Origin of the sequence: Acinetobacter sp. YH12097 (assembly GCF_013419225.1) — a bacterium.
GTDB classification, from domain to species: domain Bacteria; phylum Pseudomonadota; class Gammaproteobacteria; order Pseudomonadales; family Moraxellaceae; genus Acinetobacter; species Acinetobacter amyesii.
In genome coordinates this window covers 57672-115342 of the sequence record NZ_VPAN01000006.1, presented here as the reverse complement: position 1 = coordinate 115342, position 57671 = coordinate 57672, and the positions used below count along the sequence as shown (strand labels likewise).

Below are 57671 nucleotides of genomic sequence, written 5' to 3'. Positions count from 1 at the left end.
GCAAGAAGATTATCTTGACATCAAGCAAACATTCGCAGTGCAAGATAAATCGGATGAACTCACTAGCTTTTCTGGTTGGGCTAGTATTTTGCTTACTAGCGTAGCAGTGATAGTGACTGTCTTGGGTGTGATTATTGCTATTATCAGCTTCTTTGGATTTAAGAGTATTGGTAAGCAAGCTGAAAAAGCAGCTGAAAGAGCAATTCAAGAAAAACTAGATAGTATAGCCATAGCAGAGTTTGAAAAACTCGTAAATGAAGGTCGTTTAACAGCACCAATTCATAGTGCTGTAGCAGCTTTTTTGCGAAATGATAGACAAAATCAGGATGTAACAGTATACCCGGAATTAGAAGGTGATCTACAAGATGAAGATTAATGTTACAGTTTCAAACGAGTGGAATTCTCTTTGTTCTGAATATCAACAATTACTAGAAACGCATCAAACAACTTATCCTGTTCAATTGGGGGCTATTGCTAAAGCACTGGGTATAAAAATTTTAAGCTCTACATTACGCAGTGATATCTCTGGAGAAATTCGTGAAACAAATGGTGAAGTAACAATAAAAGTAAACAGACATGATGCTAAGACTAGACAGCGTTTTACTGTTGCTCATGAGTTAGCACATTACTTTTTACATAGAGACTTATTGAAGGATGGTATCGTTGATGATGTCTTATATCGTTCTTCTCATTCTACTTATATAGAACAGGAAGCCAACAGATTAGCAGCAGATATCTTAATGCCTATACATTTACTAAATGCACTAGTTTTACAATGTAATCATGAAAAAGAAACTTCTAGAAAAATTGAATATTTAGCACAAGAATTGAATGTTTCTATCACAGCGCTAAAGATTAGGCTAGGGTAGATTAGGTAAATCATGAATAATTTTGAAAGTATTAGATATATCCCGATCTTACATCTTAAACCTGCTGAGATGGCTGGTATCCAAGAGTTGCCGAATATAGATAAGGATCTGATTTCCCCTTTATTTGTACTTAAAAGATGGGTAGGGTCTCGATCGTTCGATAATACGATCGAAAGAGTCCGATTAGCTTTTCCGAATCGTCCTTGTTTTGTAGATCTAGATTATGAAAATCTACAAAGTCTTGAAAGTAAAGGTGAGGAAGGCAACCATATAGAATGTTTAGCCAAGATGCGTACATTATTTGATTCTTCGAATGGATACGAAAACTGGTGCTCATTCATTTGTGAGCATGAGAACTTTATCCCTACTATTTTATTACAGGATTTAGATGCTCTTGAAAGTCAACTTGATAAATTTATTAGTATAAAACGGAATTTTTTAATCAGACTTAAAATGTATCAGCTGAATAATAATGAATTTAACACAATTATTAAAACATTAGTAAATCCCAAGTACGTCGATGAAGAATATATACTTATGTTGGATTACGGCGATGTAAATAGACTTAACTATATTGATGCTGATAGATATATAGCTCTTTTAAAGCAATTAAAAAAATTACTATCAAAAGTGTATCTTTCATTTTCTGGAACCTCATTCCCATATGATTTTGCTGGCTCAGCCAAAGGTGAAATTCCGATCTATGAGCGTCTTATTTACAATATGATCCAGAAAGAAATGAAGGATACAGCGATTATCTATTCTGATAGGGGGAGCACGCGTACGTTTACACAAATGGCATCTGGTACACCTCCACCACGTATAGATTATGCTTTGAAAAATGATTGGCGTTTTATCAGAAAAGAATCTAGAAGTGGTGACAAAAAGGATTTATATGCTGAAGCTGCTATTGAAATGATGGCTAGTGAGTATTGGGACGCTAATCTCAGATTGTGGGCTGTACAGATGATTGAAAAGACCGCAACTTATGATGATTATGGGATTGGAAATCCAAATAAAGCGACTGCTGTTAGAGTTAATTTACATTTATATCAGCAATTGCATTATTTGGAGGATGTATCGGATTTAAGTACTGATGAAGAATGGATCGATTGATGATTTAACTCATTCTCAAGCTTATGAAGGTTGGCGATTAGCACATCCAATTGAGATGCGATATTGGTTTCATTTCGAGTGTTTGTAGGTATCTGCTTTTTAAATAGATTCGATGTAATCGCCTCCTCATTTAGAATATTTACTTTTTCGAATCTTTTCTTTAAAGATAGAATGGTGTACTGACGAAGCTTGTTTTTTGGCAGCAATAAAATTTTTTTTTCTAGATCGGTTCTTTTGTTGCTAATTATTATCTTATTTTCTTTTGCAATGCGTATTAAGTCTTTCATTGTCATGAGCTGAATCATGCTAAGCTTATCAGCAGCCTTGATAAATTTACCTTTTTTTATGACTTTAACATCATTAGTCTTATCGTCTAACTCCAATAATGCAACATTGTTCGGTATTAACAATAGTGCTTTTTGTGTATGTCTAGGAGTAGTGATGACTGTCACTTTGTCAAAGTATTCTAAATATTTATCAACTTGATCTTTCAATCTCAGTAATGTGTCGCCATCACTCTTTATTTCATATGCAAAAATCCCATTTTCTTTTATGAGTGCAAGATCGACTCTCCGAGAGAAATCTCCAATATTAAACTCATTTATTAGAGTATCATTTTTATCAATCAAGCCTTTGGCTATTAGGTGATTAATTATCAGAACTTTCAGTTGGGGTTCAAGATTTCTAGTCATATACAAAAAGCTAAATTAATCGTCAAAGAACAAGTATAATGGAAAAAAGATTATGAAAAGAATAAAAAATTACTCCAAATCTACGCCATTTAATTTAAATTAATTTTTAAGTTATTGATATATATGTGTTATAAATTTTATGTCGTCCAATCCATCATTGGCGCAACACTAATTCGTGGTTGAAGTTTATTTTCAATGGGTTGGAGATCAGTCATTAAAAAAACACGCCTTAAAAGAACAAGATGGAAGAACGAAATGGAAAATGGTGAAGAAATACCAAAAGCTGTCTGAAATACGATGAAAAAAACCGCATTTCAAGACGCGCGCAATATTAGCATAAATTGTGGTTTGGGGCATGGTCTTGCTAGCGTGACATATTCAAGGTCAGGCTAGAAAAAGTCGGAAGTGTGGCTTAAGTAATTTAAATTTTTATGTGATTAATCTATAATTTTATAAACCTTATTGTATGGTTTCTCAGCAGATTTAACTGCCTGCCTTTATGTCTTTATTTTCCCAATATCTATTGCAACGCCAGTTTTGTATCTCGTTTGAATATCTAACGACGCAAAAAACGCATCTGGTCCCAACGACATTTGCAGGCTTTCCTGTGTGCATGACATTGGCTGACCGAGTACAAAGTGACACGGATATTGCTCCTTTAGAAGCAATGCAAGACTACCCTCAAAGCATTGAAAAAATTCTGCATTATTCGGGGAAAGGTCGAGATATCTCAGATTTTCAAACTTTTCTGAAAGATGCTCAGCAGCACGGGGTAGAGAATTTACTTTTGCTCAGTGGTGATAAACTCAAGCAGCATCAGGATGGGGCAAATGATCCGACTCTACGGAGCCGTTATTTAGAGTCGGTCAATCAAGTCATGGCAGCCAAAGACTATGGCGGGTTTTATTTAGGGGTAGCATTTAATCCTTTTAAATATGCAGAAGCAGAAAAGGATGCGCAGTATTTTAAACTGAATAAAAAAATTCAAGCTGGCGCTGACTATGTGATTACACAGTTGGGCTTTGACATGGATGTGTTGAGCAGTTACCAACGCTATATGCAGCAATATTATCCACGTATACCTGTATTGGCTTGTGTCATGCCGCTGACATTTGCCCGTGCCCGTTTTATGGCCAAGCAAAAAGTCGCAGGCATCGTGCTTTCAGCAGATGTATTAAATTTTTTGCAACAAGAACAGCAAACTGATGTCATACAAGCTGAACAAAATGTCTATGCTCGCTGTGCCTTACAAATTTTAATGTGTCAGCAATTGGGCTATGCAGGGGTTCATTTATCGGCTTGCCATAAAGCAGAAGAACAAGAGAAGTTGCAAAAAGCAATTCTGCAATTTGCCACATTAACGTTTGAACAATGTTTAGCAAAATGGAAGATGCTTTGGCGCTCTAGTGTCGATGTGAACTTCCACCCGACGGGCGCAAATAACCATAAGGCTCCAGTTGAACAGGTTTTGAAATATAAAAGTATGCATGTCATGCATGAGTTATTTTTTAGTTCAAAACTGGCCAAAGGGGCGGGATCTTATATTTTTTCGGCCAAATTATGGCAAAAACCGAAAGCTGATGCGGCCTTGCTGAAAACAGAATTTATCAGTAAACATGGCATCGTGGGTTGTGAAAGTTGCGGACAATGTCGTTTAGGTGAAACCTTATATATTTGTCCTGAAACCTGTCCCAAAGGATTAGCCAATGGACCCTGTGGTGGCTCCAACCTTGACCGCTGTGAGTTTGAAGACCGTGAGTGTATACACTCGGTCAAAGCGCGGTTGGCGAAAGCCGTCGGTCAAGAAAAAATGCTGAAGCAAGAGCTCATCCCTACCGTTGCAATTGAAACTCGCCACAGTAGCTCTTGGAAAAACTGGTTTGTTCCACCGAATTCGTCACCAACAGAACAATAATTCACTTAAAGCATTATTCAGTCTAAAACCTTCATAAAGGTGATTCTTTCAAGCGCTAATCATTCTAAAAATCAGACGAATAGTCGTATAAAAAAATGAAAAAGATGAAATAAACAATTAAGATCAACAGCAGATGAAAATCAAAAATTAAAAATAGAAATGTGAAGAATTTGGGGAATACCACATGATGAAAAAGACCTGCTTAGGAATAGCTTTAGTTTTCACATTGTCAGGCACAACAGGCTGTTCAGTTGTCATGGCAAGCAAGCAGCCGAGCAAGAAAAATACTGAAATGATTCAACAAGGGCTGTCTCGTAACGTGGTGATTGCTGAATTTGGCGCACCGATCACCTCTGAATATAAAAATGGCAAACGCCATGAAATTTATACCTTTACCCAAGGTTATTCGACTGCCAGTAAAGTCGGACGTGCATTTTGGCATGGTGCGGCAGATGTGGCGACTGTGGGTTTATGGGAGCTTTTCGGAACACCTGCCGAATCCGTTTTTAATGGAAAGAAAATGTCTTATGAATTGATTTTTGATGAAAATGATCTGTTAGAACGTTATACCTATCTCACACAAGATGAGACCAAATAGTTGAATACAGAGATATTTTGATTGCATGCCGGTAAACAATTGCGCTAAGTTCAAATGGTAGAAAAATAAACGAATTATCCATTGGAATTTAGCAGGCATGATGCTACTTGAAGAAATATTTAAAAGTAAAAAGTCGGAACATACCGACCAATTTAATTTACGCATTCATCGAGGTTTAAGTTGGCTGAAAAAGTCAATTGATCTTCAAGATGATCTCGATTTGCAATTTATAAGTTTGTGGGTGTCCTTCAACGCAATATATGCGCAAGACTTACAGATTGCGCAGGACAAGCAAAGCTTAAGGCAGTTTTTATATGTGATCTGCCAAAAGGATGCAGAGCATAAAATCTACAATATTTTATGGGAACGTTTTAGTCAGCCGATACGGTTGTTTTTGGATAATCCCTATGTTTATCAGGGATTTTGGGATTATCAAAATCAAAAAATTAGCCATGATGCATGCAAAGAGGGCTTGGCGCATGAAAAACAAAAAGTACTGCACGCGCTTAAAGAAAAAGATTCCGTTGATATTTTAATGGTGCTGTTCAATCGCATGTATACGCTACGCAATCAAATGGTTCATGGCGGCGCGACCTATAAAAGTTCGGTCAATCGGAAACAGCTTCAAGATGGCTGCACAATACTGTCGGCACTCTTACCGGTGTTTATGGTGATTCTTTTGGAAAATGCAGAAACCTTGGATTTAGGCAAACCCTTTTATCCCGTGGTGCAGGTCAGTTAATTTGCAAAAATAAAGCCACTTATTGTGGCTTTAGAGCAATGATCCATACATTTCATTGTGGATATTTCAGTTGCCGTGCAGTATAGAGTTGATCGATTAATACGAAAAATCCAGCAGCAATTACTAAAGCAATCCCTGTCATGCAGGTGGTGGTCCAGCCACCATGATGCCATGCAAACACGCCCAAAGCTGAACCACATGCACCACCGACAAAATAAAACGTCATGTAAATTGAATTGATTCGAGAGCGTGCAATCGGGTTGAGTTGGAAGATAATATTTTGATTACAGCTATGTACCATAGCCAAACCGAGGTTGATTAAACCATAGCCCAAAATATAAAAGGCGAGGGAGCTTCCACCCAAATATAGCAGTCCCCAACTGAGGGCTAAGATACTGCAACCGAGCCAAGTTAATTTTCTGTTGAAACCCAAATCCGCCCAACGCCCGATCCACTGTGTCGATAGGGCACCAAACACACCAACTAAAGTTACAACACCGACCCAAACATCGGCCAACTGAAAAGGTGGCTCAGTCAGTAACATGGCAATGGTGGAAAACAGCATACTCATCGCAGCAAAGACACAGCCCCCAATCAGAGATCGGAAAATTAACCGTGGCTCATGTTTGAGTAATGCGCCCATTGACTGGAAAACTTGGCTGTAGGGCATCCGTGTGATGCTGACCACGGGCAGACGTTTTTTGAGTAAGAGTGCTAATACCAACATCAAGAGCGCACTGAGGATGTAAATCGATTTCCAATGAAACAGATAGGACAATAAGCCAGAGAGACTGGTCGATAACAGAATGCCGACCAATAACCCACTCATTAAAAAGCCAACAACTGCCCCAATTTTTTCAGGTCGTATCGCAACAGTGACCAAAGGGATAAGAACCTGAGCAGCCACTGAAAATAGCCCCGTGATAATGGTTCCTGCCCAAAGCATGTATAGATTGGTCGAAAAAGCACAGAGGGCTAAACCGACAGTCGCACCAAGCATGAGTAATGGAATAAATTTGGCTTTATTCACAATATCGCCAATCGGCACAATAAACAGTAGACCCAAAGCATAAGAAATTTGCGCAAAGGTGACGGTTAGCGCAACTTCAGATTGTGGAATTTGAAAGCTCTGTTGGATAGAAGCCACTAAAGGTTGGCAATAATAATTGGCACCCGCACATAAACCACATGCAGCAGCCATAAGCCACAACAGGGTTTTATCATGGCTAATGTCGATCGAGGCTTTCATAAATTGTCCAGATATTGGGCGGAAGCGTATGCAAAGAATTTGCTGCCACGCTGTTGTGGTCACTATAAGGAAAATCAAACAGGTCTTAAAGTGTTTCTCTGTGAATTGTATCCACGCACGCGTTTAGGATTTCTTACTGAGACTGATCATCAAGACACCCAGCATATTCAGACCGCAACCGACCCATTGCCATAGGTTTAAGTGTTCATTCAATAAAGCGACGGCCAGTAAAATCGTTAAAATGGGCCCGATAGATGCAATCATGGCCGATTGTGCAGCCCCAAGTCGGACGATACTTTGCATCATCAAAATGGTTGGAAGCACGGTTACCAATAGTCCTAGCGCTAAACCATACAGCCAGACTTGACTCGGGAGTTGTTGGAGCAAGGCGATAGGCTGTGGTGTTGCAAATAGAAAATGAATAATCGTCCCAACGCAGGCTATGCTCAGGGCTAGACCAGTAAAGTGTAAAGAACCAAACTTTTGCATGAGGCCTGGCGTGAGTAATAAGTAAATTGCAAATAACACGGCACTGGCAAAAACCAAACTACATCCGAGCCAAAAATACTGATCATGTGGTGTGGTACTTTGTTCTTGTAGCATCACTAACACTGTCCCGCCATAACTTAAAATCAGGGCAAGGATGGTTTTAAAACTCAGTGGCTTTTTGAATAAAACAGCGGAAGCCAGTACAGTTAATGTGGGATATAGAAAAAGAATAATCCGTTCAAGCGAAGCACTGATATACATCAAGCCACGGAAGTCGAGCCAGCTTGAAAAGTAATAGCCGATTAAACCGGAAATGAGCAAAAGTACCCAATCTTTTCGTTGAATCGTTTGATAGGAACGTCGACTTAGCCATGCAATGACCAAGAAAAACGGCAATGCACTCATCATGCGTAAAGCCATGAGGACAGTGGCATCGACAAGAGGAGAAAGTGCATAGGCTTGCTTAATAAAAATCGCTTTGGTACTAAACAAGAAGGCAGCAATCAGCGCAAAAATTGCACCGATGAAGTGCGGACTAAGGTTTCTTGACATAAGTTAAGGTGTGCCTCATGACGACTGAACGAATTCGACAGCATTGTTCCGATAAATTTGAACTGTCATTTTGATTATAAAAAATGCATCGTGTGAGTAAAAATGCAAAAAAAGAATAGTACTTATTCCTTTATGCATAAGGGATTGCTAGATCAAACATGAAAAAAAGCTGAAGAAATGACCAATTTGGTTTTGAATTTTTTAATCTCAACATGACTCGGCAGGTCAAATATATCAGGCTGAAACATTTAAGGTGAAAATTGCACACAAATGGTGCAATAGTGTTTTTTAGGGATAGAAACTCAGTAGCGATATCATGATGCTAAATATTCAAAAAATTATTTTTTTAACTAAAAAAGTCAATTCTAAGACTTAAGGCGAAGCATCAGGTGGGGAGGACAAGATCTCAATAAACCCGAAACGTGCGCAAAAATCCATCGGATATTCAAGCTGACCGATTTGACGAGACTGTGGCAGAAAAAAGTCAGTTTTCAACACAGGTCAGCACGTCAAAACTGTCAAATGAGTCAACGAACTGATGCAGTTTGGATGAAAGAGTGGCTTTACCTGACTTAAGTCGATTTTTCACGACACGTTCAGGTCATTCTGTGTTGAATGAAAATGTCACAATGATCAATACAGTGAAACAATCTGCACTAAAACCAGCGAAATTATTTATGTTTTTGGTCTTAAGTAATATTAAAAAGTTATAAATAGGATAAAAATGAGTAATAAATCGACAAATAAAACTGAATAAATGAAATATCGCACTATTCTTTTCATGAATCATGAGTTCAAAATATGGGTATTTATTAAATAAATATTGGGTAGTATTTTAAAAAAGTTCAATTAGAATCCAAAAATTGTACAAAAACACATCCTGAGGGGAGACATCGCGGATTGCGATGTTTACTTAAGAAAAATTAGCTTGAGGAACGCTCATGCAGATCGGAATTCCAGCCGAAACTGTTGTCGGTGAAAATCGCGTCGCTGCGACGCCTGAAACAGTAAAGAAGTTGATCAGCGCTGGTCATAGCGTCGTTATTGAACGTGGAGCAGGGGTAAACGCTGCTTACATCGATAGTGCCTATGAACAAGTTGGTGCCAAAATTACGGATGATGCCTATACCGGTAGTCAAATGATTTTGAAAGTTCGTGCGCCTAAAGGTGACGAAATTCAAAAACTCACAGCGGGTACCACCGTTGTGGGGATGTTTGACCCTTACCGCAACACCGAACTTGACCAATTTGCGTCACAAAACGTGTCTGCATTTGCATTGGAACTTTTGCCACGGACCTTATCTCGTGCGCAAAACATGGACGTACTTTCATCTCAAGCCAACCTTTCAGGTTATAAATCTGTGCTTTTGGCTGCGGCAGAATATCAACGTATGTTCCCAATGCTGATGACAGCAGCAGGTACAGTAAAACCTGCACGTGTGGTGATCATGGGCGTAGGTGTCGCAGGCTTACAAGCCATTGCAACAGCGAAACGTTTAGGTGCCGTAGTTGAAGCAACTGACTTACGTCCTACAGCACGTGACCAAGTTGAATCTTTGGGTGGTAAATGGTTAGACGTACCAATGTCACCAGAAGAGCAACAAAAAGCAGCTGATGCTGCGAAAAATGGTTATGGCTGGATGCCGGGTGAAGACTACATTCGCGACCAAGCGATTATTGTTGATAAAGCCGTATCGAATGCTGACATCGTGATTACGACTGCATTATTACCGGGTCGTGACGCACCACGTTTAATCAAAGCAGAAACCGTTGCCAAAATGAAACCGGGCTCAATCATTTTAGATATGGCGGTTGAAACTGGCGGTAACGTTGAAGGTTCTGTTTGCGGCGAAAATGTCGTGACTGCAAATGGTGTGAAAATTCTCGGTATTCCAAATATTCCTTCAACAGTTTCGACTGAAGCGTCGGCACTGTACGCACGTAACGTTTTGAATTTCATAGAAACCATGTTTGATAGCGAAAAGAACTTCGCGATTAACCCTGAAGAAGAAATTCAAAAAGCACTACTTGTCACTCATGGCGGCCAAGTGCTGCTGAAACGTGGTTAAGGAGAATCATCATGGTTGAAACGATTACTATTTTTGTCTTGGCAATCTTTGTTGGTTACTACGTGGTTTGGGGGGTAACACCTGCGCTACATACACCATTAATGGCTGTAACCAATGCTTTGTCATCGATCATTATCGTTGGTGCGATGATTCAAACCGTTGGCATCCCAGGCATTGTGGATGCAAGCGTACAGTTCCAAAGCATTAACGTGGTAAGTATTTTAGGTGCGGTTGCCGTTTTCCTTGCAAGTATCAACATTTTTGGTGGCTTTGCGGTGACTGCACGTATGCTTGAAATGTTTAAACCTAAGCAAAAGAAAAAAGAGGGTTAATCCATGGAATTCATTAAAGAATATGCGGATTGGTTCTACCTGATTGGTGCCGTTCTTTTTATCTTAACGTTGCGTGGTTTGTCTGGTCCGAAAACTGCGATTCAAGGTAACCGTTACGGCATGATCGCAATGGCGATTGCTGTAATTACTACATTCTTTGTCGCAGATCATCCAGTGATTTGGATGATTGTGGGTGCAATGGTGTTGGGTGCAGTCGTAGGTATTGCACGTGCAAAAACAGTTCCGATGACTCAAATGCCTGAAACTGTGGCACTGATGCACTCATTAGTCGGTTTGGCTGCGGTACTGATTGCGATCGCTGCAATTCTACATAACAACCAATTGACTGCGGCATTCGCGGAAAATGAAGCAGTATTAACAGCTGCGGGTGTAGAACATGCTCATATGAGCAAAGTTCATTTATTTGAATTGTTTGTAGGCTGTTTCGTTGGTGCGATTACCTTCACAGCATCGGTATTTGCTTACGGTAAATTGGCTGCGAAGAAATGGGCAAAAACCATTTCAGGTGGATGGGTAAAACCTGTTCAAGCCTTAATTTTCCTTGCGATGTTGGCGTGTGGTATCTACTTCTTCACTACAGGCAACATGAATGCTTTCTGGGCAATGACTGTTCTTGCACTTGCATTTGGTTGGGTATGGATTGCGCCAGTAGGCGGTGGTGATATGCCAGTGGTGGTATCGCTACTGAACTCGTTCTCAGGTTGGGCAGCAGCAGGGATTGGTTTCACGCTTGAAAACAACATGCTGATTGTTGCAGGTTCACTGGTTGGTTCATCGGGTGCGATTCTGTCTTACATCATGTGTAAAGCCATGAACCGTTCAATCATCAACGTTTTGTTTGGTGGTGCAATGGGTGGTACCGCAGTAGCTGCAGCGGATAATGGTGAAAAAGCACAGCGTAATCACCGTTCAGGCTCTGCAGACGATGCTGGCTTCTTGATGTCAAATGCGGATAGCGTGGTGATCGTACCGGGTTATGGTATGGCGCAAGGTCGTGCACAAAATGCCGTGAAAGAATTGTGTGAAATCTTAAAAGAACAAGGTGTAAAAGTTCGTTTTGCGATTCACCCAGTGGCAGGTCGTATGCCGGGCCACATGAACGTACTTTTAGCTGAAGCTGACGTTGCATATGAAGACATTCTTGAAATGGACGAGATCAACTCTGACTTCCCTGCAACAGATGTAGTACTCGTGATTGGTGCGAATGACGTTGTGAACCCAGCGGCAAAAGACGATCCAAGTTCTCCAATTTACGGTATGCCAATCCTTGAAGCGCATAAAGCACGTACCATTATGGTGATCAAACGCTCTATGGCTACAGGCTACGCAGGTCTAGATAATGACTTGTTCTATAACGATAAAACGATGATGATCTTCGGTGATGCGAAGAAAGTTGTGGAAGATATGACAAAAGCCATTAATGGCGGTGGTCATTAATCCATATTGCCAAAGTCCCGCTGTGATAAAGCGGGATTGAGGAAGATTTAAACCACCTTCGGGTGGTTTTTTGTTTTCTTCGCTTTTATTTTCTTGGCTTTTGATTAATGAATGCTTCACACTAAAAGTGCACAAATATTTAGCGCATCAGGTGCTTGAATCAAATTGATGCGTGTTTTGAAACCAAGGTACAGATCGATGAGCTGTTTTGTTCCATTAAATTCGATCTCAGTGATTCAAAATATTGTCGCGAACTGGTTTTGTGACGCAATGCATTGAAAAATAATTAATTGTCTGAAATTTGGTATTCTTTTTGCACAGCATGGTTATTCTTGGGGGAATAATCATGAAAAAAACATACTTGATGGCACTGTTTCTGAGTGTCCTGACATCGACTGCATGGGCAGTTGACCCGCAAATCGCCAGTAATATTCAAGACATTCGTATTTCGCTCGACAGTATTTGGGTGGTACTGGGCGGTATCTTGGTGTTCTTTATGCAAGCCGGATTTGCCATGATCGAAAGTGGTTCAGTTCGCAGTAAAAATACCGTGAATGTACTCATGAAAAACTACATGGATGCCTGCTTGGGTGGTCTGGTGTTTTGGTTGGTGGGTTTTGGTCTGATGTTTGGGGTCAATACCACGGGCTGGTTTGGCTTCAGTCATTTTGCACCCGATCAACTGGATGATTGGCACTGGAACCTTCTATTTTTCCAAATGATGTTTGCTGCAACGGCAACCACCATTGCCAGTGGTGCAATGGCAGAGCGGATTCATTTTGTCGCTTATGTGGTGAGTGCGGCCGTTGTCTCAGGTCTGATTTATCCTGTCTTTGGTAGTTGGGCATGGGGCAGTTTATTTGGCGGAGACGGTTGGTTAAAAGCACTCGGATTTATCGACTTTGCAGGTTCGACCGTGGTGCATTCAATGGGCGGCTGGGTTGCCTTGGCTGGCATCATTGTATTGGGACCACGTTTGGGTCGATTTGGACGCAATGGGCAAAGCCATTATTTACCAGGGCATAACTTACCTTTGGTAGCATTAGGCGGTTTTATTTTATGGTTAGCATGGTTTGGTTTTAATGCAGGCTCGACCATTAATGCCAATGTCAGCGTAGGACGTATTGCTTTAAATACGCATCTTGCGGCGTGTGCTGCCGTGGTTGCATATATGTTGCTCTGTCTCATCCGATCTAAAGCCATTTTGATCCGCAGTACGATCAATGCCTCACTGGGTGGCTTGGTTGCCATTACGGCAGGCTGTGCAACGATGTCTCCACTGTATGCGGTCATCACCGGTTTATGTGCAGGTGTGATGGTGACCTTCCTACCAATGCTCATGGAAAAAATGAAACTGGATGATGTGGTTGATGCGGTGACCGTGCATGGATTCTGTGGCGCATGGGGAACATTGGCTGCAGGGATCTTCCTTGAAAATAATATGTTTAATGGCGATGTCATCGCGATACAAGGGCTTGGAGTGATTGCAGCCTTTTTATGGGGCTTTGGCGTTGCGTTCATTGTATTTAAGGTCTTGGACAAATTGTTGGGCGGCTTACGGGTGAGTAAGCAACATGAACAACGGGGTTTGGACTATACCGAACATGCTGAATTGTCTTATCCCGAGTTTCAAAAAGATGTGACTTTTGAAACGGATGATATGACCAAACGTCATTAATAGGAGTAAAGCAATGAGCACCGAACTGTTGAATTTAGCACAACGCCGCGAAGCTTTAGAAAAAGGCTTACAACAATTTATTCATGGGACTTTACTCGACAGTGCGCTACGGCACTGGGAACAGCAGTACAGCATGAAACCGTCATTTGTCTTGAATCGCTTCTTAAATGATATCTGTACCACAGAGGAGCTTCGCTTTTATCGTAAAGATATGCTGAAGCAAGTTTTGTATGAGTTATCTACCTTAGAAAAGCAGGAACTGTTACGTGCTGAAAAACCACAGGAGCAGGTGCAAGAAGACGAGCTCATTGCAGAGACCATTAGCGAAGCTTTTTTAGGCTTTATCGAGTCAGTCATGCTGACGGTGAAATCTACAGATCAGGCTGATTTCACCCAAGATGTGATTGAGCAATTAGAAGAAATCGGGCTGGCAATTGCGGCAAATGCACAAATAAATACGGCGAGTTTTGTCGAGTTTTTGCCCTTGACCAGTTATGCCAAAGTTTTAACGAGCATTTATGAAGTGTATTGTGACTTTTATGGCCCGATGCGTGCAGACCAAGTTTATGCACAAACAAAGCTGAAAATTAAAGCCAATTATCCTGAGGTGGATTTACATCAACTGCTTTAGTGCAGTGGTAAAACACCATGAAGCTGATTGTCCGTGTATAAAGTGAAGGGATAAAAAAAGCGACCTAATTAGGTCGCTTTTTTCTGGAAGCTTAAGCTACAGTTTCTGGAGCTGTACGCCATAAGCTTTCTAAATCATAGAATTTACGTGCTGTAGGTAACATCACATGTACCACTACAAAACCGAGATCAATCAGGATCCATTCTGCATCACGTTCGCCTTCAACACCGATAGGGCGGAATCCAGCTTTACGTGCTTCTTCTGCCACGTTGTCTGCAAGAGACTTAATGTGACGAGTTGAAGTACCGCTCGCAATAACAATCGCATCTGCTACGTTGCTGATAGTGCTGATATCAAGTTCAATAATATCTTTGGCTTTTACATCTTCAAGTGCTTCACGTACAACAGCTAAGCAAGCTTGTACGTCTTTGATTTGCGTTGATTTTGCGAGATCGAGAGAATTAGAAGCGCTGGGCGATGGTTCTAAATTCATAGAGGGTATGATTTCCTGACAATTTTACATGATCTAATATAGCGGTTTTGTTGCTGAATTTCAAATCAACACGTCATTGACCATTGGCTAAATGAGGGAAGTATTTGTCTTTCCACGCAAAAGAATGTGATGAGTTGCTTCGTGGTCGGTATTCAGCCGCGATGTAACCTGTATATTGGCTTTGATCTAACCATTTAAAAATCTCTGCAAATGGAATCTGCGCTGAGTCAGGTTCATGTCGCCCCGGACAGTCAGCAAACTGTATGTGACCGATATCCTGAATATTTTCTGCCAAAGTACTGAGAATATCTTCACCCATCATCGCCATGTGGTAGCAGTCATATTGCATCTTCAAAGTAGAGTGTTGTACAGCTTCAAGCATTTCCTGAGCTTGGGCAATATTTTGCACCAAAAAGCGCGGCATATCAGTGCCATTAATCATTTCAAATACCGGTTGAATATGATGTTCGGACAACATGTGGCATGCCAGTTTAAGGTTGCTCGACAAGGTATTTAAACATGGGAGTAAGTCTGCATCTTGGGGCTGTTTGCCGGCTAAAATATTGACACTCGGTACATTTAACGCAGTGGCATAGCGAATACATTGCTCTAAGGCCTGATGAAATTGATTTTCACGCCCCGGAACTCCCGCAAGACCATCGCCGCCTTGCATCAAATCACCCGCAGGGACATTAATTAAACACAGGCTTAAATCATTGATAGTGAGCTGGGTTTGGATTTGCTCAATACTCAGCTCATACGGAAACTGAATTTCTACATGCTTAAAACCGTGTTCACGAGCCAAAGCAAAACGCTCTAACAACGGCACTTCGGTAAAAATCATGGATAAATTAACCGCGAGCTGAGTCATGTATATCGTCCTTGAAGCAATTTACTTCTAAAGTGAAAGTCGTTAGTTTTGTTCGACATGTTGAATGATGGTGGCTAAATCTTTTTCTGCAAAACCATTGTCCTGATGGGCTTTGAGTTGCGATAAAGCAAGGCTGGCAACAGGGATGCTTAATTCAAACTGGGCAGCCAGTTGGACTGCATTATTCAGGTCTTTAGATAAAGTTTGAACTTTCCATTGCACGGGTTCGAACTGATGCGTTGCCATACGTGGGGTTAAAATCTGAAAAGGTTTTGAGTCTGCAAATCCACCGGCAAGCGCTGGCGCTAATAACGTGGTGTCTACACCTGATTTCTCGGCTAATGCGACGGCTTCAGCGATTAACGTGCTATTGGCAGCGACGATCAGCTGATTACAAATTTTGGTGGCTTGGCCTGTACCTGAGTCGCCCATGCGGGTAACGCGTTGAGATAAAACATTGTAGATCAGACTCAAATCTTGAATCGTTTGAGCATCACCACCGGCAAAGATGACCAAGGTGCCTTGCTCAGCGCCTGCTGTGCCCCCAGAAACAGGAGAGTCAATCCAAGTGACTTGTTTTAACTTTGCAGCATGAGCCAATTGATGGGTTTGATTTACAGAAAGACTCGAAAAATCGACAATAATTTGTCCTGCCGCTAAATGATTTTCGATGCTTGCATACACCGCGGCAACAGCAGCATCGTCTGCGAGACAAGATAAAACCACAGGATAATGGGCAATCTTCTCCAATTGAAGCGCTGTCGCGCCAATCGCAATCAACTCATCACACGCAGCAGCAGTTCTGTTCCATACCGCAACTTCAAATCCTGCCTGAATGAGACGCGTGGCCATACGGCTACCCATCAGCCCCATACCTAGAAATGCAATTTTTGTATTACGATCAAACGCCATGTGCTGTACTCAATCTATCCTGTGTGACTATTTTACTTATATTGGCGTGGTAAAAACTGAACCTCTGGGTTCTTGTCTTTTTTACGTGCCAATTGGCTGTTTTTGCCGAGCAGTAATTTTAATTGCCAGATTTTTTCTAAGCGTAAAGATCGTTTTGGACTATGTTCCATGGCATCTAAGACTTGTTTTGCTGCTGCCAAAGCATCTGGTGAACGTTGCGATAATTCTTCGGCTAACTGCTGCGCTTGAAGCAAAGGCTGTTCATTTAAATGCGTCACTAAGCCAATATCCTTGGCATATTCTGCGTCAAAAATACGTGCTGTTAAGGTTAATTCTTTGGCTAAATCCAGTCCAATCACACCTTTGAGCGAGCGAGTTAAGCCCATATCAGGGACTAAACCCCAACGACTTTCCATAATCGACATTTGCGTTTTCGGGTGGGCAATACGGATATCGGCAGCCAAGGCAAGTTGCATGCCTGCACCAAAACAAAAGCCTTCAAGTGCGGCAATCACCGGCACAGGAAGTTGTTGCCAAATCAGAAAGGCTTTTTGAAATAAACTTTGACCGGGCTTTAACAGTTCCCACGCGGCATAGGCACGATTTTTCGGATCATTGAGGTCAGCCAAATCAATGCCAGCACTAAATACATTGGCTTCACCCGTTAAAATGACACAGCGTAAGCTACGATCTTTTTTTAATTTTTCAGCGGTGCTGACCAATTCTTTGAGCAATGCAAAGCTCATTGCATTACGTTTTTCTGGACGGTTTAAGTAAACCGTTGCAATGCCATTATTTTTTTCTACACGTAATAAAGCCATGGTAATTACTCTTGTTGTTTCTGCGCCCGAGCATAGCATGCACCCTGACAGGATACATGACAGTGCAGTCACAACAGAAGCTGGACGGCACTGACTTTAGTCGGACTGTGCTTAATTATTTTGTTTGGCTAAGATTTGTTGAGCCGCGTGTTCAACTTGAGCCATGACATTTTTTAACTCATCAAAACGGTTCAGGGTTTCTTGGACAAAAGCGTCATCTGCTTTACGGCGTTCCTTACGTAAGGTCGATACAAACTGCTCAAAATGACCTGAAACCTCTTGGAGGGTCGGAGCGCCCACATAGCGGGTTGCGCCATAAAGCCGATGTAGCACATGCTCTAATTGTGGAAAATCTTCATCTTCGATGAGTTGAGCCATTTCATGGATTTCTTGCTCAAAGCTATCGACGAGCATTTTCAGTAAATCGACCGCAAGGTCTTCTTTATTCGCGGCCAACTGCAAGCTTTGTTGCCAATCTAAAATACTCGGCTCTAGGGCTTCAATCACTGAACTGCGCTCTAAAACCGGTACTTTCTTAAAGTTATCGGTAGTCCATTGGGTCAAGATTTGAATAATTTGATCCATTTGAATGGGCTTGGTGACATAGTCATCCATACCGCTTTGTAGGAGTTTTTGTTTTTCATCAGAGAGCGCATGTGCCGTCAAAGCGATAATTGGAAGGCGCTTATGATTTTCGAAGGTTGACTCAAGTGAACGAATAGCGCGCGTGGTATCGACACCTGACATCACAGGCATTTGAATATCCATAAAGATGAGGTCAAAAGCTGCCAAACCTTGCTCTTGGCGAGCCTGAATGATTTCGATGGCTTCTTGTCCACTCAAAGCCTTAGTGGTTTTAACATTTAACTCAGAGAGCAGGGCTTCAAGCACAATCAGGTTTGGTAAATGGTCGTCGACAGCTAAAATGTGCAGACCTTGACCATTAAATTCTTCATGTTGCTCCTGATCAAACCAAGGCTCATTACTCAATAAATGAACCAATGCTGTACGGCTGAGGGGTTGATGCAATGGGCGAGCACGGTACTCGTTCAACATGCTTGGATCGAGCATCATTTGGTAGCCATAAACTGCTAAGTTACCGCTATAACGATGACGAATTTCTTTCAGTAAGGCTTCGGAGTCACCACTATGGTCAACAATTAACCAAGTATTTTCATTGGTTTTTAGCTGATTGAGACGGCTAAATAAATCTAGGATTGACTGCGTTTCAATATGTTCAACATCATAATTTTCTAAATAATGACGTAGGACATTGGCAGTTGCTGGATGTGCCAAGTAGGAAACGACTTGTAGATTGCTAAATTGTGGATGCACAATTTCAATTTCTTCATCGACCACAAAGCGCGCAGTAAACCAGAAGGTTGAGCCTTTTTCTGTTGGGGCACGTTCTTGGTTATCTTCAAAGCCAATTTGTCCATGCATCAGGCTGACCAATTGTTTGGAGATGGCAAGACCTAAACCTGTACCGCCAAATTGACGGGTCACAGATGCATCACCTTGCGAGAAGGATTCAAACAGTTTCTTACGGTCGGTACCGCTTAGGCCGATACCACTGTCTTGTACACTAAAGTGCAGCAGACATTGACCGATGTCATCATGCTCCATACGGACACGGACAATAATTTCACCATCTGGAGTGAATTTAATTGCATTTGAAATTAAGTTGGTCAAAATTTGCTTGAAGCGTAGGACATCACCAACCACAAATTTCGGCACATTGTCCGCATAGTAGAAGGTCATATCGATGTGTTTTTGTGCTGCCAATGGCGACAACATATCCATCACATCAAAGACGGCTTCTTCTAAGTCGAATTGCGCAGTTTCGAGTTCTAGTTTGCCTGCATCGATTTTCGAGAAATCAAGCACGTCATTAATTAAAGCCAATAAATGCGCAGAAGATTTACGAATCGTTTGTAGATATAAATTTTGCTCATTACTGAGGTTGCCTTGGCGCAGTAAAAGATGAATAAAACCATCAATACTGTTCAGCGGTGTGCGCAGTTCATGGGAAATATTGGCCAAAAACACCGATTTTGATTGGTTTGCTTGAATTGCTTGGTCACGTGCTTGACGATAGGTAATATTTTGCACTTCTAAAGTATCAAGCGTGCGCCTTAAGTCATCTTCTGTTTGTTCGGTATGTTCACGCAGCTCTAAGAAACTGAAATGTAAGCGTTTAACCACATTGGCAATATCACGCTGTAATAAACGGAGCTCGCCAGTACTGTTAATGATCATGTGCTGATCTAGAGTATCGGCATTTAAACGTTGTAACTGCATGCGAATTTCGTACATTGGTGCGATCCAACGACGTGAATAAAAATTCAAACACAGCAAAAGTAATAGGAGCGTCAATAAGCCTGTTGCAATCAACACGATTAACACGCGATAGCGGGCAATTTGCAGCGGTTGATTGTCCAGTTCAATGCTTAACCATGCCGGCGTCTGGGTTGAATCTGAAATTTTCAGGGCATAAATATGGTTGCCCTGATGTGCAATCGGTCCAATAAAAGATGCTTTACTGTCAAAAGCAGGCCAAATAGCTTGATCTTGAAAGCCGATGCTCAGGCGGTTGTTGCCTTTAAGATCTAAAATTGCAGCACGAATCAAATGTTTTTCATTCAACATGCTTTGCATGGCATTACGAGCTTGATCAAACTGCCACGGATAAAGGTTGAGTAACTCTATGGCAGATTCTGACGTGGGTTGATAGCGCGTCAGGATCGCGACAGCCATTTGTTTTTGTTGTGCTTTGGCTGCATTGGAGGTTTCTGTTATTACCAACATTGCACCGACACAGGCCAAAATGGTGATCGGCACAAAAATAAGTGCAATCAACTGACCATAGGCATGATTTAAGTGTAGGCGTTTAAAAAGCTTTTTGTTGATATTTGACATGGTTTAAGCAGTTTATTCCTTATGCCCCGAATATTAGCATGGATTATTTAAAACTGATTGTGCTTTAATCACTTTCGCGAAAAAGCGAGGCAAATGGGTGCAGGCAAAGGCATTTTTTCATACAATAGGCGCACCTCGATATAGGTGTGAATAATGAGTAATACAACCCCTGATTTTCAAGCAGACGATTTTTTATTAGACCATTACGTCGGCAACACGCCGTTAGTGCGTTTACAACGTCTGGCAAGTCATACTCAAGCAACAGTATTAGCCAAGTTAGAAGGTAATAACCCAGCGGGTTCGGTCAAAGATCGCCCTGCATATAACATGATTATGCAAGCGGAAAAGCGTGGTCAGATTAAACCGGGTGATACGTTGATTGAAGCGACGAGCGGAAATACAGGGATTGCTTTAGCCATGGTTGCTGCAATGCGTGGCTATAAAATGACTTTGATCATGCCTGCAAGTTCTAGCCAAGAGCGTAAAGATGCCATGCGTGCCTACGGTGCTGAACTGATCGAATCTGAAAACATGGAAGAAGCACGTGATCTTGCCCTTCAAATGGAAAAAGACGGCAAAGGTTTAGTCCTAAACCAGTTTGGTAACCCGGACAATGTGGAAGCACATTACCTCACTACGGGGCCTGAGATTTGGAAACAAACAGGCGGTAAAATTACACATTTCGTCAGCTCAATGGGAACCACTGGGACCATTATGGGGATTTCGAAATATTTAAAAGAACAAAATCCGGATATTCAAATTGTTGGTTTACAACCGTCTGAAGGTTCAAACATTGCCGGTATTCGCCGTTGGCCACAAGAATATCTTCCTACGATTTTTGACCCTTCACGTGTTGATCGCATTATGGATATTCCGCAAATTGAAGCGGAAAAAACAGCTCGTCGTTTAGCACGTACAGAAGGTATCAGTGCAGGTACCTCATCGGGTGGTGCGGTATGGGCTTCAGTTAAATTGGCTGAAGAAAATCCGGATGCCGTGATTGTTTGCATCGTATGTGACCGTGGTGACCGATACTTGTCTACTGGTCTATTCTCTGTTGTTGATCCTGAATAATTACAGTGGCCGATTGGCACTGGTGAGTACTTATGCGTTTACCTGTTTTAATTTTTGATATCGAAACACTGACAGATTTGAAGTCAGGTGCGCATTTGTATGGACTGGATCTGCCTGAGGTGGATCTAGATGCTGCGCTGACTAAACTGCGTCGCCAAGAGGCGGGCACGGATTTTCAGCGTTTGGCCTTGCATGAAATTGTCTGTATCTCTGGACTATGGATTGATGAAAAGGGCATGAAGTTGTTTTCATTTAGCCGTGAAGACAATAGCGAAGCTGAAATTTTAAAAAAATTCGTTTCTATTTTTGAAAAGCGTCATCCGACCTTGGTCAGTTGGAACGGTTCACAGTTTGATTTGCCTGTGATTTTGTTCCGTGCCATGTATCACGGACTATCTGCACCAAGTTTGTTCGATCAGGGCGAGATTGATACGCAAAAGCGCTATAATAACTACCAGAATCGTTATCATCATCGTCATGTAGATTTGATGGATGTCATGGCCATGTTCCATGGTCGTCATTTTCAAAAGCTCGACGATGCAGCACATTTACTTGGTTTCCCCGGTAAACGTGGTGATGGTGGCTACCATGTGCCTGAATATGTACGTGAACAACAGTGGATGGAACTGACCAGCTACTGTGAAGGTGATGTGCTCAATACATGGTTGATTTATTTACGCTGGCTGTTGCTGAAAGGACAGTTATTGTTGAATGATCATCAGCACTTGATTCAAAGTACGATTCAATATTTACAAACTCAGCCGCAACACGCTGACTTTTTATCGGTATGGCAGCAAACCTCGCAACGTACCGAATTCACTCAATCTGATTTCCCATCTTCCACACATTAGGTACGCATGAAACACAAAGCCAAACCCCAAAAAGCCCAACAACCCATTTATACATTTCAGGTTGAATCGCTTTCACATGAGGGGCGAGGCATAGCGCACTTTGGGACGCATCCAGATCATCCTACAGAAAAACACGGTAAGAAAGTATTTATTCGTTATGCCTTGCCGGGTGAAACCGTGCGTGCGCGTATTACCAATGTCGTTAAGCGTCTCGAAGAAGCAGACAGTCTAGAATTGCTGAGTGAAGAGTCTGCTCTACGGGTAAAACCTACCTGTTTACATTATGGGGTCTGTGGTGGTTGTAGCATGCAGCATATCCATCCCGACGAGCAAATTCGTTTAAAACAAGATGTTTTACAATCACATTTGCAACATTTTGCCGGCATTCAGCCTGATCAATGGTTAGCTCCTTTACGTTCATTGCGTGAAGACTACCGTCGTAAAGCACGTATTGGTGTGCGTTACCTACCTGCAAAAGATAAGCTCGTGGTCGGCTTTCGTGAGAGCCAGTCAAATAAACTGACTTCGATTGACCGTTGTATGGTGTTGGATCGTGAGTTTGGCTCAATCACCACACTCAAACAATTGTTACAAAGTTTGCAAGGTAAAGCAGATATTGGGCATATGGAACTGGCCATGGGAGATCAAGAAATTGCCCTCCTAATTCGTCATACGGCGGAACTTTGCGCGGAAGATGTCAACCAATTAGTAAAATTTGCGTTACATAAAGAGTGGCAACTGTACTTACAACCTGAGGGGCCAGACAGCTTACATCGCGTGGATCATCCCGATGCACCGATGCGTCTGCACTATGGTCTAAGTGACTTTGCTGTGAAATTTGGCTTTAATCCTCAAGACTTCACGCAAGTGAATTCCACGATTAATCCGCAAATGGTGAAACTGGCATGTGAATTGCTTCAGTTACAACAAGGTGAGCGAGTTCTAGATCTGTTTTGTGGCTTAGGAAACTTTTCTTTACCACTTGCTCAATGTGTGGGTTCAACGGGTCAAGTCATTGCAGTTGAAGGGAGTGAAGAAATGGTTCAGCGTGGTGCAGAAAATGCACAAAACAATGGCCTTTCGCAACTGAAATTTTATTCACAAGATTTAACAAAAGATTTTTCGCATCATTCTTGGGCAAAACAAGGATTTGATGCATTATTGATAGACCCACCACGTTCTGGTGCAGAAGAAATAATGCGTTATGTGCCCAAATTTGGTGCAAAAAGAATCGTTTATGTGTCATGTAATCCTGCAACACTAGCACGCGATGCTGGAATGCTGGTACAACAAGGCTACCGCTTGAAAAAAGCGGGTGTCATGGACATGTTTACCCATACAGGGCATGTCGAATCGATTGCTTTGTTCGAAAAAGAAAATCAGATAAACGATTAAAAGTTATGAAGCGTAGAAAACTAGGAGTAGGGTATGGTCACAGTACGTGAACAATTACCTGGACGTCTCAATGAGCTGTCTCAGGAAACGACTGTAGAACATGCCGAGCAAGCACAGCATGATTTGGCTGAATGGCTAGAGCGTGTGAGTGGCATGTTTGACGGGGCTCCTCTAAAGCAACTCGAAGAAGTTGCACATCTGACCTTACAGAATGAACTTGAAACAACGGTCAACCATCGCTCGAATACCTTCTATACGGGTATTGAAATGGCGGATATTCTTGCTCATCTGTATGCGGATGAAGATACGTTATCAGCAGCCATGCTGTATCGAAGTGTTCGTGAAGGCGTAACCAGTTTAGAAGAAGTCCAAAGCAAATTTGGCGATCAAGTGCATGCTTTGGTGAAAGGCACGCTTGCCATGGGTAAGTTGTCTGACCTGATTGAGCAAAATAAACGTTTAGAAGATCATTTTAATAATAACCAGCGTGAACATTTGACCGGCATTTATAAAATGCTGATTTCGGTGACCGAAGATGTTCGCGTTGTATTAATCAAACTTTCTGAACGTACCTATGCATTACGTGAGTTAGCGCATTCAACCAAAGAGCGTCAAGAGCGTGTCGCACGAGAAATTTTAACCATTTACTCGCCGCTCGCGCACCGTTTAGGGATTGCACAGCTCAAGTGGGAGCTAGAAGATCTTGCTTTCCGTTATCTTGCACCTGAACGCTATAAAGAAATTGCCTCTTTACTGAATGAAAAACGTTTAGAGCGTGAACAATATATTCAGTTCGTGACAGAAAAGTTGCGTAAAGAACTGTTAGATCATGGCATTGAGGCCGAGATTAATGGTCGGGTTAAACACATTTATTCGATTTATCGAAAAATGAAGAGTAAGAACCTGAGCTTTGATCAGCTTTATGACATTCGAGCGGTTCGCGTTTTGGTGGATAATGTACCTGAGTGTTATCACACACTGGGGATTGTTCATCAGATTTGGCGTCATATTCCGCATCAGTTTGATGATTATATTACCAACCCGAAAGCCAATGGTTATCGCTCACTGCACACGGCCGTGATTGCAGAGAACAAATCTTTAGAAGTGCAAATTCGTACGCATAATATGCACGAAGAAGCTGAGCTCGGGGTGTGTTCGCACTTTAACTATAAAGAAGGTTCTAAAACCACAGATTATTCATTTAATCATCGCTTACATTCTTTACGTGCAGTGCTTGAACATTATCAAGAACGAAATGATGCTAGCGCCCATAAAGAAGATGAGGCTTCTGAAAACTTCGAACAAATCCAAGAGTTTGAAGATTTTGAGAAAATCTATGTGTTCAGTCGTGACGGTGATATCAAAGAATTACCACGCGGTTCGACTGTGCTCGACTTTGCCTATCATGTGCATACTGAAGTGGGTAACAAGTGCTATGCAGCACGGGTGAACCAACGTTATGTGCCTCTAACCTATACCCTAAAAACTGGGGAGCAGGTCGAGATTTTAACCAAGAAAGATCGTGAACCGAACCGAGATTGGTTGGTGAACTCGCTGGGTTATATCAAGACGGCTCGTGCACGTGACAAGTTGCGTCATTGGTTCCGTCAGCAAGACCGTAGTAAAAACTTGGAAGTGGGACGTGAGATTCTGAATAAAGAATTGTCACGTTTGGCGATTCACCCGAAAAGTATCGATTTGAATGATTACTGCAATCATTTTAATGTGAAATTGGGTGAAGATATCTTGATTGGCTTGGTGAGTGGTGACATTAGCCTGCATGCCTTAATCAATCAGGTTAACCGTCATATGCACCTCGATCAGGATGAGCCTGAACTGGTGTTAAAACCGACATTGAACCCACGTGCAAGTCATACGCTTTCGGCGCATGGTATTTTGATTGATGGTTTGGACAATGTAGAACTACACATTGCTCAGTGTTGTCAGCCTGTGCATGGTGAATCGATTGCTGGTTATATCACCCTGAATCGTGGCGTAAGTATCCATAAGGTCGCATGTCCGGATTATATCCGTATGATTGGGCAAGAGCCTGAACGTGCGGTTGAAGCGGATTGGGAAATGCAGCCAACTCGTGGTCAAAGTGTGCAAATCGTGGTGGAAGCTTATGACCGTCGTGGTTTGCTTAAAGATCTGACTCAAGTGATTTTCTCAGACCAAATCAATATTCGTCAGGTGAATACCATTTCCGAGAGTGATGGTATTGCCAATATGAAGCTGTTGATTGAAGTGAAAGGCTTGGCGCAGTTGTCGAAACTGTTGGCACGTTTAGAGCAACAACCAGGCATTATTAGCGCACGTCGATTGGTACAAGGTAGCTAAAAATAAAGCTGTATAAAAAACCTGCTGTGTGCGGGTTTTTTATTATATTGAGGGAGAGAAATTATAAAATTGAGTGCTTATGCTGCCTTCAGAGCTTTTTGAAAAGCGTCGACAGAATCTAACACAAGCCATTGACCATTGGGTTGCAACAGGCCCCTTTAAAAATGGTAAAGCTGTGTGTGAACATTTTGGCTTAGCGGTTCCTTTAATTTCCCAATTATTAAATAGTCATCGGCAGATTGGAGAGAAATTTGCACGTGAATTAGAGTCACAATTGGGACTCATTAAGGGAAGTTTAGATAATGAGGTTCAGTTTATAGAACAAGACAAGTGCACTGAGGAGCAAGCAAGCTTGGTCCTTTTTGAAATGCAGGTGGTTGAGACACAGGCATTTTCTTTAAAACCGATTTCAAATGATTCATCTCAATATTCAGCATTATTTAAAAACACTCAAGACCTGTATTTGATTCGCATCACAGCATCGTATTATGCCCCTGTATTACAAGAGGGTTGGCTTGTGGTCTGTGATGAACGGCGAGGGGTAGAGAGATCGGATCTAGCCTGTGTATATTTGCGAAATGGCTTAAATTTAATTTTAAACGTGATACAGCAAACAGATGATACGTGGCAATTTGCAAGTCTAGATCAAAAACGACAGGTGGAATTCCTGCAATCCGATATTGAAAAATTACATCCTATTATTGCGATCTTACCTAGCTCATTTATTTAACGTAGTCGCATAAAAAACCCATCCGAAGATGGGTTTTGATCTGAACTATAAGTTGAAAAGCTTAAGGAATCTCTTCTTCTTCAAATTCAGGCTTCACTTGTACAATGAAGTCTTGACGGTTCAGGCCACGCCATAACGCGAAGGCTGTACCAATGTAGATTGATGAATATGTACCCACAAATACACCAACAAACATTGCAACAGAGAACCATTTCAGACCATCACCGCCCAGTACCATCATCGCCACAACAACCAGTAATAGTGTCATTGAGGTATGAATGGTACGGCGAAGTGTTTCAGTCAAAGCACTGTTCACAACTTCAAGAGGTTCAGCACCGCGAATCTTACGGAAGTTTTCACGAATACGGTCAGATACAACGATGTTATCGTTGAGCGAGAAACCAATAATCGCGAGTAGCGCAGCCAAAACTGTTAAGTCAAACGGCCACTGCATCATGGCAAAGATACCAATGGTCACCACGATATCGTGGAATAAAGACAGTACAGCACCCATCGCAAGTTTGAACTCAAAGCGAATAGTGACATAAACCAGCATGAGCAGTAGGGCAAGACCTACAGCACCCGCAGAACGCACGTAGAGTTCATTACCGACTTGACCACCGACCACATCGACTTTATGCACTTCTGCTTTATTGCCTGGCAATTGAGCAGCAGTCGTAATGGCTTTGGTTAAGTCTTCAGCTTCAATGTCTTTTTGAACTGGCATACGAACCATCAGGTCGCGGTCAGATCCTAAGGTTTGTACTACAGGATCTTTAAAACCAGCTTTTGTCAGCGCTGAGCTCACATCGGTAGATTTTACTGGTTGACTATAGTTCAACTCTGCTGCTACACCACCAGTAAAGTCCAAACCGAGGTTTAGACCTTTGGTGCAAATAAAAAAGATACTTGCGAGCGTTAAGACAATCGATATCAAGGCTGCCGGTTTGGCAATCTTCATAAACGGAATAATGCGCTCGTTGTCCGGACGGCCGTATTGTTTCGGTTGAGTATTTTCAGTCATCTTCGATCTCCTAAATGCTCAACTTCTTCAGGTTACGTTTTTTACCATAAATGATTTGTACGATTGCACGTGTCACGGTAATCGCTGTGAACATCGAGCACACAATACCAATCATTAGGGTAACCGCGAAGCCTTTAATCGGGCCTGTACCAATTGCAAACAGAATGAAAGCAACCAAGAATGTGGTTAAGTTGGAGTCAAAGATGGTGTTATACGCACGATCATAACCCGCAACAATCGCCTGTTTCGGCGAGGCACCCCATTTAATTTCCTCTCGTATCCGCTCACAGATCAGTACGTTGGCATCGACCGCCATACCAATGGTAATTACGATACCTGCAATACCCGGAAGGGTGAGGGACGCGCCAATCCAAGACATAATGGTTAAAATCATGGCAAGGTTAACCACGAGTGCAAAGTTGGCAATCAAGCCGAACACACGGAAGAAGACCACCATCCAAATCGCAACCAATAAGAAACCGATTTGAGTTGATAACACGCCTTTGTCGATGTTTTCTTGACCGAGACTCGGACCAATCACACGTTCTTCCACGAAGTACATTGGCGCTGCCAATGCACCTGCACGTAACATCAATGCAAGTTCAGATGCTTCTTGAGGTGAATCCAGACCAGTAATACGGAACTGAGAACCCAATACGGCTTGAATCGTTGCAGCATTGATGACCACAGATTCGGTATAAGGTGTACGAACTTCAGTTTGTGTGCCTGTTGTAGGATCTGCAACATAACTAATTTTTTGTTTGTTCTCGATGAACAGAACAGCCATTCGCTTGCCTACAGCATTACGAGTGGCTTCAGACATCAACTTACCGCCCGCAGTATCCAAAGTAATATTTACTTCAGCACCACCTGTATCTTGGCTAAAGCCTGATGACGCATTTTGTACACGTTCACCTGTTAAGATACGGTTACGGTTAAGCAATAATTGACGACCGCTGTCCAAAGATTCATAAGCAAATGCTTCTGTACCTGGCGGTAATGAGCCTTTTGCTTGACCTGTGTAAGGATCGATATATTGATCATTTAAGTCAGAAACTAAGCGGAACTCAAGGTTTGCAGTACGACCAAGTACACGTTTTGCTTCAGCAGTATCTTGTACACCCGGTAATTCAACCACAATACGGTTGCTACCTTGAGTTTGTACTAATGCTTCCGCTACACCTAACTCGTTAATACGGTTACGTAAAGTTGTTAAGTTTTGGTTGACAGCATAAGACTGAATTTCTTGTTTACGTGTATCTGTGTAGCTTAGACGAAGAGTCGAACCTTCAGTTGTTGCAACCGCTTGTTGAGTATATTCATTGCCGTTACGACGAAGGAAATCCATAGCTGCAGAACGGTCATCATTATTTGCAAATTGCATCGTAATGGTGTTGTTGTTCAAAGATAAGCTATTGAATTTTAATTTATTGTCACGAAGTTGGCGACGTAAGTCAGCCGCAGACGTTTCCATACGTTGTGAAATGGCTTTATCCATATCCACTTCGAGTAGGAAATGTACACCACCACGTAAATCCAGACCCAGCTTCATTGGTTTAGCACCAATTTTTTGTAGCCATTCTGGGGTAGTAGGCGCAAGGTTCAGTGCGACGACATAATTTTCACCGAGCCCACGACGTAGTGCTTCTTTCGCTTTTAATTGTTGTTCGCTCGAATCAACACGTAATAAAGCGGCATTATTGGTGAAGCTATTGTCATGGCTGGCAATATTTTCAGATTTTAAAATCTGCTCTGCTTTTTGTACGATGCTTTGGTCAATCTGGGTACCGGCTTTGGCACCTGAAATTTGAACAGCAGGTTCATCAGGATACAAACTTGGCAGGGCATATAATGTACTGATGACTAGTACCACTAGAATCAGTAGATATTTCCATGCTGGGTAACGCATTCGTTTTCTTCTTAAAATGAAAAAAGCCGTGCGGGTGCACGACTTATTTTTTGATTAAAGGTTATTTAGAGTGCCTTCAGGCAGAACTGAAATCACACTTGCGCGTTGTACTTTTACTTCTACGCCACGGTTCAGTTCAACAACTGCAAAATCACCTTCGATTTTTGTGATTTTACCCATTAAACCGCCCGCAAAAACAACTTCACTACCAACACCTAGGCTTTCAATTAGTGCACGATGTTCTTTTGCACGTTTTGATTGAGGGCGCCAGATCAAGAAGTAGAAGATTGCGACAAATACCGCAATCATCAACAGGTTTGCCATCATGCTTGGTTGCTGTGCAGCTTCACCTGCCGCGTGAGCAGTAGAAATAAAAAGGCTCATTTCATTTTCCTAAACTAAAAAAACTGGTTATCAATACTTTGATAAATAAATTGGACTTGTTCAGCAATTTACCTTGTCTTTTTCTTCAGCGCAAATGCTGAAAGAATTAATCTTGAGGACAAGGTGGCACTTCCATGCCGCGACGACGATAAAAGTCTTCAACAAACTCATCAAAAGTGCCATGATCGAGAGCATCACGCATCGCTTCAGTCAGACGTAGGTAATAACGTAAGTTATGAATAGTACCGAGCATCGAACCGAGCATTTCGCCGCATTTCTCAAGATGGAAGAGATAAGATTTGGTGAAGTTTGTACAGGTATAACAGTCGCAATGTGAGTCAAGCGGACTTTGATCATGACGATATTTGGCATTGCGAATACGCACTAAACCATCAGTCACAAAATAATGACCATTACGTGCATTTCGAGTTGGCATCACACAGTCAAACATATCGACACCGCGACGAACCGCTTCTACGATATCTTCTGGTTTACCGACACCCATCAAGTAACGTGGTTTATCCGCAGGCATTTTCTCTGGAAGATAATCCAATACTTTGATCATTTCTTCTTTTGGTTCGCCAACGGACAAGCCGCCAATCGCATAACCATCAAAATCAATTTCTTTCAGACCATTTAAAGATTCATCACGTAAATCTTCGTACATGCCGCCTTGGATAATACCAAACAGGGCATTACGGTTTTTCAGCACGTCATGATGTTGAGTTTTACAGCGTTTTGCCCAACGCAAAGAAAGCTGCAATGATTTTTGCGCTTCTTCATGTGACGCAGGATAAGGCGTACATTCATCAAAAATCATCACGATGTCTGAATTCAGCGTGTGCTGAATATCCATCGAAATTTCAGGAGATAAAAAGACTTTAGAGCCGTCAATTGGAGAGCGGAAAGTTACGCCATCTTCTTTAATTTTGCGCATAGCGCCAAGGCTGAAGACTTGGAAACCGCCTGAATCTGTCAAAATCGGGTTATTCCATTTCATGAATTGGTGTAAACCACCATGTTCACGAATGACATCTAGGCCTGGGCGAAGATATAAATGGAAGGTATTGCCCAAAATAACTTGGGATTTAATTTCTTTAATGTCACGTGGGAGCATGCCTTTTACAGTACCGTAAGTACCGACAGGCATGAACATAGGTGTTTCAACAACACCATGTTCAAGGGTTAAACGGCCGCGACGAGCACGGCCCGATTGCGCCAATTTTTCAAACTTCATACAAGGTCCAGATCAAGGCGAAAAAACAGTTCGCTGATGGTAAGAGTGCTAAAAGTGCTCTATTTTCCTTGATTCTGCGGTTAAACGCTAGCTTTGTCGGGTGTTAAGTCTGTAAATTTATAGATTGCGTCTTGTGACAAGGCTTCATCTGAACTCTTGGCATTAAAATAGAACTGGTTAATTCGCTGCAAAATTTCTTCTTTTTCCATCGCAAATGTGCCTTTCGGGTCCGATGTCATGGCCACGATACTGTCAATAAGCTTTTGAATATAAGGATTCGTGGTTGCATAGCTTTTTTCTAAGCTTAAAAGATAGACTTCATTAGCTACATGTAAATAGTTATAAGGTTGTATTTCAACGATTTGAGCCAAATCAATCAGCAGGTCTTTATCATACTGAGACAGCTTCATACGCTTGGGTAAGCTGTCGAGTTGGAGGGGGTGTTTGGATTTGAGAAAATCGTCAAGTTGTGTACTTGGTGTATTTAAAACCTGAGCTGAATAAATCTCTATTTCGGGCTGTGTTGGCAACATGATAAAAAACAGAATATTTTCCAATTCAATGTCGTAGGACTGAACCAAGTCGACTTTTGTTTGTTGTATGGCATTGAGCAAGATTGAAAGATGGTTAGCCGATTCAGACTTTATCGTACTTTTTATAGAAGATGGATCAAGGTTTAAATGGCCCACTTCATTTACAGATGTCAGTTTAAACTGCGCCAAGTCTTTACTTAAAGCCGGTAGGCTACGATAGCGCCATTTCGACACATTCCATCGATCATGCACTGCAAGATATTGAGCAGAATCTTCATCTTCGGCAAAAATACTACGCTGCGTAGAGACTGCGATATAGTCCATGGACAAATAGGGATTGAACACCAACGTACATGCGTAAATATGGTCGTCTTGGTGCTGCTCATAGCGTTTGAAAAACGCCTGAATCAGCACATTTTTCAGTGCATTAATTTGATTTTGCATATTTTATTTTTCTTTCTAGTTTTGGAGGTGCTTGATCACCTCATCATTATTTTTTTACTTTTGTGCATTAAAGCCCGAACTTAAAAGTTCGGACGATAATCAAAATTTTGGCTGGCAGCTTGATCGCGGAAAGGGCGAACCGCTTTTTTACTCAGCAATAGCGTATTAATAATATTGTTAGGAAACACTTGAATGTGGTTGTTGAACAACTCGACGTTGCGGTTAAAAATAGTAATTGCCGCACCGACATTTTCGTTTTGTTCTTCAATTTCATTCATCATTTTCAGATAAATATCATTGGCTTTGAGCTCAGGATAGTTTTCAACTACAACATTCAGGCTGCGCATCAGATCTTGATTCAATGCTTCGATACGCTGTAATTGGCTGACATCGGTACTATTTACGTTCAAATTCATAATGTTTTGACGGAGTTCAGTGACTTTTGCCAAAGTCCCTTGTTCAAAATTGGAATATTGCTCAACCAAAGGCTGTAATCCATCTAAAATTTTGATTTTTTGACGTTCATAGCTGGCTACATCTGACCATGCACGAATGGTTGCATTGTGATGTCGGACAATGTTGTTGCGAATCATGATTGCGCCAATCACCAATACAATGATGATTAAAACAAAGATCAAAAGCCCCATAAAATTTTATCCTCAAGATAAAAGGTCGTAGTTTAAAACATTATTGTATGAAATCTATTTTAAAAACTGCGTTAAGTCGTTTTTCAAATTTTCTAAAGCATTTAATTTAAAGGTTCTGAGATGTCCACGCAATGCAGAAACATCCTGAATTCGTTTTGCTTTACTACTGACTTTAAATAAATCTGTAGAGCCAAGATAGCACATTATTCGGTGGCTCGGATGAAATAGCAGATCACCTTCACGGTTTTGAAAAAAATCCGCCAGTCGGAGGACAAATCCCGGGCTGAGTAATTTAGCCATTTCCATTTGGTTATCGCCATAAAACTTTAATTTTTGATTGGTTTGGATGTCGCTGCTGTGCCAAGGAAAACTATAGGGATAGCCAAAGTTTTTGCCTGTTGCAGATACGGCAAGTCCATGGATGCCAATATCAAAAACAAATACGCCCCACAGGTCTTTATGAATTTCTTTGACCGTGACTTCATCACCGTCTTTGTCACGTACTTTCAGTTCATTCACATAGTGATAATGAAAGACCATGACCTGATGCTGTTGCTGATTTTCATCTTCCCAAACGGTGCTCGCGAAGGTCTGAATATCATTCGAAAGGCTGCCTTGCTTAAATACGGGGAACATACGTTTAAGATTGCCAATAAATTGTAGATTATTCAGCGGCATTGAAATGTATTGAGGCTGTCGGTTAAAAGCCAGTTGGTATTTTTTTGCGATGCATTCGGTTTCCAAAAACGCAATAACATCTTCGAGCGGGTCATCTTTTTCATAGCTGATATAGGCCCAGAACACCATGACCAATCCCGCAGCAAAGCAGAGCTGTGCCCAGCCATGATCGGGCTGAATTACAATAAACAGCATGAATCCGATACCCAGTGCGGCTAAAGCCAGCGGCAGTAAATTTTCAAATTTGAGTGTAATGGGAGCATTCCATGGATGCAGTCCATCGAGGAGCTCTTGGTGTGTTTTGGCGTTTCGGCCTATATCCCATAGCCGAGCAATATTCTGAAAAACAACTTCATTCTTTTTGCGACGAATATGGATGGAATGCTTTACAGAATCTATCGGCATAGGGATGATTTCAGCGTTCGATTATTTGTGGTTAATGTTATCAATTAACATCGCATCGCCATAACTAAAGAAGCGATATTGGCTGTCGACGGCATGGTGATAGGCATTCAAAATATTGTCTCGATTAGACAACGCTGACACTAACATGAGCAGGGTAGACTCAGGTAAATGGAAGTTGGTAATTAAACGATCGACCACTTTGAACTCATAACCAGGGTAGATAAAGATTTGCGTATCACCTGTCCAGCCCTTGAGTTCGCCGCCATTGGCTTGAGCGGCACTTTCAGTCGCGCGAGTCGCTGTAGTACCGACAGCAATGACTTTATTGCCACGTGCTTTTGTCTCACGGATTAAAGCCATAGATTCTTCTGACACGTCACACCATTCGCTGTGCATGATGTGATTTTCAATGTCATTGGTACGTACGGGTAAAAATGTGCCTGCACCCACATGCAAGGTAACAAAGGTTTTATTCACACCTTTGTCTGCCAATTTTTTGAGTAGCGCTTCATCAAAATGTAAGCTTGCTGTTGGTGCTGCAACTGAAGCCAATTTGGTCGGATCGTTAAAAACAGTTTGGTAACGTTCGGTATCAATCGCTTCTGCTTCACGGTTAAAGTAAGGCGGAATCGGTAAAGCACCGTATAAATCTAAAACTTGTAAAATAGGCTGTGAAAATTCCACAACAAATAAGTTTTCATGACGGCCTTGAACGGTCACTTTAACTTCGTCTGGACCAATAAATAATTCCGCACCTTCTTTAGGCGTATTGCTGGCTTTAATGTGGCAATGTGCGGTTTTTGGGTCAAGAATACGTTCAACCAAGACTTCAACTGCACCGCCAGTTGCTCGTTTGCCTTTCAAGCGGGCTTTCATTACTTTGGTATCGTTCAGTACCAATAAGTCACCTTCATTGAGCAAGTCTAAAATGTCAGTGAAATGATGGTCGTGATATTCGCCATTCAGGTCAAGATGGAGCAGGCGTGATGCACTACGTGTTTCAAGCGGATAGCGGGCAATGAGTTCGTCAGGGAGATTGAAGTTAAAGTCAGAAAGTTGCATGTTAAGAAATCTGAAAAGGAGATAATGAAATTTGGCTTAGTATAAGCTTTTTTAGGTTTTAACGCTGAAATTGATGGATTATCCATCTAAAAATTCTTATACGGTTTATTTTTAATCAAATGAGAACATCATGCGTTGACAAGTTTTTGAAACAGTTTATTATACGTTTCAACACCTTCCCGAGGTGGTGAAATTGGTAGACGCGGTGGATTCAAAATCCACTATCAGAGATGATGTGTCGGTTCGAGTCCGACCCTCGGGACCAAAATTCTAAAAAACCCCAAGCTTATTAAGACTTGGGGTTTTTTATGTCTAAAAGTAATGAATTATATAAAATTCCTAGAAAATTTCCAATGATTTCACTAGCCACGTTTCAGGTGGTCACTTCGTAAAATGAGTACCTGAATTTTGTTTGGGTACTCATGGTGGAATCAGATGCTAAGCTTAAATTATTAGATCAATACAATAATCAAATGTGATTGATCGGGTGTCTTATAGGGCTTGTAGTATTTAAAAGATTTATTAACTATCTAAAGCTACTTTGATGACATCTGCAATTGTCTCAGTGTTGACACCTCTTTTTCGAGCATTCTCAGAGTGGAACCAAGTTGCTAAGTCTTTATTGCCTTTAGATGCATTGCAGCCAACACAGCACAATGCAATATTGGTTAAGGTTGTAATTCTTATATCGTTGATAATGTGTTCCCAAGACTTCTTGTTGGCTCTTTCAGTACCAAACTTTTTGCCGCAATATACACAGCACAGGTCTCGCTCCGAGACCGCATCTTCTATGTGCTTTGGTATTCCCCATGAATTTGCCATTTTAGGTTTTCCTTATTTTATGGCTGTAGTCCAATGATATATTTACTAACTTTTTAGTGTAGTTAAGCATCTCCGCCAATGCCGTATATACTCTCTCTACGTAAATGAAACAGTACTACTACCATTCAAATTAATTCCTATTCATGTAGCTAACTCTTGTTAAGAAACAGGCATACCTGCTTTATTACAATCTCTTTCCGTCACATCCATCACAGCTTTAGAATTTGAAATTATTTTCTGAAGTTTTTTAGCTTTTTCTAAATTTTTATATTTAGCTTTTTTTGTTACCGCAGTTGTTTTATTCATATATGTTAAAGAGCTACAACTCAAAAAGAAGACTTTTTTATAGTCAGAATCAGTTAATTTAGCACCACTTAACTCTTTATCTGCTAGACGATCCATAGCTGCTGAATTGTATTTTATACCTTTTTGATAAGGTGCTATTTCTTTATTAAATTCAGTCAATAGGGAGTTTCCTGCGGCTACTTCTAAACTTACAGCACTTAAGACTATTAGGAAAAAAATTGCTCTTTTCATATCAATATCCAATCATTCTTTATTAATCGTCTTTCTGTTTGAGAAAGCTAATATCGCCTTTTATGAATCTATATCCCCAGTATAGAAAAATTGGTAGCAGAAAAATTACAAATTCTTCCGTAGTTCCATCAAATAGAAGCAGTAAAGGAAACAGTGAATATATTACAGTTATGACGATAGCTATTCTGTCTTTTTTTACCATTTTAATTCTGCGTAAATTCTAAAATTATATTGGCTAATATTACCTAATATTCTTTAATTTCATATAGCTGAATTCGATCAACTTTAGCAATAATATCTCTGTTTTAATCATTTAATTGGTTTGATAACCTACTGTCATAGGAATAAAACAATTTATTGAGTCGAATACATAACATGACTACCGAAACACCAAAAAACTATAGTTGAATGAAAAATCCTAATCTTTGATCACTCACATTCATAAAATTTAGATCTAAGCATTAAATGAAAGAGTTGTCATAACACTATATAAATGAGGGTATAAAAAAACCAGCGCTTTCGCGCTGGTTTTTTTACATCACTAACTTGCGTTAGTTTTGCATCAACTTATTGAGCAGCCTCAAGAGCAGCATTTAAAGTTGCGCTTGGACGCATTACAGCATTTACTTTTGCTGTATCTACAGCGTAGTAACCACCGATGTCCGCGGCTTTACCTTGAACTTCAGCAAGTTCTGCAACGATTTTTTCTTCGTTTTCAGCAAGTGCTTGAGCAAGAGGAGCGAATTTCGCTTTAAGCTCTGCATCTTCGTCTTGCGCAGCAAGTTCTTCAGCCCAGTATTTAGCAAGGTAGAAGTGGCTGCCACGGTTGTCAAGTTCGCCAGTACGACGTGATGGAGACTTGTCATTGTCAAGCAATTTACCAGTCGCAGCATCAAGTGTATTTGCAAGAAGTTTAGCTTTCGCGTTGTCTTCTTTGATGCCCATTTCTTCAAGAGAAACAGCAAGTGCCAAGAACTCACCTAAAGAATCCCAACGTAAGTGGTTTTCTTCTACAAGTTGTTGTACGTGTTTAGGCGCAGAACCACCCGCACCAGTTTCGTACATGCCGCCACCAGCCATTAGAGGCACGATAGAAAGCATTTTCGCAGAAGTACCCAATTCCATAATCGGGAACAAGTCTGTTAGGTAGTCACGTAGGATGTTACCAGTTACAGAAATTGTATCTAGGCCACGAGCAACACGTTCAAGTGTATAACGCATAGCACGTACTTGAGACATGATTTGAATGTCTAAACCAGTAGTGTCGTGCTCTTTCAAGTAAGTTTGAACTTTCTTGATGAGTTCGTTTTCGTGTGGACGGTACGGGTCAAGCCAGAAGATCGCAGGCATTCCTGAGTTGCGTGCACGAGTCACAGCAAGTTTCACCCAGTCACGGATTGGAGCGTCTTTCACTTGGCACATACGCCAGATATCGCCTTCTTCCACGTTTTGTGACATCAACACTTCACCAGTTTCTAGGTCGGTGATGTTTGCAACACCCGCTTCAGCGATTTCGAAAGTTTTGTCGTGTGAGCCGTATTCTTCAGCTTTTTGCGCCATCAAACCAACGTTAGGAACTGTACCCATAGTGCGTGGGTCAAAGTTACCATTCCATTTACAGAAATTGATCATTTCTTGGTAGATACGCGCGAAAGTAGATTCAGGCATTACAGCTTTACAGTCGTACTGTTTGCCGTCAGCACCCCACATTTTACCGCCACCACGGATCATTGCAGGCATAGATGCATCTACAATTACGTCATTAGGTGAGTGGAAGTTCGTGATGCCTTTTGCAGAGTCAACCATTGCAAGTGCAGGACGGTGTTCTTGGCAAGCATGTAAGTCAGCAATGATTTCTTCACGAAGAGAAGTCGGAAGAGTTTCAATTTTTTCGTAAAGACCAGACATCCCGTTGTTGATGTTAATACCTAACTCATCAAACAATTTGCCGTGTTTTTCGAATGCTTCTTTGTAGTAAATCTTCACACAGTGACCGAAAACGATTGGGTGAGACACCTTCATCATGGTCGCTTTTACATGTAGAGAGAACAAAATGCCAGCTTCTTTACAATCATCTAATTCTTTTTCATAGAAGTCGCAAAGTGCTTTTTTGCTCATGAACATTGAGTCGATGATTTCGCCATCTTGAAGCGCAACTTTTGGCTTAAGAACAACAGTTTCACCAGACTTAGTGATCAATTCCATTTTTACATTGCGAGCGCGGTCTAAAGTCATAGACTTTTCGCCGTGGTAGAAGTCACCTTCGTCCATGTGAGAAACGTGAGTTTGTGACCACTGTTTCCATTCGCTCATAGAGTGAGGATGTTTCTTCGCGTAATTTTTTACTGCAGTAGGCGCACGACGGTCAGAGTTACCTTCACGAAGTACAGGATTTACAGCAGAACCTAGGCATTTGCTATAACGTGCCTTGATTTCTTTTTCTTCCTCAGTCGCTGGGTTTTCTGGGTAGTTCGGAATTGCAAAACCTTTAGACTGTAATTCTTTAATGCAAGCAGTTAATTGGCCAACTGAAGCACTGATGTTCGGAAGTTTGATAATGTTTGTGCTTGGATCTTGGGTTAATTGTCCAAGCTCTGCCAAGTTATTTGGCACCTTTTGTTCTTCGCTTAGGTAGTCTGAAAATTCAGCGAGTACACGTGCTGCAACTGAGATATCGCGTTTAACGATTTCAACGCCAGCAGGTTTAGTAAAGGTTTCAATGATCGGCAGCAGAGAGTAAGTCGCCAATAATGGCGCCTCGTCGGTCAGTGTGTAGATGATAGTTGACTTTCCACCAGCCATATATAGCCCCTTGCTTTAGATTGTGTCTTTGAGGTCTGAGCTTGTGGCTCGCCTCTATGAACCGATTTGCTTAAATAAAACTATGAAAGTATCGGGGTTCATTGCTTTTCAGTCAACGCAAGATCCTGTGATGTGGTCATTTCGTAGAAAAATGATACAAAAGAAGTGCAGTTTGACGCCCAATTTTAGCGCAAAACCGAGAAGGGGAATATTGAAAGCTTGTTATTCATAGCTTAAAGCTATTGAACTATTAAATTTATATCATTTTTTTGGGGCTGATCTGTTCTTTATGGCTCGTTCGAAATTTAGTTGTAAAGCAAAGCGTAGGACAGGTCAAACCGAATGCCTTAACTTTTAGGTGTAGATTTGGTGCGGAAGTTCGAAAATTAGTCAGGATCTGTGACTTTATAAAAGAACGACGTGCGTTTGATGCCCCGTTTGACTTTGAAAGGTCGCGGAATGTTTATGCGATAACTTATAGATCTGATGAATAAGGCATGGCACTTTTTCAGCTTCAGTCATTTGGGTGAATGAGTTTATGTACAGCAGAAGCGTGAATCGAATCTTTAGCTTAGTTTAATAAATTAAAAGCGAGACAGTTTTGTTTGAAGTAGCAATGACACGCTCAACTGATAAAAACTAATAAATTAGTCTAATAGAAAAACTTAAAAATAGATTCATTTAGTGTAGCTGACTGAAACGAGCATCCTGATGAGCAATCTGGTCATAGAATAGTCATAAAACTCACTATTTTTTGTGATGTAGTTAAAGAAAATTAAACCCAGTTTTTTAGGTCTTATGTAAGTAAATATTTCTTTTGGTCATGTTTTTAGTTTGAATAAAACGCGAAAAGTACGATTTAAAATAAACAGTTAATAAAATTTAAATTAATTTAAGTTTCTAATTTTATTGTTTTAATTTTTTTTTACCTTTAATGTTATGTTCTTTATAGATATTTTTATTTTCTAATTGGATGAAAGTTCGATTAAATAGCGCATTCGTAAATGATGTTTGTTTTTTTGTTGGGTTTTGTTATTGAGTGTTTGGGCTATTTTTGCTATTAATCTTGAACATAACAGTTGGTTTTTATCTTTAAGATAAACCCTGAGGAGAGCAACGGGATGGCTTTACGTTTACTGGATATTGGTACACAAACCGAATTATTAACTGCCTGTCGTTTGTCTTTATTGATGGGGGTTTATACGGACGACAACCGCATTGCAGAATTTTTAAAGTTCGCGCGTGGTATTGTGCAAGTCGAGAATGCTGTCCTCGCATTTAAAAATGAACCTTATATATGGTATGCGTCAGAGCACATATTTAAGGCCTTTATGGCCGAAGCTGATGATGATCGTCTAGATCAGTTTTTTGCTGAACATTCTCGTATAGACCGAGACGCTGAAAATTACCAAGCTTATTCCAACTATATGCAAGAACTTGGATTAGGGCATCAGCGTTTAGTCGCTTTCGATTTAAAATATGATCAAGACTCTATTGGTAAAGTGATTTTGTTTGATGATCAAGTCACTGCATTTGAATCCAAACAATTAAAGATCGTTGAAGAATTTGTACAAAGTCTAGTCAATATTATTCAACTTCGCGTTGAAAATGCCGAATTAAAAGAAGCCTATGAACAGCAGTCGGCACTTAATTTTAGTAAGACTAAATTTTTCCAAATTATTGCGCATGATTTAAGAGCACCTTTTCATGGTCTATTGGGCTTTTCTGAAGTTTTGGCGCAGGAACGCAATACCTTAGATGATTCAAGTGTGCAAAATATTGCAGACTATTTATATGACACCACACAGTCGACGTATAACCTTTTAGAAAGCTTATTAAACTGGGCTATGGCAGAAGGTGGTCGCTTTGTTTATCACCCGATTAATTTTGATTTACATCAGTCTGCAAAAATCGTAAGTGATGTCTTAAATAGCTTGGCTGTGAAGAAAAATATTCGACTGATCAATGCCGTGCCTGAAGGCATTAAAGTCAATGCAGATATCAATATGATCACATCAGTGATGCAAAACTTGGTGTCAAACGCATTGAAATTTACCCATACCGATGGTAGAGGTGTGGTGACGATTTCAGCCGATCGAGATGGAGAACGGGTTGTATTCACTATTCAAGATACTGGATTGGGCATGACCCAAGCTCAGATTGATGATTTATTTCAGCAAAAACTGACGGTTAGTATTAAAGGTACGGCAGGAGAACGTGGTACGGGGTTGGGTTTAGTCCTTTGTAAACGTTTTGTGGACTTAAATCAGGGTGAAATTGTGGTGAACTCGAAAGAAGGTGAAGGCACACAATTTAAAGTCTGGTTGCCACAGGCGACGAGCCTGCATCAAACCCTAAATACCGAGAGCAGCAGTGCACAGAAAGATGCGACCTTAAGTGAACTTTAATGCGCATCTATTGGTATAAAAGCCTAAAAATACTTTTCCCTAAGCGTTATCAACTGTTATAACTAGAAAAAAATCACGCTAGGGTTTGTGAAATGAATGCGGAGCAATTGCAGAAAACATTACGTGCCAGTCAATATGCTGAACAGGTGCTCGGAATCCATCAGGCCAGTTTAGAACAAGACTATGCAATTGATCAGTTTCAAACCTCGCTCAGTACAGCACAAATTCAACATTTTGTCGCAAGCAGCCTCGCTGATATCCAAGATGAAAATAGCTGGATGCGTGCAATTCGTGTGCTGCGCGCACGTCTCATGTTTCGTTGGATTTGGCAAGATGCCAATCAACTCACCGATGTCGTCACCTTAACGCGAGAGCTTTCAGACTTTGCCGATGCGTCCATCTGTGCGGCAAAAGATTTTGCACTAAAGCCGTTGATTGCGAAATATGGCGAACCGCTAGGCTATAAGGGGAAAGTTCAAGACCTAATTGTGGTTGCCATGGGAAAACTTGGTGCACAGGAACTTAATCTTTCAAGTGATATTGATCTTATTTTTGCCTTTGATGAACAGGGCGAAACCAATGGTCGAAAATGTATTGATGTACAGCAGTTCTGTATTTTGTGGGGACAAAAATTAATTTACCTGCTTGACCATATTACCGCAGATGGTTTTGTCTTCCGTGTAGATATGCGCCTTCGCCCATGGGGTGATGGTTCTGCCTTGGCAATCAGTCATGCGGCATTAGAAAAATATTTAAGCCAGCATGGACGCGAATGGGAGCGCTATGCCTGGATTAAGGCACGGATCGTCACTGGCGGTAAAGAAGGCGCCGAGTTACTGGAAATGACCCGACCTTTCGTCTTCCGTAAATATGTCGATTACACCGCTTTCGAAGCCATGCGTGAAATGAAAGCCATGATCGAACGTGAAGTGCTACGTCGTAATATCGAAGATGACATTAAACTCGGTGCAGGCGGAATTCGTGAAGTTGAGTTTATTGTTCAAGTCTTTCAGCTCATCTATGGCGGTTCAAAACTCGAGTTGCAAGACCGTCAATGTTTAGTGAGTTTGCATCATTTAGGTGAAGTTGGATTATTAGAAAATACCGCGGTTGCTGATTTAGAAGATGCGTATTTATTTTTACGTCGTATTGAACATGCGATACAAGCGCTCAATGATCAGCAAACCCAATCGTTGCCACATGAGCCTGAACCCCGCCAACGTATTTTAGATACTTTAGGTTTTGCATCTTGGGATGACTTTTTGCATGTACTCAATCAGAAGCGTGCCAAAGTCATTTACCAATTTGAACATCTTATCAAAGAAAAAGAACCCGATCCGTTATTGGAAAGTTTTAGTCATTTAGAAGCCCAGTTGAACGATGTTCTAGATGATGATGCCAAAAATTTAATTCACGAATTTTGGTATGGACATGCGCTGAAAAAATTACCTGCCAAAGCTGTACAGCGCTTAAAAACCTTTTGGCCACATCTCATTGAGGCGATATTACAGTCAGATAAACCTCAGGTGGCCTTACTACGTCTCATGCCTTTGGTGGAGTCGGTGCTGCGCCGTACAGTCTATTTGGTGATGCTGATTGAGAGCAAAGGGGCATTACAACGATTAGTGAAAATGGCAACAGTGAGTCCTTGGATCTGCGAAGAATTGACGCATTATCCCGTGCTGTTGGATGAGTTTTTGTCGATGGATTTTGAGCTGCCAAAGCGTAAAGATTTAGAAGACTCTCTACGTCAACAACTGCTTCGAATTGAAATTGATCAAGTTGAAGATCAGATGCGTGTTCTTCGATTATTTAAAAAATCCAATGTCTTAGCAGTAGCTGCTAGTGATGTTTTGGCCGAAAGCCCGTTGATGAAAGTATCGGATGCATTGACCGATATTGCTGAAGTGTCGGTGAATGCAACCTTGCATTTGGCATATCAAATTGTTGCCAAAAAACATGGTTATCCAATCGATGCAGAAGGGCAGCGTTGTTCGATTGATCACACGGCTTTCGCGGTAATTGGCTATGGCAAGGTGGGTGGCATCGAGCTAGGTTATGGTTCGGACTTGGATTTGGTCTTTATTCACTATATGGACGAACAAGCGGATACCGATGGACAGAAACCAATTAGTGGCTTTGAATTTGCCATGCGGGTGGCACAAAAATTTATGTCCTTAATGACCACGCAAACCCTAGATGGTCGAGTGTATGAGGTGGATACACGTTTACGACCTTCGGGAGAGGCGGGGTTACTGGTGACCAGCTTAAAAGCCTTTGAGCAATATCAACAAAAGAATGCTTGGGTCTGGGAGCATCAAGCTTTGGTCCGTGCCAGAACCATTGCAGGTGAGCACAGTTTACGGATTGAAATTGAAAACTTGCGCTGCAATATTTTGACTCAGCCACGCGATGAGAACAATGTTCGTGCAGAAGTGCTAAAAATGCGCCAAAAAATGAAAGACCATCTAGGTTCTTCTAAAGAGCAGCAAAAAGATGGAATTTTTCATTTAAAACAAGATGCAGGTGGTATCGTTGACATCGAATTTATGGCACAGTATGCAGTATTAGCATGGAGTGGGTCGAATCCCGATCTCGCCCATTACTCTGACAACGTACGAATCCTTGAGGATGCCGCAAGAACGGATTGCTTATCCAGCGCCGATGCGACAGCATTGATTCAAGCTTATCTCCGTGAACGAGCCGAGAGCCATCGTCTAGCACTTGCGAATCAATCCATGCAAGTTTCAGCTGATGATTGGCACGATACCCGAGTGGTCGTTTGCAAGCTATGGCAAAGATTAATTGATCCAACTGCAACGTTTGCATTGGATAAAAATGACTGTGTATAAAAATTTGGAGTGTGTGCCATGAACTTGGCTGATCGTGATGGTTTTATTTGGCAAGATGGACAATTGGTTGACTGGCGTGAGGCGAAAACTCACGTATTAACACATACATTGCATTACAGCATGGGTGTGTTTGAAGGCGTCCGTGCTTATGAAACTCCGAATGGAACGGCTATTTTCCGTTTAAAAGAACACACTAAGCGTTTATTAAATTCTGCAAAAATTTATCAAATGAAAGTCCCATTTGATCATGCAGTATTAGAACAAGCTCAAATTGATGTGGTTCGTGAAAATAAATTGGCTTCTTGCTATTTACGCCCAATTATTTTTATTGGTTCAGAAAAATTAGGTATTGCAGCAACTGACAATACAATTCATGCCGTTGTTGCTGCATGGAGCTGGGGTGCTTACCTTGGTGATGAAGCGATGGCGAAGGGTATTCGTGTTAAAACGTCTTCATTTACGCACCATCATCCAAACGTGACCATGTGTAAAGCAAAAGCATCTGGTAACTATACTTTGTCCATTCTTGCACACCAAGAAGTGGCACATGCTGGCTATGACGAAGCAATGTTACTCGACCCACAAGGTTATGTATGTCAAGGTTCAGGCGAAAATGTATTCTTAGTTCGTGATGGTGTGATTCATACTCCTGACATCGCGGGTGGTGCACTTGATGGTATTACTCGTCAAACCATTATTACGATTGCGAAAGACCTTGGTTTTGAAGTAGTTGAACGTCGTATTACACGTGACGAATTCTACATTGCAGATGAAGCATTCTTCACAGGTACTGCTGCTGAAGTGACGCCAATCCGTGAATATGATGACCGTCAAATTGGTGAAGGTTGTCGTGGTCCAATCACTGAGCAAATCCAAACTGCATTCTTTAATGCGGTTCAGGGTAAAGACCCTAAATATGCGCACTGGTTAACTTACGTAAAATAAGCTGATCGGTTAAGATGAAAAGGCGAAACTAAGTTTCGCCTTTTTTATTGGCTTGAAGATATTGAATTTTTTGGAACGAGACTATGCATATTGTTTATGTCAGTGATGGTAAAGCAGGACATCGCTCACAGGCTCTAGGTTTATTTAAGGCCATGCACAAGCAAACAAATATTGAGTTAACTTTTGAAGAAATTTCAATTGATCAGCTACCACTCTTGAGTTTATTGACTGCATATAAAAAACAAAAACATGCTGCAGTATCGCAGCCACCTGATTATATTTTTGGGGTAGGCAGTCATACGCAATTACGTGTTTTATTGATGGGTAAAGTTTTTCCATGTGCGAAAACTGTCATTTTAATGAAACCAAATTTTCCTTTGTCTTGGTTTGATCATGTGATTATTCCTGAACATGATGGTGTACCAGAGCAGGCAAATGTGATTGTTACACAAGGTGCGTTGAATCCCATTGAAAATGAGCAGCGACACATAGCAAACCGTATTTTGATTGCGTTAGGTGGTTCATCTAAACGGCATATTTGGAATGCAGATAAGGTGATGTCTGCGATTGGGCAGATTGTGCAGCAGAACATGCAGTGTGACATTATTTTGACGAGTTCTAGGCGTACACCTGCTGATTTTTTACCTGCAGTGGCTCAGCAAAGTTTTGCTTCACAACTGCAAATTTTTCCAGTTGATGAAACGCCGCAGGGTTGGATTTTTGAAGAGATGCAAAAAGCGGAAGCTGTATGGGTGACTGAAGATAGCGTATCTATGATATACGAAGCACTCACCGCAGGCTGTAAAGTGGGGCTTGTTCAGATAGATCGAGCGAAAGAGGATCGAATTACGCGTTCCGTGCAGCATTTGATTGATCAAAAACTTGTATCGAATGCTAGACAAATTGCTGAATTATATTCTACGACTGCTTTTAAAGAAGCAGAGCGTGTGGCAACATATCTTTTAATCAAGTAGCTGTGATTTAATCGTGATTTATATTCTGATTGTTTTATTTATCTTGTTGTTCGCATTCAGTTATAAGTACGCATGGTGGAAGCCAGCAGTAGATTGGGATAGACCACGAATTTTAATGTATCACATGGTACGTGAGCATATAGATGGTGCAAAGTTTAATAAATTACGAGTTAAGCCTACTGAGTTTGAAAAGCAAATAGCATGGTTAAAAGCAGAAGGTTTTAACTTTGTAACTATGCAGGAATTACAAGATCATTGGGGGGAGCATCCTGCAAAAACTGTTGCAATCACTTTTGATGATGGTTATTTAGATAACTTGGAAAATGCTTTTGCAATTTTAGAAAAATATCAAGCCAAAGCGACGATTTATGTAGTGGTAGACCGACATGATCGAGATTGGTCAACCTACAAAAAAGCGCATCATAATAGTGGTGAACTTGCCCGTGAACCTAAATTAAATGATGAACAAGTCAAATTTTTATCAAATTCTGGTTTGATTGAAATTGGTTCACATACAATGACCCATGCGAATCTTGCAAAGTTGGATGATACTGAATGCTTAGATGAGTTAACACAATCCAAGCAATCACTTGAAAGTTTGATTCATCGCTCTGTAAATAGCTTTGCATATCCATTTGGTATTTATGCAGCGCGTGATGTAAGTTTGGCGCAGCAGGCAGGATATACCAATGCAGTAACAACACAAGAAGGCATAGATGGGAAAATGCCTGATTTTATGCAATTGCAACGTATTAAAATCAGCGGAAAAGATTCATTATTTGCTTTTAAATTGCGAATGAAATTGGGGAAGCGGGAAGGTTAGTGATGAAAGTAGCATTGGTCATGGCAGGTGATGAAGAAGGAGGGTTAGAAAAACATGTTGTTGAATTGGCTAACTGTCTAATGAAACATCACCAAGTCACAGTTGTTGCACATGAAAAGTACCGTAGTCGATTAAAAACAGAATTTATCGGAATTGATCTGTCGAAGAGCAGAAGAAATATTATTGTTCTGTTTCAACTTTATAGAGCATTGAAAGCACTTCAATCTGATATTGTACATGTACATGGAAATAAAGCTGCTGCAATGGTGGGTAGTATTTTAAAATTTCTACCGACTAAAAGTGTTGCCACTTTACATAGCCGTAAAAAAAATACCAAAATGTTTAAGGGTTTTGATGCGGTGATTGCAGTGAGTCCCAATGCCGCAGAAACTTTAGAACATCCTAATAAGTACATTATTCTAAATGGAATTGAACCGCCTGAGCTTAATTCCGATATTAATAAAATAACTCCACCTGTCGTTTTGGCTGTAGGAAGATTAGTGCCCGTTAAGGGTTTTGATCTTTTAATTCAAGCATGGCAAGACATACCAAATGCACAGCTTTGGATTGTAGGAGAAGGTTTTGAAAAGCAAAAGTTGGCAACACTTATTAATGAGTTAGCTTTACAAAAGAGTGTAAAGTTACTAGGTTTTCGTAATGATATTACTGATTTGATGCAGCAAGCTTCTCTTTATGTGATGTCATCTCATTATGAAGGATGTCCATATACCATGATAGAGGCTTTGCTTTGTAAAATACCTATGATATCAACAGCTGTAGGGGCAATGACCCAAATTTTACCTAAGCAGTACCTCTGTGCTGAAAATGATGCAAATGCATTACATCATCTGATCGTACATGCTTTAGAAAATTTAAAACAAGTAGAGCATGATTTTATGCCGGTATTTGCTGGTGCAGAAAAAAACCTAGTTTTAAATGGAATGGTCAAGAATATTGAAATGGTCTATCGTGAGGTGTTAGATGGAAAATAGTCACCTGATGATTTTAGCTTTAACGGATGGTAAAGCAGGACATGAAACACAAACCAAGGGTATACTCACCTTACTGAATAACGGAAATCAATATGAAGTACAGTGGCTCAAGATTTACAAAGTCAGTAAATTAACGAAGCATATACTCAAAGTTTTTTTGCCTATTGTGAGCCCGAAATGGGCATTAGGTTTTTATCTGGATACTGTTCAATTACAAGTTTTACAGTCAGATTGTGCTCTCCTTGTTTCAGCCGGTGGTGAAACACTTCTGCCAAATGCCTTGCTTAAAAAGTATTTTCAGCAGCAGGGGAAAGCTACCAAGAATGTGATTGCAACCTCATTAAGAGGGATTCCAGCTTGTTATTTTGATGCTGTATTTACTATTGATGATAAATACAAAAATCAAAAACCTTTTATTTATTACCCAATTGCACCAAATAAACAACTTACTTTTCAATTGGAACATAGAGTTCAGCAAGCAAAGCAAAATCTGGATTGTATGGAACAGAAAGCACTGATTATTTTAATTGGTGCAGATACTAAAACATCCAAAATTGGGACTTCTTATGAATGGATTGAGTGGATTAAGTACCTGGCGCGGAACTATCCAGATTGGAAAATTCTGATCAGTACATCCAGGCGTACACCCGAAGATTTTGAGAAGGATCTACAGCAGGCCTTCACTGGAAATCCACAGATAGCTTTAACACTAGTCAATCATGGTCAGCAATGTGATATTGCTGATTATATTTATGCAGCGGACTTAATCATTTGTTCACCTGAATCAACCTCGATGATCAGTGAGGCGTTGGTGAGTGAAAAGAAAGTGTTGATTCCTGTATTCAAATCCAGTGTATTTGATAAGGAACTTGAAAATTATCTAGCTAAGTTTGAGCGAGAGCGATGGCTTAGTAAGGTTTATATAGATAAAATGGCAGACCTAATTGGAGTTGTTGAGAAGATTACACCACAGAAACATAGAATGAATTTGCTCGATCAATTCAAAAATATTTAACTCTCACCATAGAAGTTAACTATTTATGTCGATGTTCTAAAAATTCTTCTTTGATATGATTTGTGTGCTCTAGATTTTTTTGGGGGGGAAAATGAGATTTTTAATTACAGGTGGTGCAGGCTTTATTGGATCTGCAGTGATTCGCCATATTATTCAGAATACAGAACATGAAGTCTTAAATGTTGATAAACTAACCTATGCCGGTAATCTAGAATCGTTAAGTTCCATTTCTAATTACTCTCGTTATCAATTCTCCCAAACCGATATTTGTAATCGTGCCGCACTAGATCAATTATTTACAGATTTCCAACCTGATGCAGTGATGCACTTGGCTGCAGAATCCCACGTAGACCGTTCGATTTCTGGGCCTTATGCTTTTATTGAAACCAATATCATCGGCACTTATCAAATGTTGGAAGCAAGCCGCGCTTACTGGTTAGGCTTAAATGAAAAAAAGAAGGCTACATTCCGTTTTCACCATATTTCAACAGATGAGGTCTATGGTGATTTAGAAGGAACAACGGATTTATTTACAGAAAAAACCCCTTATTCTCCTAGTTCACCTTATTCAGCAAGTAAAGCGAGTTCAGACCATCTGGTTCGTGCTTGGAATCGGACCTATGGATTACCGATTTTAGTGACCAACTGTTCCAATAACTATGGTCCTTACCATTTTCCAGAAAAACTCATTCCATTAATGATCTTAAATGCTTTGCAAGGAAAAGCACTTCCAGTCTATGGTAATGGCCAGCAAATTCGTGACTGGTTATTTGTGGAAGATCATGCCCGTGCACTTTATACTGTCGTGACTCAGGGGCAAGTAGGTGAAACCTATAACATTGGTGGTCACAATGAAAAAGCCAATATTGATGTAGTTCTAACCATTTGTTCTTTACTCGAAGAACTGGCTCCTAATAAACCACAAGGTGTTGAACGTTATCGAGACTTAATTACGTATGTAAAAGACCGCCCAGGCCATGATGTACGTTATGCGATTGATGCTTCAAAAATTGAACATGAATTGGGTTGGACACCGAAAGAATCATTTGAAACGGGATTACGTAAAACGGTTGAATGGTACTTAAACAATAATGAATGGGTTGAACACGTTCAAAGTGGTGAATATCAATCCTGGTTAAATAAGCAATACCAAGGATAAGCATGAAGATTTTATTGCTTGGAAAAAATGGTCAGGTTGGGTGGGAACTACAACGTGCTCTAGCTCCTTTGGGTGATGTTATTGCATTAGACCGGCATGGTCTAGCGGGACTGTCCGGTGATATGACCCAGCCACGGGCGATTTATAACACGATCATGACGGTAAAACCTGATGTGGTCGTGAATGCTGCTGCCTATACAGCCGTGGATTTAGCTGAAACAGAGCAGGATCAAGCCGATTTAGTGAATCATCAAACGGTAAAAGCTGCAGCTGAAGCGTGCCAACAAGTCAATGCACTGTTTGTGCATTACTCGACAGACTATGTTTTTGATGGCTTAGGTCAGACTTCATTTCTTGAAACGGATCGCATTGCACCCTTAAATGTTTATGGTCAAACCAAAGTGCAAGGTGAGCAGGCAATTATTGCAAGTGGTTGTGATTACCTAATTTTCAGAACCTCATGGGTCTATGCTGCTCGAGGAAAAAATTTCTTGAAAACTATGCTGAATTTGGCTCAGCAGCGAGAAGAACTCTCTATCATTGATGATCAAGTGGGTGCCCCTACCTCGGCTGAGTTGATTGCGGATATTACGGCACAGGCCATTCCACAAACAGCGGCTGACAGCATGAAAACAGGGGTTTATCACCTTGTAGCAAGTGGTGAAACTTCATGGTTTGGGTATGCCAATTATGTTTTTGAGCAGGCACGAGTCTTTGGATTGGAATTGGCTGTACAAAAGGTCAATCCCATTCCTACCATGGCGTATCCAACTCCAGCCACACGACCACATAATTCACGATTAAACAATCAAAAGTTACAGCAAACCTTCAGATTGAATTTGCCGCATTGGCAAGAAGGTGTAAAACGAATACTAGCGGAGCTATTAAGCAAATGAGTATAAAACGTAAGGGTATTATTTTAGCAGGCGGTTCCGGTACACGCTTACATCCGATTACCAAAGGTGTGTCCAAGCAACTTCTACCAATTTACGATAAGCCAATGATTTACTATCCGCTTTCTGTATTGATGCTGGCGGGTATTCGTGAAGTTTTAATTATTTCAACACCTGAAGACCTTCCAAACTTTGAAAAATTATTGGGCGATGGTTCCCAATTTGGTATTGAATTGAGCTATAAGGTGCAACCTTCTCCTGATGGTTTGGCACAAGCATTCCTGATCGGTGAAGAATTTATTGGTCAAGACAATGTCTGTCTAATTTTGGGTGATAATATTTACTACGGTCAGCACTTCAGTGAGCAACTTGAGGCCGCGAATGCACGTGAGCATGGAGCCACAGTCTTTGGCTATCATGTTACAGATCCTGAGCGTTTTGGTGTGGTTGAATTTGACAAAACTGGTAAGGTACTCAGTATTGAAGAAAAACCTGTACAGCCAAAATCTCCTTATGCGGTTACAGGTTTATATTTCTATGACAATCGTGTCGTTGAATTTGCCAAGCAAGTTAAACCTTCAGCTCGTGGCGAACTTGAAATTACCGACATTAATAATGCTTACTTGAAAGATGGTTCACTCAATGTCGAACTACTTGGTCGTGGCTTTGCCTGGCTGGATACAGGTACGCATGAATCTTTGCTTGAAGCAGGGCAGTTTGTTTATACCATTGAAAAACGTCAATCGTTGAAAGTGGCTTGTCTTGAAGAGATTGGTTTTAACCAAGGTTGGATTAGTAAAATTCAATTACTAGACAGTGCTAGTGCTTTAAAGAAAACAGAATACGGTCAATATCTGTATAAAATTGCGGATGAAGCACAATGAAAATTGAACAAACCAAAATTGAAGGCTTGCTGATTATACATCCACAAGTGTTTGGTGATGATCGTGGCTGGTTTATGGAAAGTTTTAATCATCAACGTTTTGCTCAAGCACTTGAAGAGTTAAATTTACCCGTACCAACATTTGTTCAGGATAATCACTCCCTGTCGCAAAAGGGAGTGCTACGCGGTTTACACTTCCAAAAAACTCCATATGCTCAGGGCAAATTGGTTCGAGTTGTGCAAGGCCGGGTATGGGATGTGGCTGTTGATATTCGGCCCGAATCTAAAACCTATCGTCAATCGGTTGGTGTGGAACTCAGTGCTGAGAATAAAACCATGTTTTGGATTCCAGAAGGATTTGCACATGGTTTTATTGCATTAGAGGACAATACCCAGTTTTTGTATAAAACCACCAATTACTATAATAAAGAAAGTGAAGGTGCGATTATCTGGAATGATCCGACACTGGCAATTGACTGGCCTTTAAATCAGGTTGATGAAGTGTTAGTGAGTGAAAAAGATCAGGTGGCCTTATCTTTTAATGGTAAATTATCTTTAAAAAACTAATATAACTAATTAAGATAAAAAATAGTTCTTAAATTTAAGAACTATTTTTTATCTTAGAATTTTTTTTAATGGTTTCTTTAATTAGATTTTGGCTATTTTCTGAAATTTCACAATAGGAAAATGATCGCGAGCTCCTATTCCATAAGGTCGTATGAACATTTTCCTTATGATTAACTATAAACGGAATGGTAGTAATTACATTCAAGTTTTTATGGTTTTCTATGTATCGATCTATAGCATTTTCCCCTAATAGTTTCTTACTATAATCCCAATTTGCAATGTATTCAAAGATTGGTTGGTTGTATATATTAAAAACCATTCCAGTCATTTTATTCGTTTTTATTAATTGATATTTCCCTAAAAACTCTAACGTTGTTATATTAGATTCGGGATGTAAATCAGTAATATAACCAGAAAATATATCCCAGTTATTAGTAGTGCAACAGAGATAATCACAGATTTTATTAAGAGTTTCTTTGAAATCGTTGGGGAATTTTACATCGTCTTCACAAATTATAACTTTTTTAAAATTATAATCTATAGCATATTGGAATATATATTTGTAGCTTAGTCCACAACCAATCCAAGGTGTAAGGTGTCGAACTCCAGGGAATTTCCAAATTTTATTATATTTTAATAATTCATTAGAAAATTCATGCTGTCTTTCGATAGCTTCGGGTAATCCTAAGCACCAAAATTGATCTGTTGGTTTCCATATTTTATGAGTTTTTTTATAAAAATCATCAAAGCTAATTAAGTCCAAAGACATTAGGATACGAAATAAATAAAAATCAAATATATGTTGCTCCTTTGTTATATGATTATATATTTTTCTCTTTTGGAGACTGTATTCCTTAGGGTGGTTGATCCAAAAGTCGATTCTTTCAATCATCCCCTCAATATCCCCTATTTCAACAAAGTCAATATAAGGCATCAAATTATCATGCTGTTCAAAATCAGAGCTTTTTTCTGAAACAATAATAGCATTATTAGAGAGACATTCCTGCAGACGAGTTGTTTCTAATAAGGCATCCTCATAATAGTGAATATTAATAACAACTTTTGATTTTTTGATTTCATTCCAAATATCCTCTCCAAAAGCATTATTAATAATTTTTACTTTATATTTGTTTTTTAATGCATCTAAATAATTTTTTCTTCGCTCATTATTTGTGTCACCATAGAACAGAACATCATATTCATAAACATTGTTTTGATTATCAAAAGATGAGGTTGATACTTCAGTTTGTAATTTAAAGCATGATATTGGAGTAAAATATAATTGAGAAAGTGGTAAATGAGTGCTTAAGAATTCAATATTTCTTAATGAATAATCCATAACTAATAGAGAATTTTCTAATTTTTTGATGTGTTTTTTAGAAAACCAACGATTAGAAATAGACTGTTCAAGTTGGAAAACAATACGATTTTTCGGAAGTGTTTTGAATGATTGTGGACATATTACAAAATATAAATTTTCTGAAAATTTTTTCTTATTATTGTTGATTTCAATTTGAGAAGATATTCCAATCTTTTCTAATGAATTTGATATTAGATTGGCAATAAAAATGGTATGTGGTGTTGCTAATATAGTTATTTTTTTGTTTTTTGAGACAGCCCATTTTTTAAAAATAGCTTCTTTTTTATTTGTGTTCCATAACGTTAGAGTTGAAGCAAAACCATTGTGGATGAAGTGGCGACGAAATAACTGCCACAATTTTCCAAAACTTCCTTCTTTGTTAAATATGTATTTTAAAGTTAGGATATTATCCATAGAATTAAATTATCATTTCAAGGACTTTAGGTTTAATTATAACATATAATTTTAATTATTTAATATAGAGTTTAGATAAATATTATTGATGGGGGGATTACCATGGTAAGTTTTAGCTATTTTAGGTATTCTAATGTTGCTTTATAAGGTGCTACTATAAGGAAGGATAAGATACATTGTAGGATTAATTGTAAAAAAAAGAATGGTTTTATATAGAATGGTAGAGTTTTTAATGCTATGAAGCTGGTGGGAATAATTCTGTCATAATAGCGACGTCGTATTGCTAAAGAAGCATTCTTGCGAAGGTCTTTTGATAAACTTTTCTGATTGATGCTGTAGGCTTTATTTGCATTAGGATGTGTTTTTCGATAATGACCTAAAAAGTGAGACAGGCTTTGTCGAAATAATATAATTTGACGTCTAACTTCAAAATGATCTTTTTTCTTTTTTGCTTGAGCGATGACACTTGTGTCATGGTAACGAAAATAATTTAAACATTCGTGAGAAAAGAATATTTCTCCTTGTGATGCAATTTTTGCCCAAATTTCCCAGTCACCAATAAAGCGTAAACTAGGGTTTGCTCCACCGACAGCAAGATAGGTTTGCTTTTTAAAAACTACGGCACTCGCATTTGGAATAGTATTGCCTGTGTTTAAAAACTTTTCAAAATATTCTAAGCCACACATCTCGAAATCATTTTCAAATAGAGTCGGGTTAAGATGATCAGTAGCATCTTTCCATGAACCTGTCACTATGCCATTTTCATTCATGCGATAAGATTGACTATAGGCTAAGACTAACTTTTTATTTTTATAAAATGGAGCAACCAGCTTCTCTAAAAAGTGTGGATCAGCAACATCATCTGATTCTGCAATCCAGATTAAATCTCCTTTTGCCAGTTCAATCCCTTTATTCCATTGAAAAAAAGTTGAGCCGGAGTTTTTTTCATTGATAATACAATGCGAAACTTTTGGGTGGTTGGAATATCTTTTTAATATTTCAGCACTGTTATCTGGAGAGAGATCATCAAGTAGAATAATTTCGAAGTCGGATAAAGTTTGATTAAGAATGCTTTTAATACGTTCTTCTAAATATTTTTCATGGTTATAACAAGGAATAATGACGCTAACAAACACGGAATGGGTAACCTATCTAGATCTATTGTGAAATTTTTGAATCAAGTAACAATTCAACCAGAGTTTTTAACCTATTTTTATAGGTGTGGTGATAATGGACTTTATCTTTTGCTAATCTAGCATTAATTATGGTTTCTTTAAGTTTACTTTTCAATTCTTGGGGATTTGAAAAGTAAATAATTTCCTCATCAATTTTAAATACTAATTCTAAATCCTCAACATATTCACTGACTAATATACATCCACATGCAGGTGCTTCGAAGCATCGCATATTCATACCTTGCCTAATATTTTTTTTGTTAATCAGATTCAAAATATATTTATGTTTTCGGTAAAGATTTGCTACTTGCGTTAAAGGAATATTGTATGGATGAATAATACTATCTGCTTTTTTGAGTTTATCCCAACCTTTACCATAAATTGTAAGAGGAAGAGGAATTTGTTCAATCAGTTCCTGTCTGTTAGGTGACCACGCACCAATAAATAATAAGCGTTCAGCTTTCGACTCTTTGCCTTCAAAAAAGATATTGGGATTATAGGCTAATGGCAAATACAGGCTATTTGTAATACCTATTTTTTTTGCATCCTCCATGAAGCTGGAATCTGTAAAGCAAAATAAATCGATAATCTCTTTAGATTTAGCTAATCTTTGATCAAAGAAGTCACCAATCCAATGCGTTTTTTTACATGGATATTTTGATAAAACCTTTATTAAAGAGGGTGAGAAGTAAAATAAATCGACAATTAAAATTAAGTCTGGTTGAAATGAATATAACTTTTTCTCTAGTAATTTCGCTGTGTATACGTCTTTGTTGGGAATAATTTTTTTTAAAAAACGTTCTAGTGTATTGTTATGATTGAGAGCAAAGCCTGAAATTACATAGTCAGCGCTTTGATCATTTGAGTCCAATATATTTTCATACCATTGGAGAATGCCATTTCGTTTGCCAATCACTAAAATCTTTAATTTTGCCATTATTATTTATCCAGATTCCTATTCAACACTATATAAACTATCCTATAAAATTACCAGTGCACCTAAAATACTCTTTAAGAAATAATAGACTAATGGGGTATTAGAGTATAAAGATATCATTCGCAAGTATAGAGTACATAAATAACCACTGAGCGACTAAAAAATCAGCATGATTCTATGGTTGTGTATGGCAATATAGCATCGCTATTTATCCAGTGCCTGAGATGTATAAAGATTTTTATTCCCTTCAACATTTCTAAACCGCTTATAAGACCAGACATATTGCTCGGATGCGATATTAATCATGTCTTCTAAATTTTGATTCAAGCTATCCACTGAAGTTTGTAAATCTTTCGATAAAATCTGATCGGATAGTGGTGAGCAATACACATTAAAACCTGATGTTTCATCACGAATACAACTGAGGCCTACTATATTGCATTGGGTCTTACTGGCCAGTTTTGACACCAGCGTAGTAGATAAGGTCTTTTGCCCAAAAAATTCTGAATAAATACCTCCCGATGCTTTAGGAAGATGATCCGGTAAAATGACCGTTAATCCTCCTTGCTTCAGATGTTTAAAGATGGCACGCACGCCATTTTCATCGGTGGGGACAAGCGTGGCATTCAATCGCTGGCGCGCTTCTAGCATAAAGCGATCGACCGCTTTATGCTTATTGGGCTTGTACATGATCATCGGGGCGGCATGTAAATTCAGCCATGCATTTAAAAATTCCCAACAGCCCAAATGTGCAACCACAACTATAACGCCTTTTTTATTGGCTAAGGCTTCTGTAAGATGCTGCTCTCCGTAAATATTTTTGATCTGATTTAAGCTGTATTCAGGCGGCATACCCCAACATTTGATTGATTCTATATAGGTCATACATTGACTTTTTAAGCTTTTCTTGAGGAGAGTCTGGTAGGCTGTTTCATCTAGTTTTGGATAAGCCAGCTTTAAATTGATGCTGGTAATTCGTTTGAGTGAGGAATTG

General features: G+C 40.1%; 50 protein-coding genes and 1 tRNA gene (2 of these 51 cut by a window edge). 28 read left to right on the top strand and 23 right to left on the bottom strand.

All coding sequences use genetic code 11. The features are described from left to right. The 3 genes in view from FTU37_RS04670 to FTU37_RS04660 are tightly spaced (at most 12 nt apart) and all read left to right on the top strand, a layout consistent with a single transcriptional unit that may run on beyond the window. On the top strand, positions 1-376 hold the 3' portion of the coding sequence (locus FTU37_RS04670; protein WP_180123886.1) for an OadG family protein. 236 nt of this gene lie to the left of the window's left edge; only the last 376 of its 612 coding nucleotides appear in the window; its start codon lies beyond the left edge, outside the window; it ends in the stop codon at positions 374-376. Next, the gene (locus tag FTU37_RS04665; protein WP_180123885.1) at positions 366-869 is read left to right on the top strand and encodes an ImmA/IrrE family metallo-endopeptidase; all 504 of its coding nucleotides are present in this window, start codon (positions 366-368) and stop codon (positions 867-869) included. Before FTU37_RS04670 ends, FTU37_RS04665 begins: the two co-directional genes overlap by 11 nt. A gap of 12 nt (positions 870-881) precedes the next feature. After that, complete coding sequence (locus tag FTU37_RS04660) at positions 882-1985, top strand: beta family protein (protein ID WP_180123884.1); 1104 nt, start codon at positions 882-884, stop codon at positions 1983-1985. On the opposite strand, the gene FTU37_RS04655 is transcribed toward FTU37_RS04660, so the two are convergent. Then, positions 1934-2677: a sce7726 family protein gene (locus FTU37_RS04655; protein WP_180123883.1), complete on the bottom strand. Its 744-nt coding sequence runs from the start codon at positions 2675-2677 to the stop codon at positions 1934-1936. The genes FTU37_RS04660 and FTU37_RS04655 overlap by 52 nt on opposite strands. 499 nt (positions 2678-3176) lie before the next feature. Between FTU37_RS04655 and FTU37_RS04650 the strand changes: the two genes are divergently transcribed. From FTU37_RS04650 to FTU37_RS04640, 3 genes are all read left to right on the top strand, one after another. After that, a complete protein-coding gene (locus FTU37_RS04650) occupies positions 3177-4592 on the top strand; it encodes a methylenetetrahydrofolate reductase C-terminal domain-containing protein (RefSeq protein ID WP_180123882.1) in 1416 nt (471 codons plus the stop codon). A gap of 187 nt (positions 4593-4779) precedes the next feature. Next, on the top strand, positions 4780-5190 hold the full coding sequence (locus tag FTU37_RS04645) for a hypothetical protein (RefSeq protein WP_180123891.1): 411 nt from the start codon (positions 4780-4782) through the stop codon (positions 5188-5190). Between the two features lie 97 nt (positions 5191-5287). After that, the gene (locus tag FTU37_RS04640) at positions 5288-5932 is read left to right on the top strand and encodes a HEPN domain-containing protein (protein ID WP_180110512.1); all 645 of its coding nucleotides are present in this window, start codon (positions 5288-5290) and stop codon (positions 5930-5932) included. Between the two features lie 52 nt (positions 5933-5984). Here the strand turns inward: FTU37_RS04640 and FTU37_RS04635 are convergent, their stop codons facing one another. Further along, positions 5985-7181, bottom strand: coding sequence for an MFS transporter (locus FTU37_RS04635; RefSeq protein ID WP_180004611.1), 1197 nt, complete (start codon positions 7179-7181; stop codon positions 5985-5987). Positions 7182-7304: 123 nt separating this feature from the next. Beyond that, positions 7305-8222, bottom strand: a complete 918-nt coding sequence (locus tag FTU37_RS04630) for a DMT family transporter (RefSeq protein WP_180004610.1) — start codon at positions 8220-8222, stop codon at positions 7305-7307. Between the two features lie 941 nt (positions 8223-9163). On the opposite strand from FTU37_RS04630, the gene FTU37_RS04625 reads away from it, so the two are divergent. The 5 genes from FTU37_RS04625 to FTU37_RS04605 all read left to right on the top strand — a co-directional run bounded on the left by FTU37_RS04625 (position 9164) and on the right by FTU37_RS04605 (position 14390). Further along, positions 9164-10291 (top strand): Re/Si-specific NAD(P)(+) transhydrogenase subunit alpha, encoded by a 1128-nt coding sequence (locus FTU37_RS04625; protein WP_078191288.1) that lies wholly within the window; start codon positions 9164-9166, stop codon positions 10289-10291. A gap of 11 nt (positions 10292-10302) precedes the next feature. Continuing rightward, a complete protein-coding gene (locus FTU37_RS04620; RefSeq protein ID WP_180008997.1) occupies positions 10303-10623 on the top strand; it encodes a proton-translocating transhydrogenase family protein in 321 nt (106 codons plus the stop codon). Between the two features lie 3 nt (positions 10624-10626). Further along, positions 10627-12081, top strand: coding sequence for an NAD(P)(+) transhydrogenase (Re/Si-specific) subunit beta (locus FTU37_RS04615; RefSeq protein ID WP_078191286.1), 1455 nt, complete (start codon positions 10627-10629; stop codon positions 12079-12081). A 346-nt stretch (positions 12082-12427) separates the two neighbouring features. Continuing rightward, on the top strand, positions 12428-13759 hold the full coding sequence (locus tag FTU37_RS04610) for an ammonium transporter (RefSeq protein WP_180026761.1): 1332 nt from the start codon (positions 12428-12430) through the stop codon (positions 13757-13759). 13 nt (positions 13760-13772) lie between these two features. Then, the gene (locus FTU37_RS04605; RefSeq protein WP_180123881.1) at positions 13773-14390 is read left to right on the top strand and encodes a hypothetical protein; all 618 of its coding nucleotides are present in this window, start codon (positions 13773-13775) and stop codon (positions 14388-14390) included. 91 nt (positions 14391-14481) lie between these two features. Here the strand turns inward: FTU37_RS04605 and rsfS are convergent, their stop codons facing one another. From rsfS to FTU37_RS04580, 5 genes are all read right to left on the bottom strand, one after another. After that, positions 14482-14883 carry a ribosome silencing factor gene (gene rsfS / locus FTU37_RS04600; RefSeq protein WP_078191283.1) on the bottom strand — a complete coding sequence of 134 codons (402 nt, stop codon included), beginning with the start codon at positions 14881-14883 and terminating at the stop codon, positions 14482-14484. A 73-nt stretch (positions 14884-14956) separates the two neighbouring features. Then, entirely contained in the window at positions 14957-15754 is a 798-nt protein-coding gene (locus tag FTU37_RS04595) for a hydroxypyruvate isomerase family protein (RefSeq protein ID WP_078191282.1), read from the bottom strand. A 42-nt stretch (positions 15755-15796) separates the two neighbouring features. Continuing rightward, a complete protein-coding gene (locus tag FTU37_RS04590; protein WP_180078719.1) occupies positions 15797-16666 on the bottom strand; it encodes an NAD(P)-dependent oxidoreductase in 870 nt (289 codons plus the stop codon). Positions 16667-16698: 32 nt separating this feature from the next. Beyond that, positions 16699-17487 (bottom strand): crotonase/enoyl-CoA hydratase family protein, encoded by a 789-nt coding sequence (locus FTU37_RS04585; protein ID WP_180085557.1) that lies wholly within the window; start codon positions 17485-17487, stop codon positions 16699-16701. 111 nt (positions 17488-17598) lie between these two features. Beyond that, on the bottom strand, positions 17599-20406 hold the full coding sequence (locus FTU37_RS04580; RefSeq protein ID WP_180123880.1) for an ATP-binding protein: 2808 nt from the start codon (positions 20404-20406) through the stop codon (positions 17599-17601). A 153-nt stretch (positions 20407-20559) separates the two neighbouring features. Between FTU37_RS04580 and cysM the strand changes: the two genes are divergently transcribed. The 5 genes from cysM to FTU37_RS04555 all read left to right on the top strand — a co-directional run bounded on the left by cysM (position 20560) and on the right by FTU37_RS04555 (position 26796). Further along, a complete protein-coding gene (gene cysM, locus FTU37_RS04575; RefSeq protein WP_078191278.1) occupies positions 20560-21480 on the top strand; it encodes a cysteine synthase CysM in 921 nt (306 codons plus the stop codon). Between the two features lie 32 nt (positions 21481-21512). Continuing rightward, on the top strand, positions 21513-22331 hold the full coding sequence (locus FTU37_RS04570) for a 3'-5' exonuclease (RefSeq protein ID WP_180004601.1): 819 nt from the start codon (positions 21513-21515) through the stop codon (positions 22329-22331). Between the two features lie 6 nt (positions 22332-22337). Next, complete coding sequence (gene rlmD, locus FTU37_RS04565) at positions 22338-23726, top strand: 23S rRNA (uracil(1939)-C(5))-methyltransferase RlmD (protein ID WP_180123879.1); 1389 nt, start codon at positions 22338-22340, stop codon at positions 23724-23726. A gap of 33 nt (positions 23727-23759) precedes the next feature. Further along, a complete protein-coding gene (locus FTU37_RS04560) occupies positions 23760-26066 on the top strand; it encodes a bifunctional (p)ppGpp synthetase/guanosine-3',5'-bis(diphosphate) 3'-pyrophosphohydrolase (RefSeq protein WP_078194183.1) in 2307 nt (768 codons plus the stop codon). Between the two features lie 79 nt (positions 26067-26145). Next, positions 26146-26796, top strand: coding sequence for a hypothetical protein (locus FTU37_RS04555; RefSeq protein ID WP_180123878.1), 651 nt, complete (start codon positions 26146-26148; stop codon positions 26794-26796). Between the two features lie 61 nt (positions 26797-26857). Here FTU37_RS04555 and secF read toward each other — a convergent pair whose 3' ends face one another. From secF to queA, 8 genes are all read right to left on the bottom strand, one after another. After that, entirely contained in the window at positions 26858-27820 is a 963-nt protein-coding gene (gene secF, locus FTU37_RS04550) for a protein translocase subunit SecF (protein WP_180102843.1), read from the bottom strand. A 10-nt stretch (positions 27821-27830) separates the two neighbouring features. Next, positions 27831-29729, bottom strand: a complete 1899-nt coding sequence (secD, locus tag FTU37_RS04545) for a protein translocase subunit SecD (protein WP_078194180.1) — start codon at positions 29727-29729, stop codon at positions 27831-27833. 54 nt (positions 29730-29783) lie between these two features. Then, positions 29784-30113: a preprotein translocase subunit YajC gene (gene yajC, locus FTU37_RS04540; protein WP_078191271.1), complete on the bottom strand. Its 330-nt coding sequence runs from the start codon at positions 30111-30113 to the stop codon at positions 29784-29786. Positions 30114-30219: 106 nt separating this feature from the next. Continuing rightward, on the bottom strand, positions 30220-31350 hold the full coding sequence (gene tgt / locus FTU37_RS04535) for a tRNA guanosine(34) transglycosylase Tgt (protein WP_180123877.1): 1131 nt from the start codon (positions 31348-31350) through the stop codon (positions 30220-30222). 80 nt (positions 31351-31430) lie between these two features. After that, positions 31431-32327 carry a DUF4303 domain-containing protein gene (locus tag FTU37_RS04530; protein WP_180123876.1) on the bottom strand — a complete coding sequence of 299 codons (897 nt, stop codon included), beginning with the start codon at positions 32325-32327 and terminating at the stop codon, positions 31431-31433. 80 nt (positions 32328-32407) lie between these two features. Further along, a complete protein-coding gene (locus tag FTU37_RS04525) occupies positions 32408-32974 on the bottom strand; it encodes a LemA family protein (RefSeq protein ID WP_180050020.1) in 567 nt (188 codons plus the stop codon). Between the two features lie 54 nt (positions 32975-33028). Next, positions 33029-34057 carry a hypothetical protein gene (locus tag FTU37_RS04520; protein WP_180123875.1) on the bottom strand — a complete coding sequence of 343 codons (1029 nt, stop codon included), beginning with the start codon at positions 34055-34057 and terminating at the stop codon, positions 33029-33031. Positions 34058-34078: 21 nt separating this feature from the next. Then, on the bottom strand, positions 34079-35119 hold the full coding sequence (gene queA, locus FTU37_RS04515) for a tRNA preQ1(34) S-adenosylmethionine ribosyltransferase-isomerase QueA (RefSeq protein ID WP_078191326.1): 1041 nt from the start codon (positions 35117-35119) through the stop codon (positions 34079-34081). Positions 35120-35297: 178 nt separating this feature from the next. Between queA and FTU37_RS04510 the strand changes: the two genes are divergently transcribed. After that, positions 35298-35384, top strand: a tRNA-Leu gene (locus tag FTU37_RS04510). 257 nt (positions 35385-35641) lie between these two features. Here the strand turns inward: FTU37_RS04510 and FTU37_RS04505 are convergent. The 3 genes from FTU37_RS04505 to FTU37_RS04495 form a co-directional block, all read right to left on the bottom strand. Then, entirely contained in the window at positions 35642-35941 is a 300-nt protein-coding gene (locus FTU37_RS04505; protein ID WP_168378735.1) for an HNH endonuclease, read from the bottom strand. Positions 35942-36100: 159 nt separating this feature from the next. Beyond that, positions 36101-36478, bottom strand: a complete 378-nt coding sequence (locus tag FTU37_RS04500) for a hypothetical protein (protein ID WP_168378736.1) — start codon at positions 36476-36478, stop codon at positions 36101-36103. Positions 36479-37045: 567 nt separating this feature from the next. After that, positions 37046-39280: an NADP-dependent isocitrate dehydrogenase gene (locus FTU37_RS04495; protein ID WP_180113183.1), complete on the bottom strand. Its 2235-nt coding sequence runs from the start codon at positions 39278-39280 to the stop codon at positions 37046-37048. A 1121-nt stretch (positions 39281-40401) separates the two neighbouring features. Here FTU37_RS04495 and FTU37_RS04490 point away from each other — a divergent pair. The 11 genes from FTU37_RS04490 to rfbC all read left to right on the top strand — a co-directional run bounded on the left by FTU37_RS04490 (position 40402) and on the right by rfbC (position 52791). Continuing rightward, on the top strand, positions 40402-41688 hold the full coding sequence (locus FTU37_RS04490) for a sensor histidine kinase KdpD (protein WP_180009404.1): 1287 nt from the start codon (positions 40402-40404) through the stop codon (positions 41686-41688). Positions 41689-41780: 92 nt separating this feature from the next. Beyond that, a complete protein-coding gene (glnE, locus tag FTU37_RS04485) occupies positions 41781-44540 on the top strand; it encodes a bifunctional [glutamate--ammonia ligase]-adenylyl-L-tyrosine phosphorylase/[glutamate--ammonia-ligase] adenylyltransferase (RefSeq protein WP_180009403.1) in 2760 nt (919 codons plus the stop codon). An 18-nt stretch (positions 44541-44558) separates the two neighbouring features. Continuing rightward, positions 44559-45485, top strand: a complete 927-nt coding sequence (locus tag FTU37_RS04480) for a branched-chain amino acid transaminase (RefSeq protein ID WP_180009402.1) — start codon at positions 44559-44561, stop codon at positions 45483-45485. 83 nt (positions 45486-45568) lie between these two features. Next, positions 45569-46459: a mitochondrial fission ELM1 family protein gene (locus FTU37_RS04475; protein ID WP_180009401.1), complete on the top strand. Its 891-nt coding sequence runs from the start codon at positions 45569-45571 to the stop codon at positions 46457-46459. A gap of 13 nt (positions 46460-46472) precedes the next feature. Continuing rightward, on the top strand, positions 46473-47282 hold the full coding sequence (locus FTU37_RS04470) for a polysaccharide deacetylase family protein (RefSeq protein WP_180009400.1): 810 nt from the start codon (positions 46473-46475) through the stop codon (positions 47280-47282). Between the two features lie 2 nt (positions 47283-47284). Beyond that, on the top strand, positions 47285-48274 hold the full coding sequence (locus FTU37_RS04465) for a glycosyltransferase (protein ID WP_180009399.1): 990 nt from the start codon (positions 47285-47287) through the stop codon (positions 48272-48274). After that, positions 48264-49289, top strand: a complete 1026-nt coding sequence (locus FTU37_RS04460; RefSeq protein WP_180009398.1) for an ELM1/GtrOC1 family putative glycosyltransferase — start codon at positions 48264-48266, stop codon at positions 49287-49289. The genes FTU37_RS04465 and FTU37_RS04460 overlap by 11 nt, the downstream gene beginning before the upstream one ends. A gap of 91 nt (positions 49290-49380) precedes the next feature. Then, positions 49381-50448, top strand: a complete 1068-nt coding sequence (gene rfbB / locus FTU37_RS04455; protein ID WP_096901154.1) for a dTDP-glucose 4,6-dehydratase — start codon at positions 49381-49383, stop codon at positions 50446-50448. 2 nt (positions 50449-50450) lie between these two features. Continuing rightward, positions 50451-51344, top strand: coding sequence for a dTDP-4-dehydrorhamnose reductase (rfbD, locus tag FTU37_RS04450; protein WP_096901155.1), 894 nt, complete (start codon positions 50451-50453; stop codon positions 51342-51344). After that, positions 51341-52225, top strand: a complete 885-nt coding sequence (gene rfbA, locus FTU37_RS04445; RefSeq protein ID WP_179993906.1) for a glucose-1-phosphate thymidylyltransferase RfbA — start codon at positions 51341-51343, stop codon at positions 52223-52225. The genes rfbD and rfbA overlap by 4 nt, the downstream gene beginning before the upstream one ends. Next, positions 52222-52791 (top strand): dTDP-4-dehydrorhamnose 3,5-epimerase, encoded by a 570-nt coding sequence (gene rfbC, locus FTU37_RS04440; RefSeq protein WP_180009397.1) that lies wholly within the window; start codon positions 52222-52224, stop codon positions 52789-52791. The genes rfbA and rfbC overlap by 4 nt, the downstream gene beginning before the upstream one ends. Positions 52792-52825: 34 nt before the next feature. Here the strand turns inward: rfbC and FTU37_RS04435 are convergent, their stop codons facing one another. The 4 genes from FTU37_RS04435 to FTU37_RS04420 all read right to left on the bottom strand — a co-directional run. Beyond that, entirely contained in the window at positions 52826-54565 is a 1740-nt protein-coding gene (locus tag FTU37_RS04435) for a glycosyltransferase family 25 protein (protein ID WP_180009395.1), read from the bottom strand. 116 nt (positions 54566-54681) lie between these two features. After that, positions 54682-55701, bottom strand: a complete 1020-nt coding sequence (locus tag FTU37_RS04430; RefSeq protein WP_180009393.1) for a glycosyltransferase — start codon at positions 55699-55701, stop codon at positions 54682-54684. Between the two features lie 22 nt (positions 55702-55723). Next, positions 55724-56677 carry a glycosyltransferase gene (locus FTU37_RS04425; protein ID WP_180009391.1) on the bottom strand — a complete coding sequence of 318 codons (954 nt, stop codon included), beginning with the start codon at positions 56675-56677 and terminating at the stop codon, positions 55724-55726. Between the two features lie 204 nt (positions 56678-56881). Then, on the bottom strand, positions 56882-57671 hold the 3' portion of the coding sequence (locus FTU37_RS04420; RefSeq protein WP_180009389.1) for a lysophospholipid acyltransferase family protein. 89 nt of this gene lie beyond the right edge of the window; only the last 790 of its 879 coding nucleotides appear in the window; its start codon lies beyond the right edge, outside the window; the stop codon is at positions 56882-56884.

What these genes read in the sequence shown, in the direction of transcription:
- FTU37_RS04570 (WP_180004601.1), top strand. Translation starts at nt 21,513, where the DNA reads ATGCGTTTACCTGTTTTAATTTTTGATATCGAAACACTGACAGATTTG.
- rfbC (WP_180009397.1), top strand. Translation starts at nt 52,222, where the DNA reads ATGAAAATTGAACAAACCAAAATTGAAGGCTTGCTGATTATACATCCA.
- rfbD (WP_096901155.1), top strand. Translation starts at nt 50,451, where the DNA reads ATGAAGATTTTATTGCTTGGAAAAAATGGTCAGGTTGGGTGGGAACTA.
- FTU37_RS04640 (WP_180110512.1), top strand. Translation starts at nt 5,288, where the DNA reads ATGATGCTACTTGAAGAAATATTTAAAAGTAAAAAGTCGGAACATACC.
- FTU37_RS04625 (WP_078191288.1), top strand. Translation starts at nt 9,164, where the DNA reads ATGCAGATCGGAATTCCAGCCGAAACTGTTGTCGGTGAAAATCGCGTC.
- FTU37_RS04655 (WP_180123883.1), bottom strand. Translation starts at nt 2,677, where the DNA reads ATGACTAGAAATCTTGAACCCCAACTGAAAGTTCTGATAATTAATCAC.
- FTU37_RS04555 (WP_180123878.1), top strand. Translation starts at nt 26,146, where the DNA reads ATGCTGCCTTCAGAGCTTTTTGAAAAGCGTCGACAGAATCTAACACAA.
- FTU37_RS04460 (WP_180009398.1), top strand. Translation starts at nt 48,264, where the DNA reads ATGGAAAATAGTCACCTGATGATTTTAGCTTTAACGGATGGTAAAGCA.
- FTU37_RS04490 (WP_180009404.1), top strand. Translation starts at nt 40,402, where the DNA reads ATGGCTTTACGTTTACTGGATATTGGTACACAAACCGAATTATTAACT.
- cysM (WP_078191278.1), top strand. Translation starts at nt 20,560, where the DNA reads ATGAGTAATACAACCCCTGATTTTCAAGCAGACGATTTTTTATTAGAC.
- secF (WP_180102843.1), bottom strand. Translation starts at nt 27,820, where the DNA reads ATGACTGAAAATACTCAACCGAAACAATACGGCCGTCCGGACAACGAG.
- FTU37_RS04475 (WP_180009401.1), top strand. Translation starts at nt 45,569, where the DNA reads ATGCATATTGTTTATGTCAGTGATGGTAAAGCAGGACATCGCTCACAG.
- FTU37_RS04580 (WP_180123880.1), bottom strand. Translation starts at nt 20,406, where the DNA reads ATGTCAAATATCAACAAAAAGCTTTTTAAACGCCTACACTTAAATCAT.
- rfbB (WP_096901154.1), top strand. Translation starts at nt 49,381, where the DNA reads ATGAGATTTTTAATTACAGGTGGTGCAGGCTTTATTGGATCTGCAGTG.
- FTU37_RS04520 (WP_180123875.1), bottom strand. Translation starts at nt 34,057, where the DNA reads ATGCCGATAGATTCTGTAAAGCATTCCATCCATATTCGTCGCAAAAAG.
- glnE (WP_180009403.1), top strand. Translation starts at nt 41,781, where the DNA reads ATGAATGCGGAGCAATTGCAGAAAACATTACGTGCCAGTCAATATGCT.
- FTU37_RS04635 (WP_180004611.1), bottom strand. Translation starts at nt 7,181, where the DNA reads ATGAAAGCCTCGATCGACATTAGCCATGATAAAACCCTGTTGTGGCTT.
- FTU37_RS04620 (WP_180008997.1), top strand. Translation starts at nt 10,303, where the DNA reads ATGGTTGAAACGATTACTATTTTTGTCTTGGCAATCTTTGTTGGTTAC.
- FTU37_RS04435 (WP_180009395.1), bottom strand. Translation starts at nt 54,565, where the DNA reads ATGGATAATATCCTAACTTTAAAATACATATTTAACAAAGAAGGAAGT.
- FTU37_RS04605 (WP_180123881.1), top strand. Translation starts at nt 13,773, where the DNA reads ATGAGCACCGAACTGTTGAATTTAGCACAACGCCGCGAAGCTTTAGAA.
- rfbA (WP_179993906.1), top strand. Translation starts at nt 51,341, where the DNA reads ATGAGTATAAAACGTAAGGGTATTATTTTAGCAGGCGGTTCCGGTACA.
- rsfS (WP_078191283.1), bottom strand. Translation starts at nt 14,883, where the DNA reads ATGAATTTAGAACCATCGCCCAGCGCTTCTAATTCTCTCGATCTCGCA.
- FTU37_RS04590 (WP_180078719.1), bottom strand. Translation starts at nt 16,666, where the DNA reads ATGGCGTTTGATCGTAATACAAAAATTGCATTTCTAGGTATGGGGCTG.
- tgt (WP_180123877.1), bottom strand. Translation starts at nt 31,350, where the DNA reads ATGAAGTTTGAAAAATTGGCGCAATCGGGCCGTGCTCGTCGCGGCCGT.
- FTU37_RS04480 (WP_180009402.1), top strand. Translation starts at nt 44,559, where the DNA reads ATGAACTTGGCTGATCGTGATGGTTTTATTTGGCAAGATGGACAATTG.
- FTU37_RS04610 (WP_180026761.1), top strand. Translation starts at nt 12,428, where the DNA reads ATGAAAAAAACATACTTGATGGCACTGTTTCTGAGTGTCCTGACATCG.
- FTU37_RS04595 (WP_078191282.1), bottom strand. Translation starts at nt 15,754, where the DNA reads ATGACTCAGCTCGCGGTTAATTTATCCATGATTTTTACCGAAGTGCCG.
- FTU37_RS04425 (WP_180009391.1), bottom strand. Translation starts at nt 56,677, where the DNA reads ATGGCAAAATTAAAGATTTTAGTGATTGGCAAACGAAATGGCATTCTC.
- queA (WP_078191326.1), bottom strand. Translation starts at nt 35,119, where the DNA reads ATGCAACTTTCTGACTTTAACTTCAATCTCCCTGACGAACTCATTGCC.
- FTU37_RS04615 (WP_078191286.1), top strand. Translation starts at nt 10,627, where the DNA reads ATGGAATTCATTAAAGAATATGCGGATTGGTTCTACCTGATTGGTGCC.
- secD (WP_078194180.1), bottom strand. Translation starts at nt 29,729, where the DNA reads ATGCGTTACCCAGCATGGAAATATCTACTGATTCTAGTGGTACTAGTC.
- FTU37_RS04495 (WP_180113183.1), bottom strand. Translation starts at nt 39,280, where the DNA reads ATGGCTGGTGGAAAGTCAACTATCATCTACACACTGACCGACGAGGCG.
- FTU37_RS04660 (WP_180123884.1), top strand. Translation starts at nt 882, where the DNA reads ATGAATAATTTTGAAAGTATTAGATATATCCCGATCTTACATCTTAAA.
- FTU37_RS04500 (WP_168378736.1), bottom strand. Translation starts at nt 36,478, where the DNA reads ATGAAAAGAGCAATTTTTTTCCTAATAGTCTTAAGTGCTGTAAGTTTA.
- rlmD (WP_180123879.1), top strand. Translation starts at nt 22,338, where the DNA reads ATGAAACACAAAGCCAAACCCCAAAAAGCCCAACAACCCATTTATACA.
- FTU37_RS04525 (WP_180050020.1), bottom strand. Translation starts at nt 32,974, where the DNA reads ATGGGGCTTTTGATCTTTGTTTTAATCATCATTGTATTGGTGATTGGC.
- FTU37_RS04585 (WP_180085557.1), bottom strand. Translation starts at nt 17,487, where the DNA reads ATGGCTTTATTACGTGTAGAAAAAAATAATGGCATTGCAACGGTTTAC.
- yajC (WP_078191271.1), bottom strand. Translation starts at nt 30,113, where the DNA reads ATGAGCCTTTTTATTTCTACTGCTCACGCGGCAGGTGAAGCTGCACAG.
- FTU37_RS04645 (WP_180123891.1), top strand. Translation starts at nt 4,780, where the DNA reads ATGAAAAAGACCTGCTTAGGAATAGCTTTAGTTTTCACATTGTCAGGC.
- FTU37_RS04530 (WP_180123876.1), bottom strand. Translation starts at nt 32,327, where the DNA reads ATGCAAAATCAAATTAATGCACTGAAAAATGTGCTGATTCAGGCGTTT.
- FTU37_RS04505 (WP_168378735.1), bottom strand. Translation starts at nt 35,941, where the DNA reads ATGGCAAATTCATGGGGAATACCAAAGCACATAGAAGATGCGGTCTCG.
- FTU37_RS04630 (WP_180004610.1), bottom strand. Translation starts at nt 8,222, where the DNA reads ATGTCAAGAAACCTTAGTCCGCACTTCATCGGTGCAATTTTTGCGCTG.
- FTU37_RS04560 (WP_078194183.1), top strand. Translation starts at nt 23,760, where the DNA reads ATGGTCACAGTACGTGAACAATTACCTGGACGTCTCAATGAGCTGTCT.
- FTU37_RS04650 (WP_180123882.1), top strand. Translation starts at nt 3,177, where the DNA reads ATGTCTTTATTTTCCCAATATCTATTGCAACGCCAGTTTTGTATCTCG.
- FTU37_RS04465 (WP_180009399.1), top strand. Translation starts at nt 47,285, where the DNA reads ATGAAAGTAGCATTGGTCATGGCAGGTGATGAAGAAGGAGGGTTAGAA.
- FTU37_RS04665 (WP_180123885.1), top strand. Translation starts at nt 366, where the DNA reads ATGAAGATTAATGTTACAGTTTCAAACGAGTGGAATTCTCTTTGTTCT.